Source organism: Aneurinibacillus terranovensis DSM 18919 (assembly GCF_000430625.1).
GTDB lineage: Bacteria > Bacillota > Bacilli > Aneurinibacillales > Aneurinibacillaceae > Aneurinibacillus_B > Aneurinibacillus_B terranovensis.
In genome coordinates this window covers 1-56,973 of record NZ_AUMJ01000018.1, presented here as the reverse complement: position 1 = coordinate 56,973, position 56,973 = coordinate 1, and the positions used below count along the sequence as shown (strand labels likewise).

Here is a 56,973-nt window from a genome sequence, read left to right as displayed (position 1 = left end):
TGGCTTACACGATTTGATTTTTACACCTTCGATTGAAGTACATACACAAACAGACGACACAATCGTTCTAACAATTGAATTAACCGGGGAAGTAACACGAAACGGTGTGCATCAGTCAACAGAAAAAGTAGGAAAGGCCAGCTTGCAAATCGTAAATGAAGAGTGGATTTCAGGTTCGTTACTCGACTACCTGGCGTATTCGATTAAAAATTCTGATCCGGTAAAACAGCAGGATTTAATGAATGTAAGTAACGCACTCAGATACATAGCTGCAACCCCAATCAGCAGCAAAGGGACGATTGCCTACTTGCATCATTTGGGGATAGTTACACCTTTTAGAGGGAGAGGATTAACGAAAGCGTATATGTGGCTAATTCTTAAAATGCTTAAGGAACAAATGGAAGTAGACACCGTTTTATTGCAAGTTCACCCTGTAGGAAAATTCTCTCCGGAAGAGCTTAAGAAAGAACAAAAGCGTTTAGAGAAAATCTATACAAAGTCCGGATTTTCTGTCATAAAATCCAAATCTGCGATTATCACGGATGCAGGATTACAGGTTAAATATATGTACTGTAATCTATCAACCAAATATTTTACCACGTTCAAATAGAGAGCATCCATCCTATTAAAATTAGAAACTATTCCCTATCTCCTCGCGTCTAACTATTGGTAGAGACAGAGAAACAATACATAGACGAGGAGGAACATATAAAATGTCCAAAGTTTTGCACAGGACACTGGCAGCGTTTATGGTTGTAACATTGCTGTTGACGCTGCAGTTTCCTGGTGTTGGGCTGGCGGCGGGGCTAACCTTGCAGAAGCTGTCCGACACACCAATAGGAGAAGGAACTACGCTTAGCCAATATAATCTAGTAATCGGAGGCAAGAATTCAAGAGTTTTTGTTACGCAGGTAGACCTGAACAATAAGTATGTGCAAATCGGTCCTGTTTACGGTACGAACGGCAAATTAACCGATAAGCAGACGGTAAAAGGGATGGCCGATGAACGTGGCGCAATTGCCGCGGTGAACGCTGATTTTTTCCGGATGGACAGAAGAGGCGCGCCATTTGGTATTGTTTTAGATCAGGGCAAGCTCGTTTCTTCTATGGGAAAAATTAATAGCTGGTATTCGTTCGGTGTTCTAAGCGATCAGACTGCAATCATTGCCCACATGGGATTTGCGGGCATGCTGCAAACACCGGATGGAGCCACGGCTGTGATCCAGGGATTGAACAAGGAAGAGTATAATCCGACCAACGATAAAAGTCATCTTGGTAAAATCAATATGTATACGAGCGACTTCGGAACAACCAGCCTTGGCGCCATTAAGGGATATGAAGATGCGGTTGAAATGCTGGTTGTCGGTGATACGGTAACAGATATCCGCACCGGACAACCGGGTTATACCATTCCGGTTGGCGGATATGTCCTCTGGGGAGACGGGGCAGGTAAGCAGTTCCTGCTCGACCATCTGAAGGTAGGCGACAGTGTAACCACCTCTGTTCAGACGACGGTCGACTCTTCGCTTGGTGACCGGCAGCTGGTGAGTGCGGTTGGCGGGAATCTGAGACTCGTTCAAGATGGACAGGCATTGACGAATATACCTTCAGAGTCTATTAGCGGCGATTTGCCTCGTACGGCTGTCGGTGTTTCCCAGGATGGCAAAACGGTTTATATCGTAGCCGTGGAAGGGCCGACAAGAAGCCGGGGGGTTACACTCGATGAACTGGCTCAAGTGATGCAGCAGCTTGGAGCTTATAACGCTTCTAACTTTGACGGGGGCGGATCCACCACAATGGTTGCCCGTTACCCGGGAGATAAAGAAACGACGCTGCTTAATACCCCGGAGCTAAATGCGCCGATGCGCAAGGTCCCGACAGGGCTCGCTGTATTTAATACGGCACCCCCGGGAGACTTCGCTAATTTCTTAGTGACAACCAAGCTGGAGGATACGGTAGGCAAACCGCTGGCTATCAACGTCAAAGCTTACGATACTCATTATCTTCCGTACGATTTAAATGCGGCCGATATTTCCTGGTCAACAGACAGTCCCGCGGACGGCTCCTTTACTAATAACGTGTTTACCCCGACCAGAAGTGGTCAAATCCAAATCCACGGGGAATACAAAGGGATCAAGAAGGACTTCACTGTGGCTGTTGGCGGCGTGAAGGACCTGATTATCAACCCGAACCCGATTACGCTTAATACAAACGACCAAACCAATTTCTCGGTCTCCTTAAAAACAGATAACGGCAATATTCCGACAACGGCAGATTCGGTGCAGGTTTCTGTGACACCCAATGTCGGAACCGTGAATGGCTTTACTATTTCTTCCGGCAGCAAGCAGGCACAGGGCACGTTAACTGTAAAATATGGAGACCTGACCCGCACAGTACCGGTTTATGTCGGAACGAAATGGGTGCTATGGAATAATACAGACGCAATGAGTGGGCTGGGGTATACGACAAACCCTGGAAGCATGAGTGCAGACGGGTCTTTCCGTCAGACGACGGGGAATGAACCGGTGAAATCATCCGCGAAAGCCCTTCGCCTAAGCTATGACTTTGCCGGTGCGCCAAACACGACTGCTAGATTTGTCTATGGGAAACTCGGAGCATCGGGTCAGAAACTGCCCGATCAGCCGCTTGGACTTAAACTCTGGGTGTATGGAGACAACAGCGGCCATTCTCTACAAGCTGAAGTGGCTGACGCAAAAGGCAATGTTCAAGCGGTAAGTTTAGCCGATCAGGTGAATTGGACAGGCTGGAAAGAGGTACAGGCGGACTTCCCGACAAATATAGCCTACCCGGTTACACTTCGCAGCCTGGATGTAGTTGATGCGGAAGATTCTACACTTTCAACCAAAGGCACGCTCTATTTTGACGAACTGTCGTTGAAATATCCGGCTTTCGCTGCGCCGGCCGTTGCGCCTGCCCCGGCATCGCCAAGCCCGGCACCGGTGCCGTCTGCGCCTGTAAAAGATGTCCCGGGAAATAATGGTTCGGGAAATGCTCAAGGCTTTTCTGATATTAAAGGACACTGGGCCGAAGCCACACTGCTTTCGATGTATAAAAAAGGCATTGTAAGCGGAGTTTCATCAACGAAGATGGGACCGGAACTGTCCGTAACACGTGGGCAGTTTGTTACTTTCCTTGACCGGGCATTCGGTTGGACAAAAGGAAAGACATCTGTGGGCAAATCCGTCTTCAAGGATGCAATTCCGACGTATGCTAAGGCATCCGTACAGGCTGCTGTGAACAAAAAGATCATTACCGGTTATACGGATGGTACGTTCCAGGCCAATAAACCAATTAGCAGGGCAGAAATGGCTGTCATTATGTACAACTGCCTGAAGCACGGGTACGGAAACCTCAATGTCCCGGCAACCCATGCGCAAACGTATAAGGATGCGAATAAAATTCCGTCTTTTGCGCGCGATGACGTAGCAGTGTTGACCAGAAAAGGGTATATCTATGGATCGGACGGAAGTTTCCTGCCGGGTCGTCTGTCTACCCGGGCCGAAGCGCTTGTGATTATTAGTCGACTCTTAAAGTAACCGGTTGGTACGCCAGCTAAAAGTAGCGAATGAAAGTAGTAAGTGAAAGCCACGGTTGAAAATTATCAAAACGGGCGAAAAATCCCTCTCATCTAAATTTTCTACAAATTTGCAGGAGATACCTGATTTTCAGCGAATATAGTAGACGTATTTTTTTAAAAAAATATGAGGGAGAGGGGACCGTATTTTGAGTAAACCAGAGGTAGTTATCGTAAGTGCTGTCCGTACCGCTATCGGCAATTTCCTTGGAACGTTAAGCAATACCTCCGCTGCAGAACTCGGTGGGATTGTGATCAAGGAGGCTCTGCGCCGTGCAGGAGTTCCGGGTGACCAGGTGGATGAAGTGATTATGGGTAACATTCTGCAGGCCGGAACCGGACAGGGGCCGGCGCGCCAGGCGGCGATGAAGGCCGGCCTGCCCTACGAAGTTCCGTCTATGGCGATTAATAAGCTGTGCGGTTCGGGATTAAAAGCTGTTCATCTCGCGGCACAGGCCATCCAAAATGGCGATGCTGAAATTGTCGTAGCCGGCGGAATGGAAAACATGAGCATGGCACCTTATCTCCTGCCCAATGCGCGTACCGGATACCGCATGGGCGACCAGAAAGTAGTCGACAGTATGCTGGTAGACGGTCTTATGTGTGCGTTTAACAACTACCATATGGGAATGACGGCTGAGAATATTTGCGAGCAATACGGGCTGACACGGGAAGAGCAGGATGAGTTTGCAGCATGGAGCCAGCAAAAGGCAGAAACTGCCATAAAAGAAGGCAAATTTAAAGAGGAAATTGTTCCAGTGGAAATTCCGCAGCGCAGAGGGGAACCCGTTGTTTTTGATACCGACGAATTCCCGCGTGCGGGTGTAACGGCGGAACAATTGAGCAAACTAAAACCCGCATTTAAAAAAGACGGGTCGGTTACAGCAGGCAATGCTTCCGGAATTAATGACGGAGCCGCAGCGCTTGTCTTAATGAGCCGCCAGCGCGCAGAAGCGATGGGGATTAAGCCGATGGCTGTCATCCGGGCAAATGCCAGTGCCGGAGTGGATCCGAAAATCATGGGGATCGGGCCTGTTCCTGCTACGAAAAAGGCGATGGAAAAAGCCGGTCTTGCTATCGAAGACATGGATTTGATTGAAGCAAACGAAGCATTCGCAGCGCAATCCCTGGCTGTCGGCCGTGATTTGAGCATCCCGAAGGAAAAATTAAATGTCAACGGCGGGGCGGTTGCACTTGGGCATCCAATCGGGGCAAGCGGGGCGCGCATTCTCGTTACTCTTTTATATGAAATGAAACGTCGCGGCTCAAAATACGGATTAGCAACACTCTGCATCGGTGGGGGGCAGGGTGTAGCGACCATCGTAGAAATGTAAGCGAGTAGATGAATTGGAATATGTCAATAAAAAAACGGAAAAATAGTAAAAGAAACTGTCTGAAATCAATTTTTTTGTCTAAATGGTGACAATCCTTTTTCGACTTATTGACAAAAAATAAATGCTTAAGTACTATGGTTAGGGACAATGCATACGATACAACGAATATTCAATTGTTCCTAACCTCTTTTTATTAAGCAGTCGGTTTCGACAGATTTTTTTTTGAGTAAAATGGGGTACCTAATCCGCACATGGCAGGAGGAACCGAATGTGAAGCAGGATAAAAACGGGCCTTTGCGTGCATTTGCGTTAGTGGGGACAATCGGAGTAGAATTGGCTGTATCTGTTATATTTGGTTTCTGGGCCGGGCGTTCGCTTGATCGCTGGTTACATACGGAGCCTTGGTTTTTGCTTGTTGGCGTATTATTTGGCTTGGCACTGGGAATTACAGGGATTTTCTTCCTGATTAAACAGTTTTTCGGAGAGTGACATGGAAGAATTCGCTTCCTCGATCAAACAAATTGCACGCTACACGTTTTACTTATTTGTTGTGGTTGTCCTGCTCTGGCTATTTATGCCACAGCGTGTTTTTTTTCAAGGTTTACTTCTAGGCACTTTTGTCAGCATTCTCAATGGCCTTATTCTTTATGTAAAGACGATGCAGGCCGGAGAGGCTGCCGTCACACCCGGCAAACGGGCAAGAGGGATCGGGATGATGCAACGCCTCCTCCTCGCCGGCTTTGCTATTTATGTATCCATTCGTTTACCCCATCTTTTTTCTTTCTACGGGGTGCTTGTTGGGCTGTTCGCGGTCCAAATGGCAGCGTTGTCACACGCTATCATTCGATATTCATATTCCAAAAAGTAAAACACATAGGAAAGGGGTGAAATTAGAAAAATGGAAAATTTTCCTCCGTCTATAACGATAGCTGGTCTGGTATTTGATATATCCACAGTAATCATGTCTGTTTTTACCGCATTGCTCGTTTTGCTGGTCGTTTTTATCGCAACGAGAAACATGACTGCAGGAGTTCCGAAGGGCTGGCAAAATTTCTTCGAATGGGTGATTGATTTTATTCGGGGAATTGCCGGACAATTCATGGATGCAAAGACAAGTTCCAAATTTGTTACCTTGGCCCTCACTTTATTCCTGTTTATATTCATCGGTAATCAGCTTGGTGTTATTGCTCTGGTTGATGTTTCGTACACAAAACCGGTTCCCGCTATCGGATTGACACAGGAACAGTTCGCAAAATATGCTCGCGAAGTGGTTCATAATGGTGAGAAAATAAAAGAGGTGAACGTAGAGTGGTTTAAATCACCTACTTCGTCTCCAAGCGTGACCTTCGGTTTGGCCTTCCTGGTGCTCATTTACGCCCATATTCTGGGGATTCGCAAAAATCCGGGAGCGTATATTAAACACTGGTTCGAGCCTTCGTGGCCAATGGTCCTTCTCCATATCATGGAAGAATTTATCATTAAACCGTTAACTCTTCCATTGCGGCTATTCGGTAACATTTTCGCCGGCGAGGTTCTCATCGCCTTCATGCTGGCAGGTTCTGTGTTCGCCGTGAGTCTTCCGCTCATTATCTGGCTGGGCTATTCCATATTCGTAGGTGCTGTACAGGCTTATATCTTTACAACGCTTGCGCTGGTATACATCTCACAAAAAGTTGTGGATGAACACTAGACTTCTTATTGTTATTAACCCTTATTTACTATAAATATCTTTTTCTTTTTTAAATATTTCAGAGGAGGAAATCATAATGGATTTCGCAATTGCTATAGGTTTGATTTTTGGTCTTGCTGCTGTAGGAGCAGGTATTGGTAACGGTCTTGTTGTGTCTCGGACAATTGAAGGGGTTGCACGCCAACCTGAAGCTCGTGGTTCTCTGATGGGTCTTATGTTCCTTGGTCTTGGTCTTGTAGAGGCCCTTCCTATCATCGCAGTTGCTATTGGTTTCATGATCTTCGGGAAAGCTCACTAAGATATACCACGATTCGTATAAAAGAAAACCTTACAGGTTACATGTAAAGCCGGGCGGGGGCTGCCATCCTTCGCCTTCCTTTTGTAATGAAGAATCTCCTGCATAGTACAGTAGGGAAGGAGTGACACTCATTGTTGGATTTTGGAAGTATTCGAATTGAATTTGGTACATTACTCTTTCAAATCGTATTAATCCTCATTCTTATATACCTGGTTAGTAAAGTGGCGATGAAGCCGGCTCTGTCTGTTCTTCAGAAGCGCCAGGACCACATTGCTGATCAAATCTCCGGTGCCGAGAAAGCGAACGCGGAAGCCAAGCAATTGCTTGAACAGCAACGCGCGGAATTGAAGAAGGTTCGTGAAGAGGCCCAGACGATCTTAGATCGTGCGAAGAAGCAAGCGGATGTGGAAGCTCAAGAGATTATTGCCGCAAGCAACGAGCGCGCCGAACGCTTGATCGAAGAGGCGAAGCTTGAAATTAATCGCGAGAAGGAAAAAGCGCTCAGCTCTGTGCGCGATCAGGTAGCGGGATTATCCGTGCTGCTTGCTTCGAAGATTATTGAAAAAGAAATGACTGAATCTGAACAGCAGGATACGATTGAACAGTTCTTGAGACAGGTGGGCGGTCAACTATGAGCGCTGTTGCCAAGCGATATGCACGGGCCCTGTTCGAAGTAGCAAGCGAGCATAAGTCAATCGATGCTACGGAACAGGAACTTGCGGAAATCACGGCGATTATTAAAGATAATGCCGATTTAAGAAAACTGTTAACCCATCCGAAAATCTCAGCGGATGAGAAGAAGCAGCTGATGAATTCCTTATTTGCTGGCAAGATCTCCGAAACAACAAATAAATTCATTAACCTTCTTATCGAACGCGGTCGTGAGAATGATCTTACGGAGATGGCTAACTATTTTACAGAGCTTTCTAATGAAGTGCGTGGAATTGCGGATGCGACTGTTATTACGGCTAAGCCGTTAACACAGGAAGAAGTGAACCAGTTGGCGGAAAGCTTTGGCCGGAAGTTAAATAAAACATTGCGAGTGAAAGCGGAGATTGACCCTTCTATTATCGGTGGAATTATTGTCCGCATCGGCGACCGTCTCTATGATGGCAGCATGAAAGGGAAGTTAGCCCGTTTTACACAGCAAATTAAGCAATCCCAAGTATGATAGATAGGGGTGAACCACAAGGTGAGTGCAATCAGACCTGATGAAATTAGTTCTCTGATTAAACAACAGATTGAAAAATATAAATCTGACATCCAGGTGGTGGATGTTGGTACAGTAATCCAGATTGGTGACGGGATCGCCCGTGTATATGGTCTGGAAAATGTTATGGCCGGTGAGCTTCTTGAATTCTCTAACGGCGTTATGGGATTGGCTCAGAACCTTGAAGAAGATAACGTAGGGGTTGTCGTTCTTGGGCCGTACACTGAAATCCGTGAGGGAGACCAGGTAAAGCGTACCGGTCGTATTATGGAGGTTCCTGTAGGGGAAGCACTCCTTGGCCGCGTTGTGAATCCGCTTGGCCAGCCGCTTGATGGGATGGGTCCGATTGAAACGACAGAATTCCGTCCGATTGAAAGCCCGGCGCCCGGCGTTATGGCCCGTAAATCGGTGCATGAGCCGCTGCAAACAGGGATCAAAGCGATTGATTCAATGGTTCCGATCGGCCGTGGACAGCGTGAGCTTATTATCGGGGACCGTCAAACAGGTAAAACCGCCATTGCGATTGATACCATTATCAACCAGAAGGGCAAAGACATGGTTTGTATTTATGTCGCTATTGGTCAAAAGCAATCCACCGTTGCCGGTGTAGTGGAAACTCTCCGCAAGCACGGTGCGCTTGAATACACGATCGTCGTGTCCGCAACAGCATCGGATCCGGCACCTCTTCTTTATCTGGCTCCGTATGCCGGCGTATCGATGGGTGAATATTTCATGTACAAAGGAGGACACGTTCTCTGCGTATATGATGACCTTTCCAAGCAAGCTGCTGCCTATCGCGAACTTTCCCTCCTGCTTCGCCGTCCTCCGGGTCGTGAAGCGTACCCAGGGGATGTATTCTATCTGCACAGCCGTTTGTTGGAGCGCGCAGCTAAATTGAGCGATGAGTTGGGCGGCGGTTCTTTGACTGCTCTGCCTTTTATTGAAACACAAGCCGGGGACGTATCTGCTTACATTCCGACCAACGTTATCTCGATCACAGACGGACAGATTTTCCTTGAGTCCGACCTGTTCCACTCCGGCCAGCGTCCGGCCGTAAACGTAGGTATTTCCGTATCCCGTGTAGGGGGCTCTGCCCAAATTAAAGCAATGAAGAAGGTTGCGGGTTCACTTAAGCTCGACCTTGCCCAATACCGTGAGCTGCAGTCATTTGCCCAGTTCGGTTCTGACCTGGATAAAGCTACGCTCGCTCGCTTAAATCGTGGGGAGCGCACCACGGAAATTCTCAAGCAGGGTCAATTTGAGCCGATGCCGGTAGAAAAGCAGGTTATTTCTATCTATGCGGCAACGAAGGGATTCCTTGATGAAATTCCGGTTGCGGACGTGCGCCGTTTTGAAAAAGAACTTCATTCTTATTTGGAACACAATAAGAAAGAATTGCTTGATACGATTGCCAATACAAAGGAATTGCCACCGGAAGACCAATTGAACGCAGCAATCGATGAGTTCAAGAAAGGCTTCGCTGTCTCCGAATAGTCTGGATAAAAGATAAGCTGTGATAACGGCGTGAAGTTGTTTGCCGTTGTGCATACAGCGCTACTATGGAAACAAAGGTGGTGAATGAAATGGCTGGAGGAATTCGCGAGATCAAGCAGCGTATTCGCAGCATGCAGAATACGAAAAAGATTACGAAAGCGATGAAGATGGTCGCGGCTTCGAAGCTTCGCCGCTGCCAGGAACGCGCCCAGGCGGCACGTCCATACGCTGGAAAAATGCAGGAAGTAGTCATGAGCATTGCGTCCGGTACGAAAGGGTCTAAACACCCGATGCTGCAAAGCCGTCCTGTTAAGAAGACAGGCTACGTTGTGATTACCTCAGACCGGGGCCTTGCCGGCGGCTACAACGGAAATATTCTTCGTATGGTAGCCCGAAACATTGCCGAACGCCACAACAGCAAAGATGAATATACGATCGTTGTCCTCGGGCGGAAAGGACGGGACTTCTTTAAAAAACGCGGATATCCCGTTAGCGAAGAGTTCGTTAACCTTTCTGACTCTCCTACTTTTGCCGACATTATAGGTGTGGCAAGAAGAGCGGTCGGTTTATTTGCGGACGGAACCATTGATGAGCTTTACCTCGTCTATAACAAGTTTATCAGTGCAATTCAGCAGGAACCTACCGAACTGCGTCTGCTTCCTTTATCTGATGTTGAGAAAACGGATGATTCGCCGACGTATGACTTCGAACCGTCAGCGGATGAGGTTCTTGCCGATTTGCTGCCTAAATATGCAGAAACCTTAATTTTCAGCGCGTTGCTTGATGCGAAAGCGAGTGAGTGGGGTGCCCGCATGACTGCAATGGGCAATGCAACGGATAATGCTACGGATATGATTGATCGACTAACGCTGTTCTATAACCGTGCCCGTCAGGCTGCAATTACCCAGGAAATTGCGGAGATTGTCGGCGGTGCGAACGCGCTCGAATAGTTTGAAGAGACAGGAGGGAAACACATGAGCAAGGGACGCGTCCTTTCAGTTACAGGTCCGGTTGTAGACGTTCAGTTCGAAAGCGGACACTTACCTGAAATCTATAACGCGATTAAAATTAACGAAACACTTGAGAACGGAAAAGTTATTGATCTTACCCTTGAAGTTGCGCTTCACTTAGGAGACAATACGGTTCGTACAGTAGCTATGTCTTCCACGGATGGTCTGGTGCGTGGAATGGATGTTGAGGACACGGGCAAGCCGATTTCCGTTCCGGTTGGGGAAAAAACACTCGGCCGCGTATTTAACGTATTGGGTGAGCCCATTGATTTACAACCGACCCCGGAAGGTGTGCAGCGCGATCCGATTCACCGTGAACCACCTGCTTTTGAAGAGCAGTCTACGGCGGATCAAGTTCTTGAAACAGGAATTAAAGTGGTTGATTTGCTCGCACCATACGCAAAAGGCGGTAAAATTGGCCTGTTCGGTGGTGCCGGTGTAGGTAAAACCGTTTTAATCCAGGAATTGATTAACAATATCGCGCAGGAACATGGTGGTTACTCCATTTTTGCGGGTGTAGGTGAACGTACCCGTGAAGGGAACGACTTATACCATGAAATGGTGGATTCCGGCGTTATTTCGAAAACATCTATGGTATTCGGTCAGATGAATGAGCCGCCGGGAGCACGTCTTCGCGTAGCGCTGACCGGTCTGACCATGGCTGAATATTTCCGTGATGTAGAGGGTCGTGACGTACTTCTCTTCATCGATAACATCTTCCGTTTCACCCAGGCCGGTTCTGAAGTATCCGCGTTGTTGGGCCGTATGCCTTCAGCGGTTGGTTACCAGCCGACACTCGCAACGGAAATGGGTAAATTGCAAGAGCGTATTACTTCAACGAAAAAAGGTTCAGTCACATCCATTCAGGCGATTTACGTACCTGCGGATGACTATACCGACCCGGCTCCTGCAACGACATTTGCTCACCTGGATGCTACCACTAACCTTGACCGTGGTATTTCCGAGCTCGGTATTTATCCTGCGGTAGACCCGCTTGCATCAACGTCCCGTATTCTTAGCCCGGACGTAGTTGGACAAGAACACTATGATGTAGCGCGCGGCGTACAAAAAATTCTTCAGCGTTATAAAGAATTGCAGGATATTATCGCTATCCTTGGTATGGATGAATTGTCTGATGAGGATAAACAAATCGTTAACCGCGCACGCAAAGTTCAACGTTTCATGTCGCAGCCGTTCCACGTTGCTGAACAGTTTACAGGATTCCCTGGAAAATATGTTCCAGTCAAGGAAACGGTACGCAGCTTTAAAGAAATTCTTGAAGGGAAGCATGATAATCTTCCTGAAGCTGCTTTCCTTTATGTGGGGACGATTGAAGAAGCCGTTGAAAAAGCGAAGAAAATGTAGGGCAACCCTGATGATGGGGAGTGTTTTGTAAATGAATACCATTGCTGTCGAAGTTGTTACTCCAGATCGGATTGTCTATCGCGGAGATGCCCGCATTGTTGTAGCGAGAGGAATTGAAGGGGATCTCGGTATTTTACCCAATCATATTCCGATGGTTACACCTCTCAAGATAGCTCCGGTACTGGTAAAAAAGCAGGATGATAAAGAAGACGAGGCCATCGCGGTTAGCGGCGGCATCATGGAAGTACGCAAGGACAAAGTTACGATTTTAGCTGAAACAGCTGAACTGGGTGAAGAAATCGACGTTGCCCGCGCAATCGCCGCAAAAGAACGTGCCGAACGCCTTTTAGCTGAGAGCAAAGATAATGTTGACTTTAAGCGTGCTGAGTTAGCTCTTGAACGCGCACTTGCCCGTATTTCTGCCGGGCGCAAATAATTATAGAGGCTTCCCTTTATTTACAAAGGGGAGCCTTTTTTTGCGGGTTTTCCCTTGCAGGGAAAACCTGAAAAAAATAAAAACGAACCATTCATCACACGTTACATAAGATGGTGCACCCTCACAATATGATCCAGCAGCTTTTCGCAACAGCGGTAGATGATCGTATAGGTTTCCAGGAAAGCATCGTCGCCTCTTCCCCATGGATCCGGGACGTCCCCGCAACCTTTCGGGTCAAATTCACGGAGTAAATGAACATTTCCGGTCGGGTTCCCCAGTTTGATAATATTTCGGTGGTTGGAACTGTCCATCGCGATAATATAATCCCACTTTGGCAAATCCCCTTTTGTAAATTGGCGGGCGAGCTGTCCGTCAAGCGATACGCCAAACTTGCCGGCAACGCTTCGTGAACCGGGGTGGGGAGGCTCTCCAATATGATAGCCGCCCGTACCGGCAGAATCTTTAACGAATTTATCGATAAGTCCTTTTTCTGCTGCGAGATGACGAAATACCCCTTCTCCGAGCGGAGACCGGCAAACATTACCAAGGCATACAAACACAATAGATATTTTATCGTTAAATGGCATTCTTACACCTGCTTTTTACTATATTTCTATAATGAGTAAAAGATATTGCCGCATTTATATATCCTTTATTTTACTATATGTTTTCCAATTTTTCCTCTTTAATTATAGGTTAGACACTCCGCAATTCAAATGTTATAATTGGGGGGAATTTCTAATTCACATAATTGTAACTTATATAGTAAATAAAATATTGGGGGGAGAGAGACATGGCAGCATCCTATTCAAACAATTACTTCATTGTTGTCATTTTTCTATTTCTGGGGATTCTCTTACCTGTAGGTGCGCTCACCTTCGGGCGTTTATTGCGCCCGTATAACCCTACGGAAGAGAAAAGGAAGACCTATGAAAGCGGTGTCGATCCAACGGGTTCCAGCTGGGTGCGATTTAATGTAAAATATTACATTTTTGCACTTCTGTTTGTTGTATTTGATGTGGAAACCGTGTTTCTTTATCCGTGGGCTGTCGCTTATGACAAGCTAGGTTTGTTTGCTCTGGTAGAAATGCTTATATTTATTGTATTGCTGGTCATCGGTTTAATCTATGCCTGGAAGAAGAAGGTGTTAGAATGGAACTAAATTTAGAGGGCATCACCTTAGAAGAACAAAAAGAATTGCAGCGCAATGTCGTTTTCAGCACGATTGAGCAGCTAAAAGCATGGGCGCGCAGCAACTCAATCTGGCCCTTGTCATTCGGTTTAGCTTGCTGTGCGATTGAAATGATGGGAACGGGCGCCGCCGACTGGGATTTGGACCGTTTCGGGGTCATCTTTCGGGCATCGCCAAGGCAGTCTGACTGTATGATTGTTGCGGGAACGGTAACAAAAAAGATGGCTCCACTGCTTCGCCGACTGTACGATCAGATGGCGGAACCCAAATGGGTGATTGCGATGGGTTCCTGTGCGACAGCCGGTGGACCGTATGTGAATTCTTATGCCGTAGTAAAAGGCGTGGATCAGATTGTCCCTGTCGATGTGTATATCCCGGGATGTCCGCCTAGCCCGCCTGCTCTTATCTACGGAATTAATAAACTACAAGAGAAAATTCGCTACGAAGCGAAAACCGGAAAGAGGGTGACCGGTTCATGAGCGATGAAACACAAAAGCCGACACCGGAGGAGAAAGCTGCTGCTGCAGCGAAAGCGAAAGCGGCTGCCGCCGCAAAAGCCAAAGCCGCCGCAGCCGCCGCAGCTAAGGCAAAAGCCGCAGCGAATGCCGCAGCAAACGCGGGTGGAGAAACAGGGGGAGACGACGAGAAAGCCAAGGCTGCCGCCGCTGCCAAGGCAAAAGCCGCAGCCGCCGCAGCCGCCAAAGCGAAAGCCGCCGGGGCAGCCGAGGGAGAAGGAGCCGCTGCCGAACCGAAGAAGCCGTCACATAATCAACCTATACTGGATAAGTTTGTGAAACTAATAACAGATGCCTGGGGTTCCGATGCGATCGAAAATTCCTATATTAACGAGGCAAGCGAGCATATTCCGACATTGATTGTCCGCAAAGAGAAGTGGCACGATATCGCCCGCATGCTCCATGATGATGAGCAGCTTGCGTTTGATTATCTCTCTTTAAGTCTCGGTGTTGACTATGAGACTCATATGGAATCCATATGTTATTTATATTCATACAAACACGGCCATACGGTATGTGTGAAAGTGAAAATAGACCGCGACGCTGCCGTCGTTTCTTCCGTTACAGATATCTGGGCGGGTGCTGACTGGTTCGAACGGGAAACGTATGACCTTTTAGGCATTAAATATGAGGGACATTACAACCTTCAACGCATCCTTCTGCCGGATTCATGGGTTGGACACCCGCTTCGCAAAGACTACGTACAATATGATGAGGAGGTGTGAGGACATGAGTGACGTAACAACAACAGGCAAAAACATTAGAACAGAAGAAATGCTGTTGAACGTGGGTCCTCAGCATCCAAGTACGCACGGGGTGTTCCGCCTTGTTGTAAAAATTGACGGGGAGACGATCACGGAAGCAACCCCTGTCATCGGCTATTTGCACCGCGGTACGGAAAAGCTGGCGGAAGATTTAAACTACACGCAAATCATTCCGTATACAGACCGGATGGATTACTTGTCGGCTATGACCAACAACTATATGATGGTTCATTCCGTCGAAACGGCAATGGGATTAGAGATTCCCGAACGCGCCGAATTTCTCCGTGTTATCGTGATGGAATTACAGCGTATCGCCAGTCACCAGGTATGGTTTGGGACGGGCTTGCTTGACCTTGGTGCGATGGGGCCGTTCCTGTATGCTTTCAGGGACCGTGAAATTATCGTGCGCTTGTTCAATGAAATATGCGGGGCCCGCTTGACCTATAACTATATGCGGGTGGGTGGTGTGAAATGGGATGCTCCGCCGGGCTGGATTCAAAAAGTAAAAGACTTTGTTCCTTATATGCGCAAAGAACTGGAAGGATACCATCGTCTCGTCAGCGGCAATGAAGTGTTTTTGAAGCGCGTTCAGGGCGTTGGCGTCATTACCCGGGAAGAGGCGATCAACTATTCGCTCAGCGGTGTCCTGCTTCGTTCCACCGGAGTTAAGTGGGATTTGCGTAAAAATGTTCCGTATTCCATTTATGATCGTTTTGAATTTGATGTGCCGTCATATGACTACGGAGATTGCTATGCCCGCTATTTAATCCGCATGGAAGAAATAAAACAATCGCTTCGCATTATCGAACAGGCGGTTGAGCAAATCCCGGATGGGGAAGTAATGGGCAAAGTTCCCCGCGTCCTGCGCGTGCCGGAAGGTGAGGTCTTTACCCGGATTGAAGCGCCTCGCGGAGAAATCGGATGCTATATCAACAGCAAAGGGAAAGATAAACCATACCGCATTAAGTTCCGTCGCCCTTCATTTGCTAACCTGCAAATTTTGCCTAAGATGTTGAAAGGTCAAAATGTTGCTGACATGATTGCCATTCTGGGCAGCATTGATATCGTGTTAGGGGAGGTAGACGGATAATGGGTCAATATCTTTCGCAAAGCCTTGGCTGGCAAAACGGCCTTATTTTTGTGCTGTCGGCCGTTGTTTTGCTTGCCATCGTGCTTGGTTTCGTTACGTACGCGATTTATTTTCAGCGTAAACAAATCGGCTGGATGCAGCTCCGGTTAGGTCCTAATCGCGTCGGTCCGCTCGGCCTTTTACAAACGGTGGCCGACGTATTGAAGCTCCTGTTAAAAGAAGATATCATTCCAAAGGCTGCTGATAAGCCGCTGTTTGCTCTTGCACCGGTTCTCGCTTTTATGCCGGCTTTCGCTGTACTGGCTATTATGCCGTTTACGCCGAATCTGCACTTTGCCGATATTGGGGTCGGTGTGCTTTACTACATTGCAATCTCCGGCATTAGCGTACTTGGCGTCGTTACCGGCGGATGGGCTTCGAACAATAAGTATGCGCTGCTTGGGGGGATGCGTTCCGCCGCGCAGATGATTAGTTACGAGATTCCGCTCGTTATGTCCGTTGTGGGGGTCATTCTCCTAACTGGAAGCCTTAACTTGATCGACATCGTTCAAAAACAAAAAGAAATGGGTATGTGGTTTTTTATCCCACAAATCCTTGGCTTCGTGATTTTCATCATCGCGCAGCTCGCTGAATTAAGTCGGACACCGTTCGATTTAACGGAAGCCGAGTCGGAACTGGTCGCCGGTTACCACGTAGAGTACAGCGGATTTCGCTGGGCTTTCTTCATGCTCTCTGAGTATGTGTATATTTTTGCAATGGCTTCGTTAACGACAGTCCTGTTCCTTGGCGGCTGGCTGCCACCGTTTGCTTTCCTCAGTTTCATACCGGGCATTATCTGGTTTATTCTGAAGTTTTGTGCCATTGTTTTCTTTATTTTCTGGCTGCAGGCCACGTTGCCAAGGATGCGCGTGGACCAGTTAATGCAGCTGGGCTGGAAAGTACTGCTGCCGCTGGCGCTGGTCAATATTTTTATCACCGCCATTGTCAAAACGCTTTTAATGTAGGAGGGTGATAGTATGCTAGGTTTTGCTAAAGGGTTGGCGTACACCTTTAAACAGATGACGAATAAAAAGATAACCCACATGTATCCGGATCAAAAAGTGGATTGGCCGGAACGCTTTCGCGGGATTCAGCACTTCTCACCGGATAAATGCATTGTATGTAACCAGTGCGCCCGGATTTGCCCGACAGGCTGTATTAACCTGATTGGCAAAAAGAGCGAAGACCCGAATAAAAAAGGGAAAGTCATCGATACGTACGATATTAATTTTGAGATTTGCATTTTATGCGATCTTTGCACAGAAGTATGCCCAACAGAGGCGATTGTTATGACAACCAATTTCGAATTGGCTGCCTACAGCAGAGATGAGCTCTTTAAAAACCTCGACTGGTTAAACGAAAATAACACCAACGTACGGGGAGGGAACGCGTAGTGAGCGGTCAGTTAGTCGCATTTTTTGTTCTCTCCTTACTGAGCATCGGTGGAGCTGTCTTCATGATCAGCTTCACCCGGGTTGTACATATGGTTGTTGCTCTTGCTTTTACTTTCTTAAGCATCGCCGGACTTTATATTCTGCTTGAAGCCGAATTCGTCGGCATGGTTCAGGTGTTAGTGTATTCCGGCGCGATTTCCATTCTGATGCTGTTTGGAATCATGCTGACCCGCCATGACGCAGAGGAAACCGACGTGAAGAAAGGGCCGCATCAGTTTATCACGTTCGCGGCGATCGTGGTATTTTTCGGAATCGTCTTTTTCGGGATTCAGCATACGCAGTGGCCGAACCAGGGTCCGGATTTTTCAAGCCAGAACAATGTAAAGGAAATTGGGATTCAAATGTACAGCCATTATGTGATTCCGTTTGAATTGGTTTCCGTCCTGCTTCTGGTTGCCCTGGTTGGTGCCATTATTCTCGCTAAGAAGGAGGAACCGGAAGAATGAGTATCTCGGTTAACGCATTTTTGCTTGTCGCACTTATCCTCTTCTGTGTCGGGCTATACGGGGCATTGACAAAGCGCAATGCGGTCATTGTGCTGTTATCGATTGAACTGATGCTCAATGCGGTGAACATTAATCTTGTCGCTTTCGCGAAATCAGGCGTGAATGCAAATATTTCCGGGCAGATTTTCTCCCTGTTTACGATCACGGTAGCCGCAGCCGAAGCAGCCGTAGGCATTGCCATTCTCATCTCCCTGTACCGCAACCGCAGTACGGTAAACGTGGATGAGATGGACTTAATGAAGCGATAGAATGGAAAAAGGATTGGTGACTGTATGGATATGTTAGCAAATGCCTGGCTCATACCGCTCTTTCCGCTTGTAGCTTTCGTGCTGCTCGTATGCTTTGGACGCCAGATGAAGGAAGCTTCGGCCTATATAGGAATACTGGCTACGCTCGTCTCCTTTATTGTTGCTGTTCTTGTTTTTATGAAGCGGTTTGCCGAAGGAGCCCAGGATTATATCAATATTAACTTCAACTGGGTGACGTACGCCGGTCATAAAATTACGATGGGCTTTGAAGTCACACAGTTGAATGCGATGATGCTGGTTATCGTTACTCTTGTCAGCATGCTGGTAAACATTTATTCGAAGGGATATATGCACGGGGATGAACGTTTTTCGGTATTTTATCAATACCTTGCCCTATTTACCTTCTCCATGCTTGGCGTGGTTCTTTCACCGAATATCCTGCAGCTCTATATTTTCTGGGAGCTTGTGGGCGTCTGCTCGTTCCTCCTTGTCGGTTTTTATTATTTCAAACCGGAAGCAAGAGCTGCAGCGAAGAAAGCTTTTATCGTAACCCGTATCGGGGACGTGGGACTGTTTATCGGGATTTGCCTTATTTTCTGGTGGGTTGGCAGCTTCGATTACAGTGATATTTTCAATAAAATTCATGCCGGTGGACTTGAGCCGTGGAAGATTACCCTCATAGGGATTCTTATTTTTATCGGTGCGGTCGGAAAATCCGGCCAGTTTCCGCTGCATACGTGGCTGCCTGATGCGATGGAAGGTCCAACACCTGTCAGTGCCTTGATTCACGCCGCTACGATGGTTGCGGCCGGGGTATATTTAGTCGCACGCATGTACGATGTGTATCTGGCTTCCTCGACAGCGGCCAATGTCGTTGCTTATATCGGTGGTTTTACCGCAATTTTCGCCGCTTCGATCGGCTTAACACAGCGGGATATTAAACGGGTGCTCGCTTATTCTACCGTCAGCCAGCTTGGCTACATGATGTTGGCGCTTGGTGCCGCCAGTGCGGCCGGGTACGTAGCGGGAACTTTCCACCTGATGACTCATGCCTTTTTCAAAGCGCTTCTCTTCCTTGCGGCAGGCAGCGTGATTCATGCGGTGCATACGCAGGATATTTTTGAAATGGGCGGGCTTTGGAAAAAGATGCGCACCACAGGGATCGTTTTCCTGATCGGCTGTCTTGCGATATCCGGGATTTTTCCGTTTGCGGGATTCTGGTCAAAAGAAGAAATCCTCGGTGCTACGTATGCTTCCGGACGGTATGATTTGTTTGCTGCCGCGGTGGTAGCCGCGTTCTTTACCGCGTTCTACATGTTCCGCTTATTCTTCCTGACTTTTACCGGTGAGGATAAATCAGGCGGCCATGCACATGAATCGCCAAGTGTGATGACCGTGCCGATGATGATTCTTGCGGTTCTTGCCTGTATCGCCGGCTTTATTAATACCCCGTGGAAGCCCGCACTCGGCGAATGGTTAACGTATAATTTTGCCGCGTTGCACGCGAATGGGCAAGCGGAACAAAGTAGTCCGGTATGGATTACCGCGCTGGCGCTCATTGTTTCGTTAAGCGGAATTTACTTTGCCTGGGTGAAGTACGGAAAACGGGGAACTGCCGTCAGCACAGGCGAGGGTGGGCTGTTTTATCGCCTGTCTTACCATAAGTATTACATTGATGAAATCTACGATGCGGTGTTCGTTCGTTCACTCAAGGCCACCGGCCGTGTTTTACAGGCGTTCGATACGTACATTATTGACGGTCTTGTGCGTTTTGTTGCGTACTTCACCCGCGGTGTCGGGGGAGCCGGAACGAGCGTCCAGAACGGCCGCATTCAAACGTATGGCGCCGTGGCTTTTATCGGCCTCGTCCTGCTGCTTGCCGGCCTGACGTATGTAGGGGGGTATTTCGGATAATGGCGAACTTTCTTTTATGGCTAACTTTTTCACCGCTGATCGGAATTCTTGTCCTCGCGTTCATTCCCAAGACTCAGGCAGGGCTGGTCAAAGCGATTGGCGTCATTACAACGCTGATTCCGCTTGTGATGGTAGTCGTTCTGTATTTTAGATTTGACCATACGGCGAGCGGCCTGCAGTTTATGCTGAAACGGGATTGGATTACCATCCCGGTAGGCAATCAAGGTCAGGGATTCCCCATTCGCTTTGAAATGGGGGTAGACGGTTTATCCATGCCGCTCGTTCTGCTGACAGCTGTCATTGCGACGATGGCATCGATCGCCGGGCTTGCCATTAACAAGCGATGGAAAGAGTTCTATGTCCTGTTCCTGATTATTGAAATCGGAATGCTTGGTGTCTTTACTTCGCTTAATCTGTTCCAGTTTTTCGTGTTCTTCGAGTTCACGATTATCCCGATGTTCTTCCTGATGGGAATATGGGGATATATTGAACGGGAAAAAGCGGCGATGAAGTTTTTGCTCTATAATGGGGTCGGTTCCGCGATTATGTTCATTGTGTTTATCGCTTTGTTCATGAACACGATGACGCTCAATATGTTTGAGATTAAGCAGGTGCTGACAGACCCGATGAACCAGTTGAACATCCCGGATGCTCCGGGCTATCTGCAGGAAACGGTCCGCTTTGGCCTGTTCCTGGCTCTGTTCATCGCTTTTGCGATTAAAATTCCGGTTGTTCCATTCCACACGTGGATGCTGAAAGCGTACCAGGAAGCAAATCCGGCAGCGATTATGATTTCCTCCGGTGTATTAATTAAAATTGGGGGGTACGCGTTAATCCGCATGAATGCGGCTTTCTTCCCCGAGTGGATGAATCAGCTGTCGACGCTTATTGCGGTTCTGGGTGTGATCAATATCCTGTATGGCGCGGTTCTTGCCTTTGTCCAGAGTGACCTGAAATTGATGCTGGCGTATTCGAGTGTGAGCCATATGGGCATTATCCTGCTTGGTCTGGCCGCGATGAACGCACAGGGCTTTCAGGGGGCCATTTTCCAAATGGTATCACACGGCCTGATTGCCGCGCTCATGTTCTATATGGTTTCCCTTATATATCAACGAACCGGTACAACAGACATTCGCGAATTAGGCGGACTGGCCAAATCCATGCCGATGATCAGCGGTGTGTTGTTAACCGCCATGATGGCTTCCGTTGGTTTACCGGGGATGTCAGGGTTTGTGAGTGAGTTCCTTTCCTTTGTAGGTTTATTTGGTTCCAAGCCTGTTATTGCGGCCGTAGGAGCACTCGGGCTTATTTTTACAGCCGTTTACCTGCTCCGTACGATTCTTGGTACAACGTTCGGCCCGATGCAGGAGCGGTACCAAGGGCTGGCCGATGTTCAAACGGCTGAAGTCATTCCGATGATTGTCCTGTTAAGTCTCGTTATCCTTATTGGCGTATATCCTGCCATACTAAGCGGACCGCTGCAGGCTACTTTACAGAATATTGTACCGAGGATAGGAGGATAAGGCTGATGAATGGTGTTAGTAAATGGGGGGCGCTGGCCCAGTTTGACTGGTCGGCTATGACTCCCGAATTTACCATACTCGGTGTGGCCACACTCCTTTCCCTGATTGACCTGTTTATGCCGAAGAAATCCGACCGCCGCATTCTTGCCTGGATCGGATTTGCAGGGTTAATTCTCGCAGGATTTTTTGTGGTGAAAAATACCGGTCATGGTGTCGTTTCGATTATGGCGGACATGTTCCGCCTTGACGGGTATGCGAATGGATTTAAGCTGATTCTGCTGGGCGGAGTCGCGTTTGTTTTTTTGATTTCCATCAATTACATTGATAAAAATAACATTATTTATTCCGGAGAGTTCTACTATTTGCTCTTAACAGCACTGCTTGGCGGAATGATTATGGCCTCGTCCGCGGATTTAATTACGCTGTTCGTCGGCCTCGAATTGCTGTCGATCTCTTCCTATATTATGGTTGGAACGAGAAAAAATCATATCCAGTCCAATGAATCGTCGTTTAAATACGTAGTGTCCGGAGGAATTGCAACCGCCATTACGCTGTACGGGATGTCATTCATCTATGGAATTACCGGTTCAACGAACCTGTATGTGATCGGGGAACGCCTGGCTCAGGAAGTCCAGAACGGCTTTTCCTTCATCATGTTCCTCGGTTTGCTGTTGATGCTTGTCGGGCTTTCCTTTAAAATTTCAGCGGTGCCATACCATATGTGGACACCGGATGTATACCAGGGAGCGCCGACACCGATTACCGCGTTTCTGTCCGTCGTTTCCAAATCGGCAGGATTTGCGATGATTCTTCGCGTTTTCCTCGTAATGCTTTACAACCTGCAGGATATCGACAAGGCAACCGGTCAGCCGATTCCACTGCTGTTGGGAAAATGGGCGACGATCGTTGCAATTGTGGCAGGTGCCTCGATGATTCTCGGGAATACGATGGCGCTGCGCCAGGTTAATGCAAAGCGGTTAATGGCCTATTCCAGTATTGCACAGGCCGGGTATTTGCTCGTTCCGTTTGCAACCTTTACGATCCTGCTGTATGAACAAACCATTTTCTACCTGTTCGCCTATTTGTGTGCGAATATGGGAATCTTCGCGGTTATGATGCTCGTAAACCGCGATCAGAATACGGAAGATGTGACATCGTTTGCCGGTTTGTACCACCGGGCGCCGTGGCTGGCTATTGCGATGACATTTTTCCTCCTTTCGCTGGCAGGTATTCCGGTGACGGCAGGATTTGTCGGGAAGTTCTACATTTTGTTGAGTGCGCTCGCCTACCATAGATACTGGTTGTCGGGTATTATGATTGCTACGAGCGTGGTCTCGTATTTCTACTACTTCGGCTTTATTCGCCAGATGTATATGCGTCCGGGCAAAACAGAAGCACCGCTTAAAGTGCCTGCAACGATTGTGATTGTCCTGATTGTCGCTTTTGTTGGAACAGTTGCCGCCGGCATCCTGCCCGGCAGCGTGATGGGATATATTCATGCCCATTTCCCGTTTGCACAAATGCTCCAAACCGCAGGACAATAGTGCAGTATATGATGTAATATAGAGAGTGTAATATATAGAAAGAGGAATGCTTGCGAAGCATTCCTCTTTTCTGCTATGAAGTTTTACCTGGCGAAAGTTGTACATTGAAAAAATTTTAGACATAGATTTAGATGAGGAAGTGAGAACCCATGGCAATGGCAGGCGCCATCAACATTGTAATGTCGTTAATTTTTATTGGTATTAGTTTTTGGGCTTTACAGGCGTTTCGTTTCGACTTATTTGTCAGCAATCCAAAGGGCGGGAGGGCCAAACTCCTGCAAATTTTACTCTCGATTATGCTCGGCCACTCCGTATCTGTATTTTTCAGCGACTACTTCGGGTGGACGCGCATGCTGCAGCAGTTTTTTTAGCCCTCTCCACTACACGTGGAAGAGGAGCACGGACACTTAATACTTCCCTGCAAGGGAAAACCCGCAAAAATACAACGGATTCGATGCATTCTGTCCTCGAACCTTTTCGGTCGGCGCATTTCGGAGGTATAGTCCCCTCTCTTTTCGTACAAACTTGTAGTAAAAGAGACGTGGGAGAGGGTACGAAATGAATAAAAAAAGCGCCTGGGGAAAAGGAATTCTTTTTATTTTTGTGATTTTTTATCTTGGTGTATACACGGTGTTTGCGCAGGGAAAGGACTCGTATCAGGAGCAGGTGAACCAGTCGTTTGCGGAGCTTCATGACATGGTTACGGCTGCACGCAAATCCGGAGCTGTGATATCGACCATTCAATCGCGTGTGAAGCTTGAGAAGCAATTTCAATCCGAACGTGAATATGGTAGCTGGAAGCAGCAGTTGATGAGCCGCTTTAGCATTGCGCGCTTTGAACCGGTGGCCACGGCACCTGACGTTTTTCATGCGGTCGGTGAATATAAAGGAATCAATGTGTCTTTTTACCTTGACACAAACCCAATTGAGGAAACGAAAGGTAAAAAAATCGGTTTGTCCGTAGATGTAACGGGTAAAGATGATCAGGTTGCGGCCATACAGCAAGTGACCAAAGTATTGAAACAAAATGAAATAAATGGTTCACATGTACTCCAAATAAATACTTGTGTAAGAGGATTTTATAGTGGTAAACTGAAAAATGACTTGCAGAAAGCGAAAAGTAAGGAAATCGTTTCCTACTTTAATGGTAATATTGTGGAAGCGTTGGAAGACAATACGGTTTTAAGTTATTCAGCCTATTCGCCCCAAATTAAAACACAAATCTATACGAATCATAACAAAATGAATTTGCAAGTTGCCACACATTACGATGAACTTGATCAAAAAACATTAGTAACCATCGGAATACCGATCATTACAATGGAATACTAGCAGGATAAAAAGCAGTACGTGGGGGGAAATGTGACGTGGATAAGATTATCATCCGCGGTGGACAGCGTCTATCGGGTAACGTTCGGGTACATGGTGCAAAAAACGCCGTTTTACCTATCATTGCAGCATCAATTCTGGCAGAAAAAGGTGTAAGTACGATTCATGAAGTACCTGGGTTGGACGATGTTTATACCATCAGTGAAGTTATTAGAGCATTGAATGTAAACGTTCATTACAATAAAGAATCTGAAGTTCTAACCGTCGATGCACGGGAACTATCGTCAACCGAGGCACCTTATGAATGGGTACGGAAGATGCGGGCATCTTTTCTGGTTATGGGGCCGCTTCTGGCACGCAAAGGGAAGGCGAGAATTCCGCTGCCGGGGGGATGTGCCATTGGTTCGCGCGGCATTGACCAGCACCTGAAAGGCTTTCAGGCGATGGGTGCAAAAGTTGAAATCGGCCAGGGCTATATTGACGCAAGTGTGGACGGGCAGCTGAAAGGAACGAAAATTTATCTCGATATTCCTAGTGTTGGTGCTACTGAGAACATCATCATGGCTGCTTCAATGGCGGAAGGAACCACAACAATTGAAAATGCGGCTATGGAGCCTGAAATTGTGGATCTCGCCAATTACTTGAACGCGATGGGCGCACGCATCCGCGGGGCCGGTACGGACACCATTCGAATCGAAGGCGTTGAAGTACTAACGGGTGCTACTCACTCTGTCATTCCGGACCGGGTAGAAGCCGGGACATTTATGGTGGCAGCCGCCATTACCCGCGGGGATGTCATCATTGAGAATGCAATAACGGATCATTTAAAACCGGTGATTGCGAAACTGCGTGAAATGGGTGTTACGATTACAGAGGTTGAGAATGGTGTTCGTGTACATACAGAAAAGGAACTGAAGGTTGTTGACGTAAAAACCCTGCCGCATCCAGGATTCCCGACAGACATGCAGGCACAGTTTATGGCCATTATGCTCTCTGTACCGGGAACCAGCCTGATTACGGAGACGGTTTTTGAAAATCGCTTTATGCACGTAGACGAGTTTAAACGCATGGGTGCGAAGATTAAGATTGACGGGCGTACAGCCATTGTGGAAGGCGGAGCGTATCTCTCCGGGGCAAAAGTAAAAGCGACAGACCTCCGTGCAGGCGCGGCGCTTATCCTCGCCGGACTTATCTGTGAGGGTGAAACGGAAGTAACCGAACTCCACCACCTTGACCGCGGGTATGTCGATATTGTGTCAAAGCTAAAGGGGATTGGAGCCGACATCGAACGCATCACAACTCCGGTTGTACAACTGGTAACGGAAGAAGTAAAAGAAGAAGTACCGGCTATCAGCATTCGCACATCGGCATCATTAGCTTAATGGTATTATTAATCATTTATATGAAAGAGGCCTGCCGTTTATACAACGCGCAGGCCTCTTTTTTGGCGTATAGGAAAGTATAACTTTCCTATACGCCAAAGTGCAACTAAGGCTACCGCCTGCTCCTTTGGCTTGGCGCTAGCCAAGTTTTCTTTACCGTTAAAGAAAGTATATGTTGCTTTACAGTGTTAAAGCAACATATACTTTCTTCCATTGGTCACCTGAGAAAAACTCGCGGGGGTGTGCCGAACGTTTCTTTTTCGATGTGGAGCGTGTGGCCGGAAGGTCGATCAGACCGACAATTGTCTCCATCCTTGAGATACCCGGATGTTTTGTCGGTCCGACCTTCCGGTCACTAAGCGGCCGTTTCGCTTCCCTGCAGAAAAAGGACGAGCGGCAACGCCCGCGAGTTTTTCTCAAAGCATTGTTGGATTTGATCCCAGGTAATAATAACCTACTCTATTATATAGTTTCTTTTTAGTAATTCATAAGTATTCACCATATGAGGATAGTATTGTTTGATATTGTCGTAAATTCTTCTGGCGGCCTCTTCATCGTATACATGCGAAGTTTCATTGTGGTCACGCAGCATTTGAAGCCAGATGTTTTCATCATGCAACCATCCAGCCTGATAAGCCTGTTTTAACGATTCCCGCGGGGTATTGGTATGGATCCCTTCCTCTTCAAGCAACCGTTTTAGGGATTTCCAAAATAGTTCAATCACAAATTCAAATCGCTGAATTGTCCCATCGATCATTAACGAGTTTTCTTCCTTCTCTTTTAGAGCCTCACCTAACCTTGTTAGAGACCTTTCCAAGTTCAGCAGACTTTGTATTGCCTTACGTTCGCTCATACAACACAACCCCCTCTTCCTGAATTTTATTCTGTAGGGGCATCGACGCTTCCTCTAAACGAACCACATCCAGTTTCAATAAGGTATCTATTTCTTCCAGGGCAAAGGCGAGTTCGATCCATTGCTTTTGGTTGGCATTCGGACAAACTATAGCGAGATCGACATCAGAACGATCATTTGCATCCCCGCATGCACGCGAACCAAAAAGAATCACTTTTTCAACATCTGCTACGCCTGAAACAATCCGGACAATTTGTTCGTGCAATCCTTTTGGCAGCAGCATATTGCATTCCTCCTCTATTCCAAACTATCCCTTTTATTTTACTATAACGTGAAAGGCGTGAACGTAACGATCTCACGGCATTCCATTTTTGTTAACCAATATGGTACCACAGCTGTAGATCTATACGCATCGCACATAAATAGACAGCTTAAGCTCAACATTTTTGAAACATTTTGACCTGCTGTTTCGTCTATTATTTAATGAGCTAAAAAAGAGTCGGTCAGTTACTAAGGGGGGAGATATATATGAAACAGACAAGAAAGCTTATGATTGCTCTTCTTGCGGGAAGCCTTCTTTCCACCATTTCCACCACATCCATTTTTGCATCAGAACCAACTGCAGCTGCAACGGCCGTTAAAACCGCTGCGGACGCTTTAGCGGAACAGCCGCTGCCTCAAGTGGTTCAGGAATCACTGGATAAGCTGTACAGTCTGGTGCCGGAGTTAAAAGATTTTACAATTATGAACAAACACAGTGAAAACGGTTTATGGGTTATCTTCCTAAGTAAAAATCCTAATCCCGATAAAACAGCCGAGGGAGAAATCGCCAGTGCGATTGTGATGATTAATGGCAATACAGGTGCCTTATTTAATTTTAATATCCACGACCCGTTATGGGCGTCCGATAAAAACCCGGCACCTTTTGCCGCAAAGGAAAAGGCTGAGGTTTTCTTAACGAGTGTAATTGGCGAAGATCAGGTAAAGAACTATAAGATGTCGGATTTCGTTGAGTCAGGTGGGATGACGTCGGTAGATAAAAACGGAAACCGGGCATCTTATAGTGAAGCAGTTGTTTCTTTTCTCCGCATGGTGAAAGGAATTGCACTCACCAACAGCGGATACCGCATTGGTGTAAATGAAGCGGGCCACGTGGTGAGTTTTTACAATCTGAATCGTGAGCAGATAGATGAAAGTAAATTTCCGGATGCAGCGAAGCTCATAACACAGGAAGAGGCGGAAAAAGCGTATGTCGCATCCGTTAATTTGAAGCTCGTTTATGATGAAGCGCAGCCCACAGCCTATACATGGAACGGGCCCGTAGGGATTCATCCGGTGCTTAAGTATATGCCTTTAGGTCTTCAGCCTATTGACGCGCGAACAGGTCAGCCAGTACAGGCTGGAATGGATTTTAACGAGCGAACCAAAACGGTAAACGTTTCTCCCCTTGGAAAAGTACTTGTGGCCAAATCAGCCAAAGAAGCGGCTGAGTTACTTATGAATGAATTTGGCGTTGATGTAACCGGCTATAAGCTTGAGGAAGAAAAGCATGGAATGAAGGAACGAGAAGCAACAATGTACCAGTGGAGAAAGGATGACCGCGGAAACGCGGGGTATTCGGTTCAAACGACGAGTGAAGGAAGAGTCATGCAGATAGGTTCCATTTTCGGGGAAGAAGCGGAAAGTATAAAAGAGACCGTTACAAAAGATGAAGCGCAAAATATCGCACTGGAAGCGGCGGAAAAATATCTGCCGACGGATGTGAAGCAAGTGCAAATGAGCTGCTTCGAACAGGGAGCGATCCCCGGCTGGGTGGATAAAAATAAGCTACCTACGATGCCGCATTTTCTGTTTGTTACATTTACCGAGCTGAATAACGGCATACCCGTTTCCAGCCGTGCCACCAGCGTAGAGGTTGACCTTACCACAGGAAAAGTCCGCAACATTTTCCTCCGTGGAGGAGACGTCAAAGCCTCCCTGCCTGACAGCAGAAACATCGTAACAAAAGAGCAGGCCGCTGCCGCCTATCTTAACAAATACCCGCTAACCCTACAGTACATGTGGCCCGAATTCATGGGCCAGAAAGCCCCTGCCCCGGTTCTTGTCTACGCCCCGGCAACCCGGTATAACGGCGAATACATCGACGCCCTCACAGGCCAGGTCATCGAAGTCGGACATGAGTAGTAGTGCGATAAGTAATGCGATCAGTAACAAAAATCGACTATTTCACAAACTTCGGCGCCATTCCAATAAAGGAATGGTGTCTTTTTTCTACATCAAAAAAATGTGTTTAAGATTCCTGTGCCGGGCGGAAAAGGGAACAGTTATATTTCCTTGAAAAGAAAGAGAACGAAAAACTAAAAATGATCCATCCTCCTCTCACAATTCCCCGCATATCTCGTCCCCCTGCCTCATACTCTTACTAATGAGTTGTCCATCAGCAGCGAGAAAGGGGAACGATATGAAACGGCAAAAACAAACGAAGTATTATATCTTGTACGGTCTATTCGCCAGCGTAATCATTCTGCTTGTCGTCCCGTCAGCGCTTGTTTTTCTATCGGGTTCCGGCGCCAGTCCTCTCAACTCCAATCAAGCGGTCCCTGTTTCCGGAGTGTCCCGCACACCGCAGGTAAAACAGGAAGAGCCGAATCCGTATATTGTCCGCGTTTTCCGCGTAGAAACGGGGAAAGTAGAGGACGTACCGATTGAAAAATATATCGAGGGCGTGGTCGCAGCCGAGGAGCCTGCCGAATTCGAACTCGAAGCCCTGAAAGCACAGGCGTTGGCCGCGCGAACATACATCGTCCGCCGCATACTCGGCAATAACTTTAATGATGTTCCGAAAGGAGCGTATGTCACCGACACCGTCAAGCATCAGGTATATTATGACGACAGTCAGCTTCGCAATAACTGGGGCCGCGATTACAGCTGGAAACAGCAGCGGGTTCATCAGGCGGTGGTCGAAACGACAAATCAAATCCTTACTTACGGGAACAAACCGATCAATGCTACATTTTTTTCCACGAGCAACGGATATACAGAGAGTGCGGAAGATTACTGGGGGCAGAAAATTCCGTACCTGCAAAGCGTCGCCGTTCCATGGGATAAAGACGCACCCCATTACGAGGATACAGTTAGCCTGCCTCTATATGAATTTGAAAGAAAGCTTAGAATTAACATGGCGCAGGCTGCGATGACAGGCGGTTCATCCTGGCAGCATGTGCTTTCTTACACGCCGGGCAAGCGGGTCGGTAAAATACGCATCGGAGACAAAGAATACACCGGCCGGGAAATTCGTGAGAAGCTTGGCCTGTACTCTACGCAGTTCTCCTTTTCGATTGAAAAAAACAACGTTATCATCCATACGAAAGGCTATGGCCACGGTGTCGGCATGAGCCAGTGGGGGGCCAATGGGATGGCCAAACAGGGAAAAGCCGCCGATGACATCGTCCGTTATTTTTACAGGGGAGTATCAGTCGAGTCCGACATGAAATGGCTGAAAGCAAAAAATTCATAATCTTATCGATCACCATGTTTATAACCTCATTATCCTGTCAACAATGGGATTTGAGGTGATAATTAATGAGTGAAGAACAAAAACAATCCAGCCCGGTTCAAAAAGTCAAAGTGGGCGGCTGGAAGCGTATTTTAGGTAAACGTTGGACATTTCCTGCTCTCTACATGGGAATCGCAGCAATCATTCTAGCATCAATTATGTGGTATCAGGGCAGCAAGCAGTATTCGATCAACAGAATGGATGCAGGGATTCCCGCCAAGCAGGGAACAAAGGACCAAACCGCTCAATTGACAGAACCGCAGCAGGCTGTACCGGTAGCACAAACAGATAAACCGTTTATCTGGCCGGTGAAGGAAGCGGCACAGACGCAGACCGTTATGAATTATTTTGATGCATCGGCTGACAAGAAAGAACAGGAAGCGGCCCTCGTTCAGTATGATCATTCATACTGGCCGAACACCGGGCTTGACATTGCGGCAAAGGATAAAAAAGCATTCGATGTCATTGCCTCTGCTGACGGTAAAGTAACGAAGGCAGAACGCGACCCGATGCTGGGATTTGAAGTCGAAGTGGAGCATCCGGGCGGCCTGAAAACCGTATACGCCAGCCTGGACGATGCGAAAGTAGCTGTCGGTGACCAGGTAACAAAAGGCGAAGTTCTCGGAACAGCCGGACGCAACGTCTTTGAAAAAGACCTTGGCATTCACCTGCACTTTGAAGTCCGCAAAAACGGGGAAGCTGTCCAACCCGATAAATATCTCGCATCCACCGATACCACTCCCGCTGCAAAGTAAAAACCGATGATTCCGTAAGAAAATTGAAGAAAAAAGGCTGATGGCATGTACCAATCAGCCTTTTTTCGCATATATGGACTCCCCTCTCAATATAATGTATCAGACTAATGAGCATTAGGGAGGCGAGGGGAGTGCACGATTACATCAAAGAGCGAACCATGAAGATAGGCCGCTATATTGTAGAAACACGCAACACGGTTCGTAAGATTGCCAAAGAATTTGGCGTGTCGAAAAGTACGGTGCACAAGGATCTGACAGAACGATTGCCTGAAATCAACCCGGAATTAGCCAATGAAGTCAAAGAGATTCTTGAATACCATAAGTCAGTCCGACACTTGCGCGGAGGGGAGGCCACGAAAATCAAATACAAACACAAGACAGTCCCGAATGTGAAGGGGAACGTAGAAGAGTTCGTATAGGAAAAAATCTCCTTGTTACATGACTAAATGCATAGTACAATATTTTGATGAATCACTTGTTGCAGGGAGGACCTTTCATGTTAGGCAAAGACATCGGAATTGACTTAGGAACGGCCAACGTACTGATTTTTGTCAGGGGACGGGGCGTCGTACTGGATGAACCATCGGTTGTTGCCATCGACAGCTATACGAAAAAAGTCTTAGCAGTAGGGGAAGAGGCGCGCCGCATGGTGGGTCGTACGCCCGGGAATATTGTCGCCATCCGTCCGCTTCGCGATGGGGTTATCGCAGATTTCGACATAACGGAATCGATGCTCAATTATTTTGTAAAAAAAATTGGTGTGAAAGGGTTCATGGCTCGGCCGCGTATCTTGATCTGTACACCTACGGGAATCACCTCAGTAGAGCAGAAAGCTATCAGAGAAGCAGCCCTCCGATGCGGTGCCAAAGAAGTGTTCCTTGAAGAAGAGCCGAAAGTGGCTGCCGTGGGTGCCGGGATGGATATCTTCCAGCCTTATGGCAACATGGTAGTAGATATGGGCGGTGGAACGACAGATGTAGCCGTGCTTTCCATGGGAGACATCGTCACCGCCTCTTCTATTAAAATGGCCGGGGACAAGTGTGACGCCGCGATTATGAAGTATATTAAAGAAAAGTACAAGCTTCTCATTGGCGAACGTACTGCGGAAGACATTAAAATCCAGATTGGAACGGTCTTCCCCGGATCCCGTAACGACGAGATCGATATCCGCGGCCGGGACATGGTCTCAGGGCTGCCGCAGACCATTACGATTACATCCGATGAAGTCCAGGAAGCGCTCGAAGAAGTCGCTCAGGCGATTGTGCTTGCGTCGAAAAGCGTTCTGGAACGCACACCGCCGGAACTTTCCGCGGACATCATTGACCGTGGAGTGATGTTGACAGGCGGAGGCGCGCTTTTGCACGGGTTGGACCGACTGCTCGCGGAGGAATTAAAGGTGCCTGTGATGGTTGCAGACAGCCCGATGGCCTGCGTAGCGATGGGCACAGGTATCATGCTCGAGAATCTGGACAAGTCTCCCCAGAACCGAAGCAAAAAGAAAATTTTCTCCTAGGCCGGTTTCCTCACTCTTTTTTTCGGTACATCTGGTATACTATAGGCAGCGAAAATTCAAACAACACCAAAATTCCGATATCTTTGCGTAAGTCATGAAATAACATAGAAGACAGAAGATAGAAGAGTTATAGAAGAGCTAATGGAAGTTGGACAAGGTGGAGGAAAGTAAGAAAAAGATGGAAGAAAGCAGGGTGGATGGGTATGCTGCGCGGAATCGATGCGGCGGCTTCCGGCATGATCGCCAACCAGGCGCGCCAGGAAGCCATTACGAATAATCTGGCCAATGTGAATACGCCAGGGTACAAAGCGGATGACTCCGTATACCGGAGCTTTCCGGAACTTTTGCTCGAAAGAATACACGATACTTCTAACGTTGCCGGAATGCCTGCTTTTCCCGGCGGGAGGAGCCCGATAGGCCAGCTCTCTTATGGCGTATATAACCAGGAACTCGTCCCCAACTTTGTCCAGGGATCGCTTGTAGAAACGGGAAAACCGCTCGACATTGCCTTATCTGATGAGAATCTTGCACCCGTCTATGTTCAGCAGAACGGCACACCGATCCCACCGGGACAGGTACGCAACGGTGTTCCACCACAGGGGGCAAGACAGGTACAGCCCAAAATATTTTTCGCGGTGCAGACAGTGGATGAGAAAGGACAACCCCAGGTTTCCTACACGCGCAACGGCAATTGGACGATGGACGCGAACGGAATGTTAGCGACGCCCGAAGGCCATCCTGTGTTGGGAGCGAACGGACAGACTGTGAATCTGCGCGCGCTGCTTGGCGGTCTGCCGCTTGACAGTAAAAACCTGCAGGTGACCGGGACAGGCCAGCTTATCGTACCGGGAAGCACAGCTCCGCCCGTGCAGCTTCGCTTGGTCAAAATCAACAACCCGGACATGCAGCTTGTGAAGCAGGCGGATACGACCTTCCGCTACACAGGACCTGCGGGACAGGGCCAGCCGCCTGCCTATAACCCGGCAGTCGACGGGGAAATTTCCATTAAACAGGGATTCATCGAACGTTCGAATGTGGATGCCGGTCGTTCGATGATTGATATGCTGAACGTGATGCGCAGCTATGAGGCAAATCAGAAGGTGCTTTCCGCTTACGATACAACGCTGCAGAAATTAAATGAAGTAGGCCGAATCGGATAAGGGGTGGGCAAAGAAGATGAACACACCAATGATTAATGCTGCATCCGGTATGCGGGCTCTGCAGATAAAAATGGACACACTTGCCAATAATATTGCCAATGTAAATACGACAGGCTTTAAAAGTCATGAAACAAACTTCACCACGCTATTGACACGGGAAATCGACAACCAGCCTTACCCACAGTATGAGCAGGGGAGATTGACCCCAAACCATATCCGCCCCGGCGTGGGCGTAAAGGAAACCGCTCAGCAAATTGACTTTACGCAGGGGACCATCAAGCAGACGGATGTTCCGACCGACCTGTATTTAGAGGGCGATGCGTTTTTCGCCATCCGGCAACAAGGAATCCCTGGTCGACAGGCGGGTGCTACGGGTCCCGTCCTTACACGGGACGGTTCCTTTAAGCTTCGTCCGCTGGCGGGGAACCCCGCGCGGGTTGAACTGGTGACGGCTCAGGGGGATGCGGTCATGGGAGTTAATGGGCAGCCGATTGTGCTTCCGGCAGCAGCCACCGATCTGAAAGTAAGTGACAAAGGGCAGTTCAGCTACCGGATTGGCGCAGGTGCTCGCGTGCCGGGCCCGGCACTTGCCCTGTATTCCGTGCAGAACCCGTATAGGCTTCAGAGTCTGGGGGATAATCTTTATACGGTTCCGCAGGCAGCGGATGCGAGTACCACGATTCCTGCTGACGTTCGTGTTCGTCAGGGCGGTCTGGAAATGTCAAATGTCGATCTGCGCAAAGAGATGACGACGCTTATCGAGACGCAGCGTGCGCTGCAATTCAATGCCCGCGCCCTTTCCTATTCCGACCAGATGGCTGGTGTAACGAATCAAATTTATAAGGGTGGATAGAATGGCAGACCAGCGTAAAACAGCCAGAGACACAACCGTCTCAGCTGCAGCCCGGCCGGGCGGGCAGAAAACGGTGAAAAAGAAAAAGCATACGCGCGAGCCTGTGCCGCTCCCGTTAAAGATGGTGCTCTTTCCTTTTCTGCTGATTGTTTCCTTGCTATTTGGCTTGATTATCGGCTATAGTGTGGTTGGGAAAGGACCCGTTCTTGAAGTATTTGATTTACACACGTATACACACATGTACGATTTGATATTTGGCTAACCACCAATGAACAAGGCTGTCGCCGCTGCTTTCAGCTTGGCGGCAGTTATATTTTTTTAGCGTATAGGAAAGTAGAAATTCCTTACACGCAGAAGTCCGACTAAGGCTATCACCTGCGCCTTTGGCTTTGACGCTAGCCAAGTTTTCTTTAGCGTATAGGATACTAGCTTTCTTATCAATATAAAAGTCTAAATACTTAATCAATTCGGGAGAAAAAACAGAAGCAAGTTAGAAGGTAGAAAGGTAGGGATTGATGTGGAGAAACAGAAAATGAAAGAACTCCTCCATCTGTTAGAGGAGAACAGCCGCCGTTCAACAGAAACGATGGCAACGATGCTGGATGTGGGTGTGGAAGAAGTGGAACAGGCGATCAGCCGGATGGAAAAAGACAAAATCATCATCAAGTATCCGGCGATCGTTAACTGGGAGAAAGCCGGTGACAATGACCTCGTAACCGCGATGATTGATGTAAAAGTCACACCGAAGCGTGATGTCGGTTTCGATGACGTTGCCGAGCGTATTTATCGCTTTCCGGAAGTGCAGTCCGTGTACCTGATGTCGGGCGCGTACGATCTGTCCGTAGTCATAGAAGGAAAAACGATGCGCCAGGTTGCCCAGTTTGTGTCCGAAAAGCTGTCCGCCCTCGACTCCGTCATTTCCACGACTACGCATTTTATTTTAAAAAAATACAAGCACGATGGCGTGATTTTAGAACAGCCGGAAGATGACAAAAGGATGGTTGTCGCACCATGAGCCAGTCACAGACGAAGTCGCCCGAAGCGCTTGTCGATAAAAGCCGACTTTCGCAAACCATTCAATCGATTCCACCTTCCGGCATCCGCCGCTTTTTTGATTTGGCATCCTCGATGGAAGGGGTGATCTCGCTCGGAGTGGGGGAGCCGGATTTTGTTACACCGTGGAACGTCCGTGAAGCGGCTATTGCCTCATTGGAGAAGGGATATACCTCCTATACATCCAACAGCGGGATCTATGAGCTGCGGGAGGAAATTACCCGGTATTTGTCTTCTTCGTTTCGTGTGTCGTATGACCCGGAAAAAGAGGTGCTTGTCACGGTCGGGGCGAGTGAAGGCATCGACCTTGCTTTGCGGGCGATTCTAGACCCGGGCGATGAAGTGCTCGTGGTCGAGCCGTGCTATGTATCGTATGACCCGGTCATCCGGCTGGCCGGCGGCGTGCCGGTGCCCGTCGAGACCGTGATCGGGGATGAATTTAAACTAAAGCCTGAGCAACTGGAAGAAAAAATTACCGCTCGAACGAAGGCTGTTATTTTCTGCTTTCCGAATAACCCGACAGGTTCCATCATGACAAGAGAAGAACTAGCGGCAATTGCGGATGTTGTTGGCCGGCATGACCTGCTGGTGATCTCGGATGAGATTTATGCGGAACTCACGTATGACACCCAACATGTTAGCTTCGCCGAACAGCCCGGAATGAAAGACCGGACGATTTTGCTTTCCGGCTTCTCCAAAGCATTTGCGATGACAGGCTGGCGGCTTGGATATGCAGCCGGGCCGGTCGACATCATTCAGGCGATGATGAAAATCCACCAGTACACGATGCTTTGCGCCCCGATTATGGCTCAGATAGCCGCGCTGGAGGCGCTGCGCCACGGGATGGAAGCAAAGGACCGCATGGTCGAGAGCTACCGGCAGCGCCGTAATTACGTCGTGAAGGCATTCGAACAAATCGGGCTTTCCTGCCACAAGCCGCAAGGGGCCTTTTACGCATTTCCCAGAATTACATCAACCGGGCTAACGGCCGAAGAATTCGCCGAGCAGCTCATTCTGAAGGAGAAAGTCGCCGTCGTACCGGGCAACGTATTCAGCCCGGAATGCACAGACCACATCCGCTGCTCTTATGCTACATCGATGGATAACCTCGAAATGGCGGTTGAGCGGATTGACCGGTTTTTGCGGGGGAGAGGATAAGAGAAGACGAATAAGCAGGGTAAAAAGGGAAGGAAGGATAGGTGGCTGCCAGGTCCGCTTATCCTTCCTTTTTATGGTCTGAGGAATTAAGTCATAAAAAACCTCTTGCGTCTTGGCATTACGGACATAGACAAATTATCTGAGGCTGCTGATTTGCCGAAAGAAGAGATTGAGAAGTTGCTGCATTAATTTTTTCTATACACTTCGGTTAACCAAGTGAACAATTTAAAATCGAGAAAATTTATACACATTCAGAAAATGTAAATTCCGTTCATGATATAATGGTGGATAAGAAGCGGGAGGGAATAAAAATGGAAAAAGATATATTCCTTCATACACATCAGCCGCACGACAAAGGGTACAAGTATTTATTATCCAGCAAGAAAGTATTTGTTGATTTGCTCCGCAGTTTTGTCAAACAGGGATGGGTTGAGCAAATTAACGAAACAAATGTGATAAAAGTTGATAAGTCGTATATCTTACAGGATTTTGCCGACAAAGAAGCCGATCTGGTGTATCGGGTACATGTAAAAGGGAAAGAAGTTATTTTTTACGTTCTGTTAGAGATGCAATCGAGCGTAGACTTCCAAATGCCATTTCGCTTGCTTTTGTATATGGTGGAAATTTGGCGTGATATACTAAAGAATACAGAGAAGAATGAAGCGGCCCGTAAGGATTTCCGACTTCCTGTGATTGTTCCGATTGTCTTGTATAACGGAAAGCAGGAATGGACAGCGGCGCAGACATATAAAGAGACACTAAATGCATACGAGCTTTTTTCCGACCATGTCCTTGATTTCTCATACATCTTGTTAGACGTGAACCGCTATACCGAAGAAGAACTGCTGCAAGTATCCAATGTAATTGGAACGGTGTTTCTGCTGGACCAGCATATTGATGACGAAATGCTTCGTACACGCTTGGGAAAACTGGTTTATACGCTTAAACACTTAACGCCTGAGGAATTTCAGTTGTTTCGTTCCTGGCTCATTCATATTTTTGTGGAGCGAGTACCGTACGAAATCCGGGAAGAAACAAGAATGGTTATTGAACAGGCAAAGGAAGGAGAGGTTGAAATGATGATGCACAATCTCGAACGCACACTGGATGAAATGATCGAGAAGGCCGAAGCCAGAGGAAAAGATAAAGGAAGATTGGAAGGAAGACTAGAAGGAAAATTAGAAGGAAGATTGGAAGGAAAATTAGAAGGAAGATTGGAAGGAAAATTAGAAGGAAAATTAGAAGGAAAATTAGAAGTCATAAAAAACCTGCTGCGTCTTGGCATTACGGACATAGACAAATTATCAAAGGCTGCTGATCTGCCAAAAGAAGAGATTGAGAAGTTGCTGCATTAATTTTTACGATATCGTACTGAGAAGTGCGAGTTTTTCTCATCGTTAAGGAAAGTTTAAGTTCGTTAAAGCGTTAAAGTAGATAATAACACCGTAAGGTGATAGTAAGGTGTAAAATTAAAAATATGGAGACGAATATTTTAAAGCAGATATTTTTTGATGAAAATCATCATTGGGAACGATTTGTTGAAAAATATGGGAATCGGGTACGTTCGCATGTCAAAAAAGAAATAGAGAAGTCTCGTTTAATCCGCATGTTCATATGTTAGTGACAATGGGTGGAATGAAGAAAAATGGGGAGTGGAAATCCTGTGATTTTATTCCTTTTCCTATGCTCCGAAAACAATGGCAGACCATTGTTTTAAAATTAATTCGTCGTATGTTAAGTTCAGAGGAAAAGAAACAGATTCAGTCCTTATTGCAAAAAGCGTATTCAGAAAATGCAGAGGGTTTCTATGTGTATGCACCCAAGCAAAAAGGAAATATAAAAGAGCAGCTAAAGTATATTGGTCGTTATATTCGTCGACCTGCGATTGCTTTGCATCGTATCGAGGAATATGATGGTCAGTTTGTTACGTTCCGTTACCATGACAAAACGGATAATAAAGAGAAACGTGAAACGATTTCGGTTGAAGAATTTATTGCACGTTTAATTCGACATATTCCAGATAAGCAGTTTAAGGTGATTCGTCATTACGGTATCTATAACCGAAGAATAAAAGCAAAGAGTAAAAAATTGATTTCTGCCTGGCAAAAAGAAGTAAGAAAATGGATTGTAGCCATCAAAAAGACTCTTCGAAGAAGAAATTGGAGAGAAAAAGTGAAAGACAGTACGGGAACAGATCCGATGATATGTCCACGTTGTGAATGTTATTATGAGTACAAGGGTGAGGTATGTATTGAAAACGGAGAACTGAAAATTAAATATGCGTCGATGATATGGCAAGAAGATATTTAGAGAAGGAGATTTGTTATGGCAAAATCACTGAAAAAGAAGCACAAAAAGAAAGGCGGAATAACGGTGTCACGGTTCTTGAGAGAGAAGAACAAGGTCAATTATGTCTGTTTGGTGTGTGATGAAATAGAACAAATTCCGTATGATGTTGTGCGTTCATTCGATGCGATGGATCATGGGGACCTAACGGTCCCACCTCAGTTTAGTTGCGAAAAGTGTGGGGGAGAGATGTACCCAGAGTACTATGAAGGGATCCATGGATATATTTACAAAATTGAAGATGTGAAGAAATAAAAAGGACCGGGCTATGCCCGGTATTTCTCATTTTCCAACGAATATGTGGGGTAAGAAATGATGTGTACAGAAAAGCGCCGCCAGTTGTGATGACATTTTCCCGGCTTCCAATAACTTCTAATGCTTATCTAATCAGTATTTAATAAACTAATATTACATTTATGTATTGTGTTCGAACAACTTTCAGGAGGATCAGTTTATGAAAAAAATAGCAGTCTATTCAGTATTGTCCGGTGTACTTGCTGCAGGTATGTTAACCGCTTGTTCATCGAATCAAACTTCTACACAGAATTCGTCTACACAGAACTCATCTGCACAGACACAGAATTCGTCTGCACAGAATTCAACGCCAACAACCCAAACGCCAACGGCTGCAAAGAATGCATCGTCAGCATCTCCAGCAGCTGCACAGAAGTCATCGTCAACAGCGGCAACCGCGTCTTCAGCCGTAGCTCCAACAGCTTCAGCTTCCGTAACCTCTTCCAATCCAAATGTGACAGTTACAAAGGGTCTTCCCGTGATTGCTGTTGAAATTAAAGATAATAAGATAGTTGATGATAAAGGAATATTAAAAGCAGGTTCGGCTGTCCATTTTCTTTTAGTGAACAGGGATAAAGAGGCTTATACGCTTACGAATAAAGAATTAAACCTGAATAAAGTAATGGAGCCGGGACAAACAGAAAACTTTGCTTGGACCTCTCCGAAAAAGCCGGGCAAATATGTGATTGATATCAACAAGAACGGCCAAAAAGATAAAGTCGATTTTACCCTTACACTTAAATAGCTTCTATATCCTTGGCAAAATTTAATACGCGAAAAGAAACAAGGGAAGTGCAGCCTTCACTTCCCTTGTTTTTATGACTTTATCTTTATTGCTTCCAGGTAAATCGTCTGTTTATCCACACCGGGATGCGCAGCAAAAAGTTAAGCAGTAACACGACAAACACGAGTACGGCAGCCGATCTATCGGCAATCTCCCGCGCGTCGCTCACAATGGCTTCGGATTGGACATACCAGAGATGAACAGCGAGTGTCGCACCGGGCGAGAATAAATTAAAATCCCACAGCGATCCTGAGGTAGAAGTGCCACCCGCCAGCAGGATAACCGCGGATTCGCCGTATGCGCGGCTGGCCACCAGGCTTACACCGGTCATAATTCCGTTAAAGGCGGCCGGAAAAACCACCTTGCGAATGCATTGAAATTTTGTCGTACCCAGCGCGTAGGCTGCTTCCCGCATTTCAAGCGGCACAGCGCGAATCGACTCTTCAGTAACCCTTGTCAACACCGGTAAATTTAATAGAGCAAGGCTAATCGAGCCTCCCAGAATGGTGAGCCCGACTTGAAAATAGTTGACAAATAAAGCCATCCCGAATAAGCCAAAAACAATGGAAGGAACGGACGCAAGGCTTTCCACGCAGATGCGAATCGTTGCCGTAAATTTATTGTCAGGGGCGTATTCTCCAAGATATATGCCGGCGCCGATGCCCACAGGCACAGAAAATAGCAGCGAGAGGAAAAGCACATAAAAGGAATTAAATAACACAGGACCGATCCCCCCGCCAGCGTCAACATCTGCTGCAGGGGATGTAAGAAAGTGAAGCGTGATGCCCGGCAGCCCTTTATGAAGTATGGTGTAAAGCAACCACACAATAAAAAGAATAACCGCAGCCCCCATAGCCCAAAAAAAGAACGTTGCTATTTTATCCAATGTTTTGCTAAAAGACCACTTATTTTTTATAGTAACCTGTCTCATAGGATCTATGCTCCTTTAGGACGAATCACGCGGATGATCACAATCAGCAGCAGGGATATAAACAGCAGCAGGAAAGCCATCATATAGAGCGCATAATTCCAGGTTGAATCGTATTGAACGTTTAGTATCTGCATCACAATATTGCTGGTTAGTACGGAAGTCGGCGTGAACAGGCTTTTTGCCAGTTGCGGTGTGTTTCCGATAACCATAACGACAGCCATCGTCTCCCCAATCGCTCTTGCCATTCCCAAAATAATCGCAGTCATTATTCCCTGCTTCGCGGCCGGAAGAATGACCCGCCAAATTCTTTGTAAGCGGGTAGCGCCTAACGCTATAGCCGCTTCCCGGTATTGATTCGGTACAAAGGTAATGGAATCATCTGCAATCCGGGTGATGGTGGGCAGTACCATGATAGCCAGGACAAGTCCGGCAGCAAACAGCCCGTCTCCCATCTCCTGGCCGGTCCATTCCCGAATGTATGGAATAAGGACGGTTAACCCCAGATATCCATAAACAACGGAAGGAATACCTACGAGCAGGTCGAGAACAGGACGGAGGATGCCTTTCACCCAGTGCGGTGCGATTTCAGCTATAAAAATAGCGATACCAATGGACAGCGGAGTGGCAATAACAAGCGTTAAAGCGGTTAGCGATAAAGTATTGATAATAATGCCCGCTGCTCCGAATTGGTTTTCCTCCGGCGACCAGTTGATGGAGAAGAAGTAGGTTTTAAATGTAACGTTTAAAAAGGTAAGGAAACCTGTTTTACCCACGAAATAAATAATGGAAAATAAGGCAACACAGACGATAATACCACTTAACAGGCAAAAATATTGAAACATGCGGTTTGTCAGCCGCAGGCGAAAGGACCGTCCAAATCTTGACGGGTGGTTGGTTAATTCTTTATTCACCGATGAAGGTATGCTTGATTTAGATGAAGTTACGGCTGATTCATTCGTAAGATTCATTTGAGCCTCGTTCATATTGCTCCTCCTTGTAAAGCAATCCAGCCCCTATAGTTAGTAGGGGCTGGATATGGTCCTCTTTTTTCGAAATTAATGGACGCTAGTTACCGGAATGAATTTCATTGCACGTAAGGAACCTTGCTGGAATTTGCTGCTCGTTACATAATCGATGAATGCTTTCGTTGCGCCTGTAGGTTGTCCTTTTGTCAGATAGTATCCATATTCCCAAACAGGATATTTACCGTTGATAACGTTTTGTGTGGTTGGGGCAACACCGTTATATTTTACAGCTTTCAAATCACCTGTTACATAAACGAGGTCAATATATCCGATAGCGTTAGGTGTTGTGCTCACTGCCGTTTTCATATCGCCGCTGGATTTTACTTCTTTGTATTGTGGTGCACCTTTCATGGTGGCGCCTTTGAGCGCTTTAATCTGGTAGTTAACGCGTGTTCCGGAACCGAAGGCGCGATTGATAACGACAATCGGAGCGTTTTGTCCGCCAACCTGCTTCCAGTTTGTAATCTTTCCGCTGAAGATGCCTTGCAGCTGGCTGGTTGTCAGATTGTCCACGTTTACGCTTTTATTGACAATTGTCGCGAAAGGAGTGACAGATACTTTATGGGCAACTAATCCAGGGAAAGCTTTAAAGCCAGGTACAGCTTTTGTCGCATTCCAGTCACACGCGCCAATGGTTGCTGCCCCGCTCAACACCGATTGCGGGCCGCTGATAGAGCTAGACGCAGAAGCGGTAATCACCACTCCGGGATTCGTACGTTTGAATTCATTGATAGCTTGCCTGCTTAATGGAAGAAGTGCGGATGAACCGGCAATCGTAACTTTACCGGTAACAGCTGCGTCTGCAGTTGACGGCTGGGCGATGCCAAGCGCAGAACTCATCAAAAGGGCGGAAGCCATAATAATCGTTGAAACTTTTTTAAACAAATTCATTGTTGATTCCCTCTTTTCGTTGATCTTATTTTGTGATATCAATCAATTTGCTTCCTGATACAACGGAAATTTTTGAACCTGTTTCCGTTGAGGACACAACGGCAATATTCTTGCCATCCGGTGAAATGGATAGTTGTTCCGCATTGGCGCTTAGATCGGCGAGTTTTTTCTTTGTTCCATTTTCAACAGTATAAACCGCTTTTCCCGTACCGGTGTTTACGAGCAGGATAAGTTTCCCGTCGTTTGTCACCAGCGGTTGAATAATATCCATATCGGCGATTATATCTTTGCTTGTTTTCCCGTCTTGGCTTATTAATTTTACGGCAGTGTTGTTGCTCTCTTTTGTGGAGTCAACGCTTAAATAGAGGATAGAACCGTCAGGCAAGAAATTAGCATGTACTTTATTTTCTTTGTCTTTCGTTACTTGTACAGCTTTGGCACCTTTTTGTGTAAGATCGAAAGAAAATAATTGCGATTCAGTGCCAGTTGTGTCAACTTTAACCTGCTGCTCAAGCATCTTCGGATCATCTTCCGCCGGAGCTGCCGCGTCTACTTTCCCGCTCTTATCTACGGTATACAGCAGCGTTTTTCCATCTGCGGAGAGATGCAAGTCCGTCTTAAAGTCCATCTGGTCGTCCACTACTTTTGTAACCTTGCCATCAGTTAGGGAAGCGGAAGCAATCACTACACCTTTATCCGCTTCAATGTAATAGAGATTATCACCGGACAAAGACCATACAAGGCTTGCTTTCGGTTTGTCGTCGGAATTGATTTGTTTGACCTGTTTCGTAGTTAAATTAACAACAAATAGTGCTCCAGATTCATCAATAAAAGCGGCTTGTTTCCCGTCCGGGGAAACAACCAATTCGCTGGCATTAGATATGCCGGACAATACAGGTTCAAATTTCTTCGTTGTAACATTCAGTAAATAGTCCGTTTGAGCCTCGTCCGTTTTGTGTGAAACAATCATCTCATTAGCATTAAGCCAGCGCGGGTTTTCATTCATTCCGCCAAGTAGAACAGGCTCCGGTTTGACAACCGGTTTAACCGGTGGCTTGATCGGTGTTTTAACTACGAGCTTGGCAGATTGCTTTACAACGGGCTTGGCAGTTTTTTTAACTACCGGAGACTTAGCCGGAGATGCATAAGCATACGTAAATGGCAGGACAGTTGCCGAAGCTGCAATAGAAGTGGCAATTACCGTGCCCAACAGATTATGTTTCATTGCTTCCTCCTTATGTATCATATTAAACAGGTCAACAATTACTATAATTCTGAAACATTAAGCCTATTTGATTATTTTATGTGATAATTATTTATTTTTTGTAAAGAGATGACATAATATAAATCCATAAGGACTAGGTAAATATTCACGATTAATTTACAGTAAATTTACAAGATTGCCTTTATAATAGTTTTTATGATTTATTTAAATACCGCTATTAAATCAATACAAAACGGAGGGGGACGGATTACATGCTGCAGGAACATGTTTTTGAAGTGGAGAATTTAAATCTATACTATGGATCTAACCATGCTTTAAAAAATATAAATATAAATATAAAGCGAAATGAAATCACCGCGATTATCGGGCCTTCAGGCTGCGGAAAATCCACCTTTTTAAAAACGCTGAATCGGATGGTTGATTTAATTCCCGATGTAGAGGTACAAGGAAAAATTAATTATAATCAGGTAAACATTTATGATAAAGATGTTAATCTTGAGGAACTGCGAACGGTTGTAGGCATGGTGTTTCAAAAACCGTCGCCATTTCCCAAATCAATCTATGAAAATATTGTGTTTGGCCCCCGGACACACGGGATTAATAAAAAGTCAAAATTGGATGAGATTGTTGAAACAAGCCTGAAGGATGTGGCCCTATGGGACGAGGTAAAAGACAGGCTCCATACACCTGCTTTAGCGCTGTCAGGTGGACAACAGCAGCGCCTTTGTATCGCCCGCTGTATTGCAGTAGAACCCGACGTCATTTTAATGGATGAACCTACTTCGGCCCTGGACCCCATATCCACAACGAAAATTGAAGAACTGCTGCAGGAGCTGAAAGAGAAATATTCCATTTTTATGGTGACCCATAACATGCACCAGGCAGCCCGGGCATCGGATACGACAGCATTTATGCTGGCGGGTGAACTCATTGAATTCCAACGGACAGAGGCATTGTTTACCAAGCCTTCAGATACCAGAACGGAAGATTATATTATGGGACGTTTTGGTTGACCGGAAAGTTAAAGAAAGCAGTGTGGTTTGCAGTGTAATATAAGCTAAATACAAATAAAGCGTCTGTCATATTGAGTTTCAATGAACTCTTTATAAGCGGCAGACGCTTTATTTTTTTTTTGTCACAGATATAATAGCTTAATAAGATTGAGTGATTGTAGTTTTTTGGAAGGTGGTTGTAGAGTGATTATAAGCAAAATAAAAATAAAAAACTTTAAAATGTTTAAAGATGTCGAGTTTGAGTTTGATAAACAATTCACCTTAATAATTGGAAATAACGGTACAGGGAAAACATCCATCTTAGAAGCAGTAGGCGTTGCACTAGGAGGATATTTATCAGGTCTTGATGGAGTACAGTCTAGAAATATATATATTGACGAAATTCGCAAGGAATGGGACAGAGTTGGGGATGCAACGGTTACAAAAGAGCGACAAGTTCCTGTCACTATAGAAAGCACTGGAACAATTAATGAAAGAGAGATTGTTTGGACCCGATCTAGAGAAAAGGTTCAAAATGGACGTACTAGTAGAACAAAAGCAAAATTAATTTCACAATATGCCCAAGAATTACAAAGAAAAATTAGAAATAAAGACCAAGACGTTGTTCTGCCTATAATTTCTTATCAAAGCGCCGGAAGGTTATTTTCGCAAAAGAAAAACAAATGGTATGATCCTTTTAAAAAAGAAGATTTATCTAGATTTATTGGATATACAGATTGTTTGGAGGCAGAATCAAATATCAAATTGTTTGTAAATTGGTTACGTAGAATGACCACAATACAACTGCAAAAGAATATAATCGTAGGAGAATTAACTTCGGTAGTAAAGGCAGTAAATGAATTTATGAAAGGCTTGTCAGATAGTCAAGAGGCCAATATTTATTATGATTTTGAGGAAGAGGAAGTACTTGTTGAAATGGGAAGTAAATCTATTCCCTTAAGAATTATGAGTGCTGGTTATCGAAGTGTAATCGGTATGGTTGCTGATATAGCTTATAGAATGGCTATTCTTAATCCACAATTGAGGGATAAAGCGACTAGGGAAACTCCGGGGATCGTTCTAATTGACGAACTTGATCTACATCTTCATCCACAATGGCAGTGGCGCATAGTTAACGATTTAAAACGGACATTTCCTAACGTCCAGTTTATTGCAACTACTCATGCACCCATTGTAATTTCATCTTGTAAAGAAGGAGAAATTATAAACTTACAGCAAGATAATGGTGATCTTGATCAGCAAAACGAAAAAGCACCTTATGGATGGTTAGTAGAAGATATACTAACTAAAGTGATGAATACGTATCCAAGGGAGCCAGAAGTTATTGGGCAAATTGAACTTATAGAGAGACTCTACTTGAAAAGCAGAAAGGGCGAGTTAAGTTCAGAGGAAAAGGAACAATTGCAACGAACTACCAAGCATTTATATAAAATTCTTCCTCCTGAAGATCCTGCAGTAACTATAGCTAAAATCGAGGCTATAGGCAAAAAAGCATTAGGTGTTGACGATAATGATTAAAGTATCAAGGGGAAATATTCCAAAAAGCTTAAAAGATAACGCGGAGGAATGGAAGAGACAACTCTTAGATCAAATAGCTAACTGTGGTAGTTATAGCAAGGTCAATTCTTCCTACAAAGACAAATATAAGCAGCAAGATGTTAAAGAGCAGCTTGAAGAAATGTATGGAGAGAAATGCTGCTACTGTGAGGTAGGGATCGGTGTAGCGGATTATCCACATATCGAACATCGTAAACCAAAATCAGATCCGCGGTTTCATGAACTATCTTTTAATTGGGAAAATCTTCACTGGGCTTGTGCGCAATGTAATGTTGCAAAAGGAACCCAATGGGATGATACATATCCCATACTTGATCCTTCGGTTGATAAACCCGAGAAGCATTTTTTCTTTGATGTTATTACATGTAGAGCTGAGCCTCTATCCGATCCTGGAAGAGGAAAAACGACGATTGAACATACCGACCTTAACCGGGAGCCATTAGTTAAAGCTAGAAAAAGAGTTAGGAAAGTTGTACTAATGTATATTGATCGTTTGAAAAAAACCTCAAGTACTGATGACGAAAAAGTATATCGGGCTCTATTGTGCGAACTGGTAAATCCAAATATTCCCAATGGTATTTTTCTTTATTGCTTTTGTTTTAGTTTGAAAATTTTCCGATCATGTTCTGTTGTTTTGAGGTCAAAATATTTCAGGTCGGATTTAGTAACCATGTTTTCTTGGATGTTTTGCACCATCTCAAGCAATTTTTCATCACCGGCGGTGGCTCCCGTATTGATACGCTCTGCAAAGCGGCGAATGTCTGCAAACTGCAAGTCCACTTTATCAAAACGCTCCACAACCTCTGCTTTTAAATCCCGGTGTCCGGTCTCCAGTTCTTCCAGGCGATTCTCCAGCTTATCCAAGCGCTTCTCCAGCCTATCCAGGCGCTGATTTACTTGCTGTATACCGGCCGCGATTTGCTTTAAAAGTTCATCGCTTATGATTTATCCCCTCCTCCAACAACATATCGCTTTCCTTTTATTATAAAATATATCGCGTTATCACAATAACATTTTTAAAAAAATCCCCGCCGTCATTGTCCCGACACATCACAGGAGTAAAATTCCATCTAGATTTTACTATTAACTCAGTGTTGGGTGTGAAAACGTATGTCGATGGAACAAAGCGGCCTTTTCAACATGAAGCAAGCCATAGTAAACCCCTCAATTGAAATCAGTATGAAAGAAGAAGAACTTGTAACATTGAATGTAAATTTAAACGGAGTGATTGTTCAAGACGATAACATGGCCAGAGCAAGGATTGGAAATTCAACCATTTATCTCATTAATAATCAATGGAGTTCGGAGGAGGTTCTTTCCTATATTCATCGTTGTGCCAATTCAGTATCAGGTGAAAAGAAGAGAGCGTTAAACGACCTCAGAATAGCCCTTATGTATTTGAACGATTGTAAAATCAATTTCAAAGGGTCCATCGCTTTCATGTATCATTTTGGAATTAAGCAAGCATTTAGAGGCAGTCGATTAACCAAGCCGTTTTTATGGTTAATGGGAAAAGCCCTTAAGGAAACGATTAAAGTAGACGGTATTCTATTACAGGCTTATCCGGTGGGGTTGTATGCAGTGAATGAAATACCTTCACTACAGAGACGGTTGGAGAACATCTATCAAAAATCCGGCTTTGCGTTACTAAAAGCGAAAAAAATGGTCGTTAAAAGCTCGGAAGGGTATGTGATAAACCATATGTTTTGCGATGTGCGGAACAAGTCATTTGAACAATTCTCCGTGTAGTGTTGTTTGGCTCTTGACATTGTGCCGACACAAATCAGGCGTAAAATCAGCGTTACGATTTAACTATTCCTATGTAAAGGAGCCGTGTCGATCGTGACGACTAAAGCTGAAACCGTTTCAAGCGACGTAAGGTTAGCCCCCTTTATCAACATACATACTCAAACGAATGAGATGATTATGGTAAACGCCGAATTCAAGGGAGATGTAAGTGCCAACGGGCAGTATCTATCGACCCATGATGTAGGTAAGGCCGAGGTGCAAATCTTTAACGAAGATTGGATTTCCGGTTCTATCGTTGACTATATGGATTACTCGATTAATAAATTACCTGTACAATCTTTGGATATGCGGAGGATATTATCGAATCTGAGGAATACGCTTACTCTTGCGCATGCAGCTAAAACAAAGGTAAAAGGAACGATTGCCTATTTACACCACTTTGAAATTTTTAAACCGTACAGAGGAATCGGATATGCAAAAGCGTACCTGTGGCTGCTTCTTAAAAAACTCAAAGAGGAAATGGAAGTGGACGGGGTTTTATTGCAGGCGTATCCTGTAGGCATCAACACGGAGGATAAATCCGCGCTGCAAAAAGAGCAGCGGCGTTTAGAAAGGATGTACATCCATTCCGGATTCTCTATTTTAAAAGCCAAGGGAATAGAGATTACAAGTAATGAGGATCTGCGAATAACTCCTATGTTCTGCGATCTCACGACCAGGTCATACGATCAATGGGTCACCTGAGAAAAACTCGCGGGAGTGTGCCGAACGTTGCTTTTTCGATGTGGAGCGTGTGGCCGTTTCGCTTCCCTGCAGAAAAAGGACGAGCGGCAACGCCCGTGAGTTTTTATCATGGTAAGAAGGTTTAACTGTCAAACAATGTTTCATCCGACTGGTTAATAGTAGTACCGCTGGATAACTATTCTATGATATTATCAAATTATAACACTGGATTTTCTAAATACATAGAATAAAGAGGAGAAAAAAGAATGCAACGATTTAAACGTTCCTGTGTACCTTTAACGTTGGCTGGTTTTCTCGCACTGACAGGAGTGGCAACACCCCTCGTTGTAAAAGCTGATACGACAACAACAACCAGCGTCAATTTCTCGGATGTAGCGCAGACACATTGGGCGTATCCGCAAATTGTAAAAATGGAATTACGCAACGTTGTCGCCGGTTATCAGGATGGAACTTTCCGTCCCGAAGATAAGGTTACGCAGCTCCAAGCCTTAGTAATGGCCATGCGCAATATGGGACTAACCGATCAGGCGGCAAACGATAAGAATACGGCGAACCTTCCCTATGTTGTTGCAGACTGGGGAAAAGGCTATGTAGCGTTAGCGATTGAAAAAGGCCTGATCAAACCAAGTGAACAAAGATTTGCCCCTGACCAACCTGCCACACGCCAATGGGTTGCCCAACTGATGGTTCGCATGATCGGAAAAGAATCGGATGTAGGAAAAACAACAGGAAATAATGCTTCGTTTACGGACAGCAATTCGATTTCGGACTGGGCGAAAGGCTATGTTCAGGTTGCGGTAAACGATGGGCTTATTTCCGGGTACCAGGCAGCCAATGGCTATTCGTTTAAGCCAACCCAGGCGGTAACGCGTGCGGAAATGGTCGCCCTCCTCAGCCGTGGTGAGAAGTACCTCGACATTGAATCAGCCACTACCCACGTCGGCTCCCTGCAAACGATGAGCGACAGCAGCATCACGATTAAAAGCAGCAAAAACGATATGCAGTATACGTATACGATAAACGACCAAACGGTTTTCTATAGCAACGGTAAATCCATATCCAAAGATACGATTCAACCGGCGAGCCAATTGCTTGTGATCGGTTCGAATGGACAGGCTTCCTATGTCGAAGTGGAGGATAGCGCTCCACAAAATAAGGTGATCAACGGTACAGTTGAAAAAGTGTATCCGGAAGTAAAGTCCATGGTACTAAAAGATGCGCAGGGCAAACTTGCCACCTACCAGCTGGATGACAATGCTGTATTTTCGTCAAGTGACGGGTCTGTGACAGGTATCGGCCAGCTCACGAGTGGAGACGGGGTACAAATTACGATCAATCCATCGGGAAACATTATTCAGGTAGCAAAAACAACGGATAGCGCAAATAAGAATCTCCAGGGCACCGTTTATGATATCGACGATGCCGCTAAATTAATTACCATTAAAACAGCCGATGGTAAAATTGCCGCCTACCAGTACAATAATGACACATATGTCGATTATAAAGGAAAAAGATTCCCAACCGTTGGCGATTTGCAGCAGGGTGACCCGGTTAAACTTCAGGTGGTACAGGGCGTGGTGACATCAATTGCGTTACAACAGGACCAGACGGCACCTTCGAACACCGGAACCGTCAAAACGATTATTCCTGATCAGCAGTTTATCGCCATTCAGGGAGACAACGATAATCAAATCCATGCCTATCAGGTAGCAGCCGATGTCAAAATTACCATTGGCAATGTTACGAATGCTGCATTAAGCGATATTATCGTCGGTGATAAAGCGCAAATTACGACAGACGGCAATACCATTACAGCGATTGTTGTAAAAGACAGGACAGTAGACGACAAAAGTGGTATGGTAAGCGGTGTTGTTTTTGCGGTCGATACGACGAACCATATTCTTTCCCTGAAAAATAACAACGGGGATTTAAAAGCGTATGAGGTAAACACGAATGCATCTTACATTATTGATGGCGTAACGAATCCTGCTTTATCGGATTTGAAAAAGGATATGAACGTATCGATTCAATTGGATCAGGATAATAAAGTCATTTATGTCAATGCAGACAACCGCGTTAAAGGCACCGTTTTACGTATTAATACAGATGACCACCTGTTGACAGTAAAACTGGATTCCGGTGAAACGAAGGTATATGTTATGGATAATAACGTAAACGTCACGATCCATAATCTGAGCGGTGAAAATGTAAATGATTTACGGATTAATGACACGGTTTCCATGCAAGTAAGCGGCGCTAAAATTACAGAAATTGATGTCCAGCGACCGTATATTTATTATGTAACGAATGTAAGTAATGCCGCCAACCAGTTGACAGGTCAGGACGACCAGGGCAATATCCGCTATTTCAACACAGATGGCAGTGTTACATTAACCGTACCGGGCGTTCTCTATCCGAGAGTATCGGATGTTAAAGTCGGTGATGTTATCGAAGCTACCTTCCTGGGCGACACGTTAAAATCCATTACCGTTGTTCCAAGTGTCCTTGGACAAATTACCGCCATCGATACGGTGAACAGTAAGTTTACGGTACAGGATGCGAACGGTGTAACAACCGAAGTTCCGTTTGTTACGGGAAGCTTGGTAAAAACGACGGATCAGCAGTATACGACACTCAGTGCCCTGCACGTTGGCGACCGGGTTCAAGTTGCCGGGGCATCTACCGGCGGAAAAACCATCAATGTGATGAAACGGATTGATGCCATCTTCACTTCGCTCGATCCGGCAGGTGACCGTGTATATACCACAACAAGCAGCTATTACCTGCCAGATAGCCTGTTCAACCGTCAACCTGCGATCACTACGTTCCTTCACGGGTTGAATAAAAACGATAAAATCTCAATTTATATGTTTAACAATCAAGTGTACGATATTGCGAAAACGAACTAAAAAACAGTCTGTTACAGCCTGTCCTCCATGAAAGAGGGCAGGCTGTTTTTTGTCTATGGATCGACAAATGTTCTGTGTCGATTTTAACCGTTTTTGCTCGTCCCATGTTATACTATTAAAAAGTGAGGTGCGGCTAATGGAAAATGATATCTTAAATCAAATTCTAAGCGAAATTAAAGCGTTGAGGTCGGATGTTACTGATTTGAAAGAAGGACAACAGAGATTAGAGCAAGGCCAAGTAATAATCAAAGAAGCTATTAATCATAATACCGCCTTGCTAACAGAGAACTTCACAAATATCCGCAAAGATTTAAGAACAGTAACGAATGATATTAAAGCGGATGTTAATCTTCTTTTTAAGGAAGTTGAAAGTGTTAAAAGACACACAAATAGATTGGAACAAAGAGTAGGAAACCAAAAATGAAACTCCAGTCCTGTGAAGGTCTGGAGTTTATTTGTATAAAAAATCAACAACAAAAAGTGTCGATTTTTTTCTTTTGGGTGGAGACAAGGTTTGTGGTATAATGCAAAAAGGAAAGAGTGGTAAATAATGACGGTGCTCTTGTTATATTATTGTGATTTTCATTTGCATGGTATACAATGAATTCGGTGTAGTGACAGAGGTTTTGTCCTGCTAATGAAAGATGAAGTGTGAAGTAGAATGGATGGATAGAAGCATGCATATGTATAAGCGGGTAGACATTCTCGGGGTTCCTTTCTTACAGAAAAAGTTACGTGATACTGTGGAACTGATTACCCGCCTGATTTTAGAGAATCAAAAGATTCAGGTCGTAACAGCTAATCCTGAAATCGTGATGATGGGGCGGCGGAACCCGTCTTATATGGAACTGTTGAAAAAGGCAGATATCATTACCCCGGATGGAATCGGGGTTGTGCTTGCTTCCCGCTGGATTGGCGAACCGATGCCTGAACGTGTAGCCGGCTACGATCTCCTGCATGCCCTGATGAAAGAAGCAAACGCGCACGGCTGGAAGTACATGCTCGTCGGTGCTTCACCGGCGTCAGCAGACGGTGCGGCTGCCAAACTGCAGGAGCTATACCCGAATGCGTGTTATGCCGGCCATTACAACGGGTATTTCACCAAGGAAGAAGAAAATAAAATTATTGAGCATATTAAAAAAGAAAAACCGCAGTTATTGTTTGTCGGGCTCGGAGCTCCGCGCCAGGAAGAATGGGTGGCCCGCCATTTACCGAAATTAGAAGTAAATGTAGCAATGGGTGTGGGCGGGAGTTTTGACGTGCTGTCCGGCACAGTTAAGCGGGCTCCGGAGATATGGCAAAAGTTAAATATTGAATGGCTGTATCGTCTGCTGTCCCAGCCGAAACGCTGGAGGCGCCAGTTGCTGCTGCCTCAGTTTGCGTTACAGGTACTATGGAATCAAGTTATAAAGCGGGAAAAATAGATTGTACCTTGATTTTTGAGGAGAGAGAACATGGAGACTTATATGTACGGGTTTATCCTTTCACTGGTCGTGACCGTTTTGGCTACGCCCCTTGTGAAACGGTTTGCTATTTATATTGGCGCTGTGGATAAGCCTAATCACCGTAAAGTTCATCAACGCCTGATGCCGCGGCTTGGCGGCCTTGCGATTTACCTCGGGTTTTCCATCGCATACCTGTTATCTTTCCGGTTTTCCCCGGAAACCATGGGAATTTTCCTTGGCGGGAGCATTATCGTACTGGTTGGCGCGCTCGATGACCGGTTTGAATTATCTCCAAAAGTAAAACTGCTCGGCCAAGTCGTGGCGGCCCTGGTTGTTGTCCATTATGGCCTTACCATTCAACTGATTAACCTTCCGTTTGAAGGAATTCTAAGCTTCGACTCGGGCTGGCTTGCTACCCTGATAACGGTTTTTTGGATTATCGGGATTACGAACGCGGTGAACCTGATTGACGGTCTTGACGGCCTTGCAGCCGGCGTATCCGGAATCGCGACAGCAGCAATGCTGGTCATGGCGCTAATCATGGGAAACACGCTCGTAGCGCTGTACTGCGTCATATTACTTGGCGGGATTATCGGATTCTTATTTTATAACTTCCACCCGGCCAAGATTTTTATGGGCGATACAGGAGCGTTGTTTCTGGGCTTCAACCTTTCAGCCCTCTCGCTTATGGGTTTTAAAGATGTAACCCTGTTTTCGTTTATCATGCCGATTCTTATTCTCGGTGTTCCGCTGTCAGATACACTTTTTGCGATGCTGCGACGCTATATAAATAAGCGGCCCATCTCGGTCGCTGACAAGGAACACTTACACCACTGTCTTCTGGCCATGGGCTTTTCCCACCGCGGCGCTGTCCTTGTGATATATGGAATCAGCACCGTATTTGCGATTGCTGCGATTGTGTTCTCGCAGTCCACCCTCTGGGGAGCGTTAGTGATGGTCGGGTTCCTGCTTATCGTGCTGGAACTGGTGGCGGAAGTCATCGGCTGGTTCGGCCAGAAGAGAAAGCCGATTATCGATACGTTTCATCGAATTAAGCGGTTGTCCAGACAGGAAGGGAAGTAGAAAATATGTAAAAAAAACCGTTGGGAAGTGGAATCGACCATAGCCCAACGGTTTATTATTTCACTATTGAAATCTGCAAAGGGTTACTCAACAGTAGGGTTGATGATGCGTGAGGACGTGCCGGAGCCTTTAATCTGCAAGGTATGTACGCCGGTAACATCGAACGTAAATTTCTTCAGTCCCTGCGAAGAACGTATGCTGCCTGTCGCCCCCATGATTTTATATTCCTTTGTATCCGGTTCTGCTGATACCTCTACGCCTTCATTGTACGTTTCTCCGTCTTTACAGCCGAGGTAAAGCGTTAATGTCTTATATTTACCGTCCAGATTCCACAGGGCGATTTTGTTTTGTCCGAGGAAAAGGGTATTTTCATAAGCCGTGTCCTGCACTTGGATGGTTTCCTTCTTGCCTTGCGATTTTACAGCCTTTAGCTCATTTAATAAATCCACCTTTTTCGTTGCGCTTAAAATACTGACCGTTTGTGTTTTGGCATCGTATTTCACCTGTGTGCCAAATGTTTCGCTGATGAAACGCAGCGGAACGTACGTCTGACCTTTTATGATTAAGGTAGGCGTATCTAACATTTTTAATTTTCCGTTAATGTAGGCTACGCTTCTACCAATCGGTAGTTCAATGGTTATGTTGTTCCTGGAGATAATCGCGATTCTTTTGTCCGAATCAAAGCTCACCTGTGCATTCATCTTCTCCAGAACACCGCGCAGCGGAACCATCGTTCTGCCATGCACCTGAATCGCATCGTTAGACACCGTTTCCCCGTCGATCTGCACAGGTGAAGCAGCCGCATAGGATGGCAGTGCCAGCGCCCCAGCTATAACGAGTGGAATCAGGCCTTTCCACTTTCCCGCCAATCCCTTTTTGTTCTTCATATGTTTCTCCCCCTCGTAATTATTTGGTAGTCGGAAATATTATACTATTTATGATTGGAAAATTTAACCCACTGCTATAAAATCCACTAGGAGTCTGACCGACGAAACAGGGATATGCCCCTTCCGTCGCGAAGGCGATGTCGCGAGAGCGAATGAAGCAAGAGATGAAACGCCTGGAATCCGAAATCCGTGAAGCCCTCGATAAGATGCAACAGAGCGATAATCAGGAAGAAGGGCAAATTTCGCTCTTTCCGGAATCGACAAACATCGAAGTACAGGATCGGCAAATGAGACGAAAGGAAATCCAGTCCCTAAAGGAACTGGAAAAACGCAAGCCCGAAGCCGAATCGAAGACGGCAGCAAAAGATCAGATCAACTTTACGGATTCCGAGTCCCGCATCATGGACACGAAGACCCAAGGCGTTATTCAAGGATATAACCCACAATCGCTGTGGACTCCGACCATGGCATCATCGTAGGGCTTCAAATGAGCAACAGTAGCAGTGACCAACAACAATTTCAGGGTGATGTTAGACTGAACAGTAGACACAGATTATACTAAATCTAATAGCCTAAGCGGAGGAGTCTGTGTCGATGAAAAAGGTTGAGCATGATGAGGCGTACAAGAAGCAAACAGTCCAGTACATTAAGGAGAGTGGTAAAGCCGTAGCGGAGGTTGCCCGTGAGCTTAATATCAATGTAAATACACTACACGGCTGGGTAAAGAGATATAAGCAAGAGCCGGAAATCGTTGCAGCACAAGGGTTAAAGTCGGAAGACCAACGGCTAAAGGAAATGCAAAAACAGATTCGTGATTTGCAGGAGGAGAACGACATTTTAAAAAAGGCGATGCACTTCTTCGCGAAAGACCGTCGGTAAGATATCAGTTCATCCATGAACACCGCTCCGATTACCGACTGGAGAAGTGTAACCGATAAACTAGAATTAACAGATTTCGCTAAATAAGAATGAGCAAAATTTCCCATACCCTTCCTATTAATCTATGATAGAACTGGAAATTCTATCATCAGGGGGAAGCGGTGTGAGGAACGAAGAAAGGTGGTCTATGTACTTCGCTATTCGGCAACAGAAGGAGATGGGATTAAAGAAATCCCAAGTGGCAAGGAATCTAAATATATCCCGGAATACGGTCATCAAGTTCTGGGACATGACAATCGAAGAATACAAAACGTTTATGGAGGGACTTGAGACACGAACAAAGAAGTTGGAGTCTTTTGAATCAGAGATTGTTGGGTG

Annotated in this window: 61 protein-coding genes and 3 pseudogenes (1 of these 64 only partly in view); 53 read left to right on the top strand and 11 right to left on the bottom strand. The window is 46.0% G+C overall.

Features of this window, described 5'->3' with window-relative positions; genetic code table 11:
- From H525_RS0104560 to H525_RS0104500, 13 genes are all read left to right on the top strand, one after another.
- On the top strand, positions 1–610 hold the 3' portion of the coding sequence (locus H525_RS0104560) for an N-acetyltransferase (RefSeq protein ID WP_027415219.1). The gene continues 26 nt to the left of window position 1, outside the view; only the last 610 of its 636 coding nucleotides appear in the window; its start codon lies beyond the left edge, outside the window; it ends in the stop codon at positions 608–610.
- Between the two features lie 103 nt (positions 611–713).
- Positions 714–3,557: a phosphodiester glycosidase family protein gene (locus H525_RS22835; protein ID WP_051330807.1), complete on the top strand. Its 2,844-nt coding sequence runs from the start codon at positions 714–716 to the stop codon at positions 3,555–3,557.
- Positions 3,558–3,744: 187 nt separating this feature from the next.
- Positions 3,745–4,929 carry an acetyl-CoA C-acetyltransferase gene (locus H525_RS0104550; RefSeq protein ID WP_027415218.1) on the top strand — a complete coding sequence of 395 codons (1,185 nt, stop codon included), beginning with the start codon at positions 3,745–3,747 and terminating at the stop codon, positions 4,927–4,929.
- A 270-nt stretch (positions 4,930–5,199) separates the two neighbouring features.
- Entirely contained in the window at positions 5,200–5,418 is a 219-nt protein-coding gene (locus H525_RS0104545; RefSeq protein WP_027415217.1) for an AtpZ/AtpI family protein, read from the top strand.
- 1 nt (position 5,419) lies between these two features.
- Complete coding sequence (locus H525_RS22830) at positions 5,420–5,797, top strand: ATP synthase subunit I (RefSeq protein ID WP_051330806.1); 378 nt, start codon at positions 5,420–5,422, stop codon at positions 5,795–5,797.
- Between the two features lie 30 nt (positions 5,798–5,827).
- Positions 5,828–6,619: a F0F1 ATP synthase subunit A gene (gene atpB / locus H525_RS0104535; RefSeq protein WP_027415216.1), complete on the top strand. Its 792-nt coding sequence runs from the start codon at positions 5,828–5,830 to the stop codon at positions 6,617–6,619.
- A gap of 76 nt (positions 6,620–6,695) precedes the next feature.
- Positions 6,696–6,917 carry a F0F1 ATP synthase subunit C gene (gene atpE, locus H525_RS0104530; protein WP_027415215.1) on the top strand — a complete coding sequence of 74 codons (222 nt, stop codon included), beginning with the start codon at positions 6,696–6,698 and terminating at the stop codon, positions 6,915–6,917.
- A gap of 131 nt (positions 6,918–7,048) precedes the next feature.
- On the top strand, positions 7,049–7,552 hold the full coding sequence (atpF, locus tag H525_RS0104525) for a F0F1 ATP synthase subunit B (protein ID WP_027415214.1): 504 nt from the start codon (positions 7,049–7,051) through the stop codon (positions 7,550–7,552).
- Positions 7,549–8,088: a F0F1 ATP synthase subunit delta gene (locus H525_RS0104520; RefSeq protein WP_027415213.1), complete on the top strand. Its 540-nt coding sequence runs from the start codon at positions 7,549–7,551 to the stop codon at positions 8,086–8,088. Before atpF ends, H525_RS0104520 begins: the two co-directional genes overlap by 4 nt.
- A gap of 21 nt (positions 8,089–8,109) precedes the next feature.
- Positions 8,110–9,621 (top strand): F0F1 ATP synthase subunit alpha, encoded by a 1,512-nt coding sequence (gene atpA, locus H525_RS0104515; protein WP_027415212.1) that lies wholly within the window; start codon positions 8,110–8,112, stop codon positions 9,619–9,621.
- A gap of 89 nt (positions 9,622–9,710) precedes the next feature.
- On the top strand, positions 9,711–10,571 hold the full coding sequence (atpG, locus tag H525_RS0104510) for an ATP synthase F1 subunit gamma (protein WP_027415211.1): 861 nt from the start codon (positions 9,711–9,713) through the stop codon (positions 10,569–10,571).
- A 24-nt stretch (positions 10,572–10,595) separates the two neighbouring features.
- Positions 10,596–11,996: a F0F1 ATP synthase subunit beta gene (gene atpD / locus H525_RS0104505; RefSeq protein WP_027415210.1), complete on the top strand. Its 1,401-nt coding sequence runs from the start codon at positions 10,596–10,598 to the stop codon at positions 11,994–11,996.
- Between the two features lie 31 nt (positions 11,997–12,027).
- Positions 12,028–12,432 carry a F0F1 ATP synthase subunit epsilon gene (locus H525_RS0104500; protein ID WP_027415209.1) on the top strand — a complete coding sequence of 135 codons (405 nt, stop codon included), beginning with the start codon at positions 12,028–12,030 and terminating at the stop codon, positions 12,430–12,432.
- 101 nt (positions 12,433–12,533) lie between these two features.
- On the opposite strand, the gene H525_RS0104495 is transcribed toward H525_RS0104500, so the two are convergent.
- Positions 12,534–13,019, bottom strand: a complete 486-nt coding sequence (locus H525_RS0104495; RefSeq protein WP_027415208.1) for a low molecular weight protein-tyrosine-phosphatase — start codon at positions 13,017–13,019, stop codon at positions 12,534–12,536.
- 206 nt (positions 13,020–13,225) lie between these two features.
- Here H525_RS0104495 and H525_RS0104490 point away from each other — a divergent pair, with 206 nt between their 5' ends.
- The 14 genes from H525_RS0104490 (at position 13,226) to murA (ending at position 25,932) form a co-directional block, all read left to right on the top strand.
- A complete protein-coding gene (locus tag H525_RS0104490) occupies positions 13,226–13,594 on the top strand; it encodes an NADH-quinone oxidoreductase subunit A (protein WP_027415207.1) in 369 nt (122 codons plus the stop codon).
- The gene (locus H525_RS0104485) at positions 13,585–14,103 is read left to right on the top strand and encodes a NuoB/complex I 20 kDa subunit family protein (RefSeq protein ID WP_027415206.1); all 519 of its coding nucleotides are present in this window, start codon (positions 13,585–13,587) and stop codon (positions 14,101–14,103) included. The genes H525_RS0104490 and H525_RS0104485 overlap by 10 nt, the downstream gene beginning before the upstream one ends.
- Complete coding sequence (locus tag H525_RS28905) at positions 14,100–14,864, top strand: NADH-quinone oxidoreductase subunit C (protein WP_051330805.1); 765 nt, start codon at positions 14,100–14,102, stop codon at positions 14,862–14,864. The genes H525_RS0104485 and H525_RS28905 overlap by 4 nt, the downstream gene beginning before the upstream one ends.
- A 4-nt stretch (positions 14,865–14,868) precedes the next feature.
- The gene (locus tag H525_RS0104475) at positions 14,869–15,993 is read left to right on the top strand and encodes an NADH-quinone oxidoreductase subunit D (RefSeq protein WP_027415205.1); all 1,125 of its coding nucleotides are present in this window, start codon (positions 14,869–14,871) and stop codon (positions 15,991–15,993) included.
- A complete protein-coding gene (gene nuoH, locus H525_RS0104470; RefSeq protein WP_027415204.1) occupies positions 15,993–16,997 on the top strand; it encodes an NADH-quinone oxidoreductase subunit NuoH in 1,005 nt (334 codons plus the stop codon). Before H525_RS0104475 ends, nuoH begins: the two co-directional genes overlap by 1 nt.
- A gap of 12 nt (positions 16,998–17,009) precedes the next feature.
- Positions 17,010–17,426, top strand: coding sequence for an NADH-quinone oxidoreductase subunit NuoI (gene nuoI / locus H525_RS0104465; RefSeq protein WP_027415203.1), 417 nt, complete (start codon positions 17,010–17,012; stop codon positions 17,424–17,426).
- On the top strand, positions 17,426–17,932 hold the full coding sequence (locus H525_RS0104460; RefSeq protein WP_027415202.1) for an NADH-quinone oxidoreductase subunit J: 507 nt from the start codon (positions 17,426–17,428) through the stop codon (positions 17,930–17,932). The genes nuoI and H525_RS0104460 overlap by 1 nt, the downstream gene beginning before the upstream one ends.
- Positions 17,929–18,240, top strand: a complete 312-nt coding sequence (gene nuoK, locus H525_RS0104455) for an NADH-quinone oxidoreductase subunit NuoK (protein WP_027415201.1) — start codon at positions 17,929–17,931, stop codon at positions 18,238–18,240. Before H525_RS0104460 ends, nuoK begins: the two co-directional genes overlap by 4 nt.
- A 24-nt stretch (positions 18,241–18,264) precedes the next feature.
- On the top strand, positions 18,265–20,154 hold the full coding sequence (gene nuoL / locus H525_RS0104450; RefSeq protein WP_027415200.1) for an NADH-quinone oxidoreductase subunit L: 1,890 nt from the start codon (positions 18,265–18,267) through the stop codon (positions 20,152–20,154).
- Positions 20,154–21,677, top strand: a complete 1,524-nt coding sequence (locus H525_RS0104445; protein WP_027415199.1) for a complex I subunit 4 family protein — start codon at positions 20,154–20,156, stop codon at positions 21,675–21,677. Before nuoL ends, H525_RS0104445 begins: the two co-directional genes overlap by 1 nt.
- 5 nt (positions 21,678–21,682) lie before the next feature.
- On the top strand, positions 21,683–23,221 hold the full coding sequence (gene nuoN, locus H525_RS0104440; protein ID WP_051330804.1) for an NADH-quinone oxidoreductase subunit NuoN: 1,539 nt from the start codon (positions 21,683–21,685) through the stop codon (positions 23,219–23,221).
- A gap of 149 nt (positions 23,222–23,370) precedes the next feature.
- Positions 23,371–23,592, top strand: coding sequence for a DUF1146 family protein (locus H525_RS0104435; RefSeq protein ID WP_027415197.1), 222 nt, complete (start codon positions 23,371–23,373; stop codon positions 23,590–23,592).
- A gap of 187 nt (positions 23,593–23,779) precedes the next feature.
- Positions 23,780–24,553, top strand: a complete 774-nt coding sequence (locus tag H525_RS25350) for a YwmB family TATA-box binding protein (RefSeq protein WP_051330803.1) — start codon at positions 23,780–23,782, stop codon at positions 24,551–24,553.
- A gap of 35 nt (positions 24,554–24,588) precedes the next feature.
- The gene (gene murA / locus H525_RS0104425) at positions 24,589–25,932 is read left to right on the top strand and encodes a UDP-N-acetylglucosamine 1-carboxyvinyltransferase (RefSeq protein ID WP_027415196.1); all 1,344 of its coding nucleotides are present in this window, start codon (positions 24,589–24,591) and stop codon (positions 25,930–25,932) included.
- Between the two features lie 180 nt (positions 25,933–26,112).
- Here murA and H525_RS26980 read toward each other — a convergent pair whose 3' ends face one another.
- From H525_RS26980 to mntA, 3 genes are read right to left on the bottom strand one after another with little or no spacing between them, the layout of a single operon-like run.
- On the bottom strand, positions 26,113–26,352 hold the full coding sequence (locus H525_RS26980; protein ID WP_155837134.1) for a hypothetical protein: 240 nt from the start codon (positions 26,350–26,352) through the stop codon (positions 26,113–26,115).
- 34 nt (positions 26,353–26,386) lie between these two features.
- Positions 26,387–26,785 carry an HI0074 family nucleotidyltransferase substrate-binding subunit gene (locus H525_RS0104420; RefSeq protein WP_027415195.1) on the bottom strand — a complete coding sequence of 133 codons (399 nt, stop codon included), beginning with the start codon at positions 26,783–26,785 and terminating at the stop codon, positions 26,387–26,389.
- Positions 26,772–27,068 (bottom strand): type VII toxin-antitoxin system MntA family adenylyltransferase antitoxin, encoded by a 297-nt coding sequence (gene mntA / locus H525_RS0104415; protein ID WP_081413222.1) that lies wholly within the window; start codon positions 27,066–27,068, stop codon positions 26,772–26,774. Before mntA ends, H525_RS0104420 begins: the two co-directional genes overlap by 14 nt.
- Before the next feature lie 245 nt (positions 27,069–27,313).
- On the opposite strand from mntA, the gene H525_RS0104410 reads away from it, so the two are divergent.
- From H525_RS0104410 to H525_RS0104345, 14 genes and pseudogenes are all read left to right on the top strand, one after another.
- Positions 27,314–28,969, top strand: a complete 1,656-nt coding sequence (locus tag H525_RS0104410) for a YcdB/YcdC domain-containing protein (protein WP_027415193.1) — start codon at positions 27,314–27,316, stop codon at positions 28,967–28,969.
- Positions 28,970–29,246: 277 nt separating this feature from the next.
- On the top strand, positions 29,247–30,302 hold the full coding sequence (gene spoIID, locus H525_RS0104405) for a stage II sporulation protein D (RefSeq protein WP_027415192.1): 1,056 nt from the start codon (positions 29,247–29,249) through the stop codon (positions 30,300–30,302).
- Positions 30,303–30,367: 65 nt separating this feature from the next.
- On the top strand, positions 30,368–31,096 hold the full coding sequence (locus H525_RS0104400) for a M23 family metallopeptidase (protein ID WP_027415191.1): 729 nt from the start codon (positions 30,368–30,370) through the stop codon (positions 31,094–31,096).
- Positions 31,097–31,227: 131 nt separating this feature from the next.
- Entirely contained in the window at positions 31,228–31,515 is a 288-nt protein-coding gene (spoIIID, locus tag H525_RS0104395) for a sporulation transcriptional regulator SpoIIID (protein ID WP_027415190.1), read from the top strand.
- Positions 31,516–31,592: 77 nt separating this feature from the next.
- Positions 31,593–32,609: a rod shape-determining protein gene (gene mreB / locus H525_RS0104390; RefSeq protein WP_027415189.1), complete on the top strand. Its 1,017-nt coding sequence runs from the start codon at positions 31,593–31,595 to the stop codon at positions 32,607–32,609.
- Positions 32,610–32,806: 197 nt separating this feature from the next.
- On the top strand, positions 32,807–33,769 hold the full coding sequence (locus tag H525_RS0104385) for a flagellar hook-basal body protein (RefSeq protein WP_425387651.1): 963 nt from the start codon (positions 32,807–32,809) through the stop codon (positions 33,767–33,769).
- Between the two features lie 16 nt (positions 33,770–33,785).
- The gene (locus tag H525_RS0104380) at positions 33,786–34,622 is read left to right on the top strand and encodes a flagellar hook-basal body protein (RefSeq protein WP_027415187.1); all 837 of its coding nucleotides are present in this window, start codon (positions 33,786–33,788) and stop codon (positions 34,620–34,622) included.
- A 1-nt stretch (position 34,623) separates the two neighbouring features.
- Positions 34,624–34,884 carry a DNA-directed RNA polymerase subunit beta gene (locus tag H525_RS22815; RefSeq protein WP_051330802.1) on the top strand — a complete coding sequence of 87 codons (261 nt, stop codon included), beginning with the start codon at positions 34,624–34,626 and terminating at the stop codon, positions 34,882–34,884.
- 270 nt (positions 34,885–35,154) lie between these two features.
- Positions 35,155–35,637 carry an Lrp/AsnC family transcriptional regulator gene (locus tag H525_RS0104370; RefSeq protein ID WP_035099958.1) on the top strand — a complete coding sequence of 161 codons (483 nt, stop codon included), beginning with the start codon at positions 35,155–35,157 and terminating at the stop codon, positions 35,635–35,637.
- Entirely contained in the window at positions 35,634–36,833 is a 1,200-nt protein-coding gene (locus H525_RS0104365) for an aminotransferase (protein ID WP_027415185.1), read from the top strand. The genes H525_RS0104370 and H525_RS0104365 overlap by 4 nt, the downstream gene beginning before the upstream one ends.
- A 311-nt stretch (positions 36,834–37,144) precedes the next feature.
- The gene (locus H525_RS22810; protein WP_035099956.1) at positions 37,145–38,188 is read left to right on the top strand and encodes an Rpn family recombination-promoting nuclease/putative transposase; all 1,044 of its coding nucleotides are present in this window, start codon (positions 37,145–37,147) and stop codon (positions 38,186–38,188) included.
- Positions 38,189–38,423: 235 nt separating this feature from the next.
- Positions 38,424–39,262: pseudogene (locus tag H525_RS22805) on the top strand (IS91 family transposase); the annotation flags it as partial.
- Entirely contained in the window at positions 39,159–39,434 is a 276-nt protein-coding gene (locus H525_RS22800; protein WP_211236969.1) for a hypothetical protein, read from the top strand. The pseudogene H525_RS22805 and the gene H525_RS22800, both read left to right, overlap by 104 nt.
- A gap of 199 nt (positions 39,435–39,633) precedes the next feature.
- A complete protein-coding gene (locus H525_RS0104345; protein WP_027415184.1) occupies positions 39,634–40,218 on the top strand; it encodes a cupredoxin domain-containing protein in 585 nt (194 codons plus the stop codon).
- An 85-nt stretch (positions 40,219–40,303) separates the two neighbouring features.
- Here H525_RS0104345 and pstA read toward each other — a convergent pair whose 3' ends face one another.
- The 4 genes from pstA to H525_RS0104325 form a co-directional block, all read right to left on the bottom strand.
- Positions 40,304–41,188: a phosphate ABC transporter permease PstA gene (gene pstA, locus H525_RS0104340; RefSeq protein WP_027415183.1), complete on the bottom strand. Its 885-nt coding sequence runs from the start codon at positions 41,186–41,188 to the stop codon at positions 40,304–40,306.
- Positions 41,189–41,193: 5 nt separating this feature from the next.
- Entirely contained in the window at positions 41,194–42,171 is a 978-nt protein-coding gene (gene pstC, locus H525_RS0104335) for a phosphate ABC transporter permease subunit PstC (protein ID WP_245590399.1), read from the bottom strand.
- Positions 42,172–42,243: 72 nt separating this feature from the next.
- Entirely contained in the window at positions 42,244–43,104 is an 861-nt protein-coding gene (locus tag H525_RS0104330; protein ID WP_027415181.1) for a phosphate ABC transporter substrate-binding protein, read from the bottom strand.
- 25 nt (positions 43,105–43,129) lie between these two features.
- Complete coding sequence (locus H525_RS0104325; protein ID WP_027415180.1) at positions 43,130–44,329, bottom strand: TolB-like translocation protein; 1,200 nt, start codon at positions 44,327–44,329, stop codon at positions 43,130–43,132.
- Between the two features lie 251 nt (positions 44,330–44,580).
- Here H525_RS0104325 and pstB point away from each other — a divergent pair, with 251 nt between their 5' ends.
- The 3 genes and pseudogenes from pstB to H525_RS29310 all read left to right on the top strand — a co-directional run.
- Positions 44,581–45,342: a phosphate ABC transporter ATP-binding protein PstB gene (gene pstB / locus H525_RS0104320; RefSeq protein ID WP_051330801.1), complete on the top strand. Its 762-nt coding sequence runs from the start codon at positions 44,581–44,583 to the stop codon at positions 45,340–45,342.
- A 183-nt stretch (positions 45,343–45,525) separates the two neighbouring features.
- Entirely contained in the window at positions 45,526–46,860 is a 1,335-nt protein-coding gene (locus H525_RS22795) for an AAA family ATPase (RefSeq protein ID WP_051330800.1), read from the top strand.
- A pseudogene (locus tag H525_RS29310) lies at positions 46,853–47,341 on the top strand (retron system putative HNH endonuclease); the annotation flags it as partial. The gene H525_RS22795 and the pseudogene H525_RS29310, both read left to right, overlap by 8 nt.
- Positions 47,342–47,484: 143 nt before the next feature.
- On the opposite strand, the gene H525_RS28415 reads toward H525_RS29310, so the two are convergent.
- Entirely contained in the window at positions 47,485–47,763 is a 279-nt protein-coding gene (locus H525_RS28415) for a hypothetical protein (protein ID WP_027415178.1), read from the bottom strand.
- A gap of 246 nt (positions 47,764–48,009) precedes the next feature.
- On the opposite strand from H525_RS28415, the gene H525_RS0104305 reads away from it, so the two are divergent.
- The gene (locus H525_RS0104305; protein ID WP_027415177.1) at positions 48,010–48,648 is read left to right on the top strand and encodes a hypothetical protein; all 639 of its coding nucleotides are present in this window, start codon (positions 48,010–48,012) and stop codon (positions 48,646–48,648) included.
- A gap of 93 nt (positions 48,649–48,741) precedes the next feature.
- Complete coding sequence (locus tag H525_RS0104300; protein WP_027415176.1) at positions 48,742–49,392, top strand: hypothetical protein; 651 nt, start codon at positions 48,742–48,744, stop codon at positions 49,390–49,392.
- Here H525_RS0104300 and H525_RS26975 read toward each other — a convergent pair.
- Positions 49,369–49,524, bottom strand: a complete 156-nt coding sequence (locus H525_RS26975) for a hypothetical protein (protein WP_155837132.1) — start codon at positions 49,522–49,524, stop codon at positions 49,369–49,371. The two genes, H525_RS0104300 and H525_RS26975, sit on opposite strands and share 24 nt — an antisense overlap.
- Before the next feature lie 113 nt (positions 49,525–49,637).
- On the opposite strand from H525_RS26975, the gene H525_RS0104295 reads away from it, so the two are divergent.
- The 4 genes from H525_RS0104295 (at position 49,638) to H525_RS0104275 (ending at position 54,829) form a co-directional block, all read left to right on the top strand.
- A complete protein-coding gene (locus H525_RS0104295) occupies positions 49,638–52,301 on the top strand; it encodes an S-layer homology domain-containing protein (protein WP_027415175.1) in 2,664 nt (887 codons plus the stop codon).
- Between the two features lie 136 nt (positions 52,302–52,437).
- Complete coding sequence (locus tag H525_RS22790; RefSeq protein ID WP_035099953.1) at positions 52,438–52,725, top strand: hypothetical protein; 288 nt, start codon at positions 52,438–52,440, stop codon at positions 52,723–52,725.
- Positions 52,726–52,945: 220 nt separating this feature from the next.
- Positions 52,946–53,725, top strand: a complete 780-nt coding sequence (locus tag H525_RS0104280) for a WecB/TagA/CpsF family glycosyltransferase (protein WP_425387650.1) — start codon at positions 52,946–52,948, stop codon at positions 53,723–53,725.
- A gap of 30 nt (positions 53,726–53,755) precedes the next feature.
- On the top strand, positions 53,756–54,829 hold the full coding sequence (locus tag H525_RS0104275) for a glycosyltransferase family 4 protein (RefSeq protein WP_027415173.1): 1,074 nt from the start codon (positions 53,756–53,758) through the stop codon (positions 54,827–54,829).
- 83 nt (positions 54,830–54,912) lie between these two features.
- Here the strand turns inward: H525_RS0104275 and H525_RS0104270 are convergent, their stop codons facing one another.
- The gene (locus H525_RS0104270) at positions 54,913–55,716 is read right to left on the bottom strand and encodes a copper amine oxidase N-terminal domain-containing protein (RefSeq protein ID WP_027415172.1); all 804 of its coding nucleotides are present in this window, start codon (positions 55,714–55,716) and stop codon (positions 54,913–54,915) included.
- Positions 55,717–55,853: 137 nt separating this feature from the next.
- Between H525_RS0104270 and H525_RS0104265 the strand changes: the two genes are divergently transcribed.
- From H525_RS0104265 to H525_RS0104255, 3 genes and pseudogenes are all read left to right on the top strand, one after another.
- Positions 55,854–56,195, top strand: coding sequence for a hypothetical protein (locus H525_RS0104265; RefSeq protein WP_155837131.1), 342 nt, complete (start codon positions 55,854–55,856; stop codon positions 56,193–56,195).
- A 115-nt stretch (positions 56,196–56,310) separates the two neighbouring features.
- Positions 56,311–56,595 (top strand): transposase, encoded by a 285-nt coding sequence (locus tag H525_RS0104260; RefSeq protein ID WP_027415170.1) that lies wholly within the window; start codon positions 56,311–56,313, stop codon positions 56,593–56,595.
- Positions 56,596–56,758: 163 nt separating this feature from the next.
- A pseudogene (locus H525_RS0104255) lies at positions 56,759–56,973 on the top strand (IS21 family transposase); the annotation flags it as partial.

What these genes read in the sequence shown, in the direction of transcription:
- H525_RS22835 (WP_051330807.1), top strand. Translation starts at nt 714, where the DNA reads ATGTCCAAAGTTTTGCACAGGACACTGGCAGCGTTTATGGTTGTAACA.
- H525_RS22830 (WP_051330806.1), top strand. Translation starts at nt 5,420, where the DNA reads ATGGAAGAATTCGCTTCCTCGATCAAACAAATTGCACGCTACACGTTT.
- atpB (WP_027415216.1), top strand. Translation starts at nt 5,828, where the DNA reads ATGGAAAATTTTCCTCCGTCTATAACGATAGCTGGTCTGGTATTTGAT.
- atpE (WP_027415215.1), top strand. Translation starts at nt 6,696, where the DNA reads ATGGATTTCGCAATTGCTATAGGTTTGATTTTTGGTCTTGCTGCTGTA.
- H525_RS0104520 (WP_027415213.1), top strand. Translation starts at nt 7,549, where the DNA reads ATGAGCGCTGTTGCCAAGCGATATGCACGGGCCCTGTTCGAAGTAGCA.
- atpG (WP_027415211.1), top strand. Translation starts at nt 9,711, where the DNA reads ATGGCTGGAGGAATTCGCGAGATCAAGCAGCGTATTCGCAGCATGCAG.
- atpD (WP_027415210.1), top strand. Translation starts at nt 10,596, where the DNA reads ATGAGCAAGGGACGCGTCCTTTCAGTTACAGGTCCGGTTGTAGACGTT.
- H525_RS0104500 (WP_027415209.1), top strand. Translation starts at nt 12,028, where the DNA reads ATGAATACCATTGCTGTCGAAGTTGTTACTCCAGATCGGATTGTCTAT.
- H525_RS0104495 (WP_027415208.1), bottom strand. Translation starts at nt 13,019, where the DNA reads ATGCCATTTAACGATAAAATATCTATTGTGTTTGTATGCCTTGGTAAT.
- H525_RS0104490 (WP_027415207.1), top strand. Translation starts at nt 13,226, where the DNA reads ATGGCAGCATCCTATTCAAACAATTACTTCATTGTTGTCATTTTTCTA.
- H525_RS0104485 (WP_027415206.1), top strand. Translation starts at nt 13,585, where the DNA reads ATGGAACTAAATTTAGAGGGCATCACCTTAGAAGAACAAAAAGAATTG.
- H525_RS28905 (WP_051330805.1), top strand. Translation starts at nt 14,100, where the DNA reads ATGAGCGATGAAACACAAAAGCCGACACCGGAGGAGAAAGCTGCTGCT.
- H525_RS0104475 (WP_027415205.1), top strand. Translation starts at nt 14,869, where the DNA reads ATGAGTGACGTAACAACAACAGGCAAAAACATTAGAACAGAAGAAATG.
- nuoH (WP_027415204.1), top strand. Translation starts at nt 15,993, where the DNA reads ATGGGTCAATATCTTTCGCAAAGCCTTGGCTGGCAAAACGGCCTTATT.
- nuoI (WP_027415203.1), top strand. Translation starts at nt 17,010, where the DNA reads ATGCTAGGTTTTGCTAAAGGGTTGGCGTACACCTTTAAACAGATGACG.
- nuoK (WP_027415201.1), top strand. Translation starts at nt 17,929, where the DNA reads ATGAGTATCTCGGTTAACGCATTTTTGCTTGTCGCACTTATCCTCTTC.
- nuoL (WP_027415200.1), top strand. Translation starts at nt 18,265, where the DNA reads ATGGATATGTTAGCAAATGCCTGGCTCATACCGCTCTTTCCGCTTGTA.
- H525_RS0104445 (WP_027415199.1), top strand. Translation starts at nt 20,154, where the DNA reads ATGGCGAACTTTCTTTTATGGCTAACTTTTTCACCGCTGATCGGAATT.
- nuoN (WP_051330804.1), top strand. Translation starts at nt 21,683, where the DNA reads ATGAATGGTGTTAGTAAATGGGGGGCGCTGGCCCAGTTTGACTGGTCG.
- H525_RS0104435 (WP_027415197.1), top strand. Translation starts at nt 23,371, where the DNA reads ATGGCAATGGCAGGCGCCATCAACATTGTAATGTCGTTAATTTTTATT.
- H525_RS25350 (WP_051330803.1), top strand. Translation starts at nt 23,780, where the DNA reads ATGAATAAAAAAAGCGCCTGGGGAAAAGGAATTCTTTTTATTTTTGTG.
- H525_RS0104420 (WP_027415195.1), bottom strand. Translation starts at nt 26,785, where the DNA reads ATGAGCGAACGTAAGGCAATACAAAGTCTGCTGAACTTGGAAAGGTCT.
- mntA (WP_081413222.1), bottom strand. Translation starts at nt 27,068, where the DNA reads ATGCTGCTGCCAAAAGGATTGCACGAACAAATTGTCCGGATTGTTTCA.
- H525_RS0104410 (WP_027415193.1), top strand. Translation starts at nt 27,314, where the DNA reads ATGAAACAGACAAGAAAGCTTATGATTGCTCTTCTTGCGGGAAGCCTT.
- spoIID (WP_027415192.1), top strand. Translation starts at nt 29,247, where the DNA reads ATGAAACGGCAAAAACAAACGAAGTATTATATCTTGTACGGTCTATTC.
- H525_RS0104400 (WP_027415191.1), top strand. Translation starts at nt 30,368, where the DNA reads ATGAGTGAAGAACAAAAACAATCCAGCCCGGTTCAAAAAGTCAAAGTG.
- mreB (WP_027415189.1), top strand. Translation starts at nt 31,593, where the DNA reads ATGTTAGGCAAAGACATCGGAATTGACTTAGGAACGGCCAACGTACTG.
- H525_RS0104385 (WP_425387651.1), top strand. Translation starts at nt 32,807, where the DNA reads ATGGGTATGCTGCGCGGAATCGATGCGGCGGCTTCCGGCATGATCGCC.
- H525_RS0104380 (WP_027415187.1), top strand. Translation starts at nt 33,786, where the DNA reads ATGAACACACCAATGATTAATGCTGCATCCGGTATGCGGGCTCTGCAG.
- H525_RS22815 (WP_051330802.1), top strand. Translation starts at nt 34,624, where the DNA reads ATGGCAGACCAGCGTAAAACAGCCAGAGACACAACCGTCTCAGCTGCA.
- H525_RS0104370 (WP_035099958.1), top strand. Translation starts at nt 35,155, where the DNA reads ATGAAAGAACTCCTCCATCTGTTAGAGGAGAACAGCCGCCGTTCAACA.
- H525_RS0104365 (WP_027415185.1), top strand. Translation starts at nt 35,634, where the DNA reads ATGAGCCAGTCACAGACGAAGTCGCCCGAAGCGCTTGTCGATAAAAGC.
- H525_RS22810 (WP_035099956.1), top strand. Translation starts at nt 37,145, where the DNA reads ATGGAAAAAGATATATTCCTTCATACACATCAGCCGCACGACAAAGGG.
- H525_RS22800 (WP_211236969.1), top strand. Translation starts at nt 39,159, where the DNA reads ATGGCAAAATCACTGAAAAAGAAGCACAAAAAGAAAGGCGGAATAACG.
- H525_RS0104345 (WP_027415184.1), top strand. Translation starts at nt 39,634, where the DNA reads ATGAAAAAAATAGCAGTCTATTCAGTATTGTCCGGTGTACTTGCTGCA.
- pstA (WP_027415183.1), bottom strand. Translation starts at nt 41,188, where the DNA reads ATGAGACAGGTTACTATAAAAAATAAGTGGTCTTTTAGCAAAACATTG.
- pstC (WP_245590399.1), bottom strand. Translation starts at nt 42,171, where the DNA reads ATGAACGAGGCTCAAATGAATCTTACGAATGAATCAGCCGTAACTTCA.
- H525_RS0104330 (WP_027415181.1), bottom strand. Translation starts at nt 43,104, where the DNA reads ATGAATTTGTTTAAAAAAGTTTCAACGATTATTATGGCTTCCGCCCTT.
- H525_RS0104325 (WP_027415180.1), bottom strand. Translation starts at nt 44,329, where the DNA reads ATGAAACATAATCTGTTGGGCACGGTAATTGCCACTTCTATTGCAGCT.
- pstB (WP_051330801.1), top strand. Translation starts at nt 44,581, where the DNA reads ATGCTGCAGGAACATGTTTTTGAAGTGGAGAATTTAAATCTATACTAT.
- H525_RS0104305 (WP_027415177.1), top strand. Translation starts at nt 48,010, where the DNA reads ATGTCGATGGAACAAAGCGGCCTTTTCAACATGAAGCAAGCCATAGTA.
- H525_RS0104295 (WP_027415175.1), top strand. Translation starts at nt 49,638, where the DNA reads ATGCAACGATTTAAACGTTCCTGTGTACCTTTAACGTTGGCTGGTTTT.
- H525_RS22790 (WP_035099953.1), top strand. Translation starts at nt 52,438, where the DNA reads ATGGAAAATGATATCTTAAATCAAATTCTAAGCGAAATTAAAGCGTTG.
- H525_RS0104280 (WP_425387650.1), top strand. Translation starts at nt 52,946, where the DNA reads ATGAAGTGTGAAGTAGAATGGATGGATAGAAGCATGCATATGTATAAG.
- H525_RS0104275 (WP_027415173.1), top strand. Translation starts at nt 53,756, where the DNA reads ATGGAGACTTATATGTACGGGTTTATCCTTTCACTGGTCGTGACCGTT.
- H525_RS0104270 (WP_027415172.1), bottom strand. Translation starts at nt 55,716, where the DNA reads ATGAAGAACAAAAAGGGATTGGCGGGAAAGTGGAAAGGCCTGATTCCA.
- H525_RS0104265 (WP_155837131.1), top strand. Translation starts at nt 55,854, where the DNA reads ATGTCGCGAGAGCGAATGAAGCAAGAGATGAAACGCCTGGAATCCGAA.
- H525_RS0104260 (WP_027415170.1), top strand. Translation starts at nt 56,311, where the DNA reads ATGAAAAAGGTTGAGCATGATGAGGCGTACAAGAAGCAAACAGTCCAG.